Origin of the sequence: Thermococcus kodakarensis KOD1, assembly GCF_000009965.1 — an archaeon.
Taxonomy (GTDB): domain Archaea; phylum Methanobacteriota_B; class Thermococci; order Thermococcales; family Thermococcaceae; genus Thermococcus; species Thermococcus kodakarensis.
The window spans coordinates 111,484-166,311 of sequence record NC_006624.1; the positions used below are offsets into that span (position 1 = coordinate 111,484).

Below are 54,828 nucleotides of genomic sequence, written 5' to 3' on the forward strand. Positions count from 1 at the left end.
GTCAACCACGAGCATCCCGCATCTCCTTCAGGAGTTTGTGGGGGTCTTTCTCGACTTCTCCAATGAGTTCTCTCATCCTTTCGTAGAGGTCGTTGATAGTAGGCGGAGCCACCTTAGGAAGCTTTGCCCCCTTACCCTCAGGCTTTGCATGGGTTTCCATAATCACTCCTCCCTCAGCAAGCCAACGTTCTTCGCCTGCTGGACGAGGGCGTAGGCTCCGGCGGCAACGTCCTCCGGCCTCTCGTAGCTCGGGATTCCGTTGGCCTCAAGAAGTTCCTTCGCCTTCTCGCTGACGTAACCTGCCATGAAGAGTCCAAGGACGGGCTTTCCGTTGTTGACTTCTTTTACGGCTTTGATGACGCCCTCGGCGTGCTCAGTCGGCGTCATTCCCGCAAAGGTCGGGACGACGCAGATGGCTATAAGCATGTCCACGTTCGGGTCCCGGAGGAGGAGCTTAGCAGTCCTGTAGTAGTCCTCTCCGCGGGCAGAGGCTATCATGTCCACCGGGTTCTTCACGGCCGCCATCGGCGGAAGGAAGGAGCGGAGCTCCTCGATAGTTTTCTCCTCAAGGTTGGCCAGCTTGAGGCCCTTTCTGTCTATGGCATCGGCGGTGAGAACTCCCGGGCCGCCGGCGTTGGTCATTATAGCTACGCGTTTGCCCTTCGGGAGCGGCTGGGTAAATGCCCTCGCCATGCTGAGCATGTCGTCGATTGTGTCGGCAACCAGAACCCCGCTCTGCTTGAAAGCTGCTTCGTAAATCTTCCAGCTTCCGGCGAGCGAACCCGTGTGAGATGATGCCGCCCTCGCACCGCTCTCACTCCTGCCTGCCTTGAGCGCTATTACCGGCTTCTTCTTCGTGACCCTCTTTGCAACGTCAATGAACTTCCTGCCGTCCTTGAGGCCCTCGATGTAGAGGGCTATCGCCTTGTCCTCTTTCGTGTCGGCGAGGTACTCCATGAGCTCGGAGAAGTCAACGTCGGCCATGTTGCCTATGCTGACGAACTTGGAAAAGCCGATTCCTTCCTTGACGGTCTTGTAGACTATTCCAGCCCCAAGAGCACCGCTCTGGCTGATGAAGGCTATGCTTCCCTTCTTGGCGTCCATGATGAAGGTGGCGTTCATGTCGTCCTGGGTGTTCATAACGCCGACGCAGTTCGGCCCGATGATCCTCATGCCGTACTTGTGGGCAATCTCCACGAGCTCCCGCTCTTCCCTCTTGCCTTCCTCGCCGGTCTCACCGAAGCCAGCAGTTATGATGACGGCGCCCTTGACGCCCTTCTCACCGGCGTCTATTATCGCCCCCTTAACGAACCTCTTGGGCACTACGATGATAGCTAAGTCAACTTCTCCCGGGATGTCCTTGATGTTCTTGTAGGCCTTAACTCCCTGAACAACCTCGTCCTTGACGTTCACTGGATAGACCTTCCCGGCTTTGTACTTCTTGAGGTTCTTGAAGACCTCGTAGCCCAGCTTGAGCGGGTCGTTTGATGCCCCGATGACCGCTATCCCCCTCGGCTTGAAGAAGTAGTCGAACGTCATCAATCACTCACCGTTTAAATCTCGGTTAGAGCGTATATAAGCTTTCCCAAAACGGGCATCGGAGAAAATAAGGGCTTTGATGGACTCAAAGAGACGTTGATGAGCGGTGAGGTTCCTAGACAATGAGGCAGATTAAGCAACGACCTTACGAAAGCCTTAAATACTAATCTGGATTAGTACTAATCATGATTAGGAAATTTGTTGACAGGGAAAGGGAGCTGGGGATCCTCGAAAAGGAATGGAGGAACACTCCGTCCTTTGTCGTCATCTACGGAAGGAGAAGGGTAGGAAAAACCAGGCTCCTCGTGGAGTTTTCCAGGGGAAAGAGGGCCATCTTCCACACATTCATGGAGGGGACGAAAGAGAGCCAAATTAAAAGCCTCACAGAAGAACTTGCAGATTTCTTCGACGATGAGGTCTTCCTGAGCTTCTCCGACTGGTACCCCCTCTTCAAGTACCTTTCGGGAAAAATTGACAATAAAACGCTTCTGGTCTTCGACGAGTTCACCTACGCAATCAAAAGCGATAAAGGCATCTTGAGCGCCCTTCAGAGGGTCTGGGACCACGAGCTGAGCAGCAAACCAGTGATGCTCGTCCTCTCGGGTTCCCTGATGGGAATGATGGAGGATGAGGTTCTGAGCCACTCATCCCCGCTCTACGGCAGGAGAACAGCTGGCTTCAGGCTCCGCCCACTTGGGCTCTTCCCGTCACTCGGGTTCTTTGAGGACTTTGAGGAGGGTCTGAAGTTCTACATGCTCCTCGGGGGAGTTCCAGCTTATCTCATCATCGCTTCCCGTTACAAGACAGTTGGGGACTTCGTTGAGGGGGAGTTCCTCACTCCAGAGGGATACTTCTACGATGAGCCATACATAGTCCTCTCCGAACTCAGGGAGCTGAAGACCTACTTTTCAATCCTCTCGGCGATGGCCTCCGGGAGAAGAAAGCCCTCTGAAATAGCGAGCGGAGCCGGCTTGGATGGGAGGAAAATTTATCCCTACCTTGAGACCCTGATGAGGCTCGGTTTCGTGGAAAGGGAGCTTCCCGTTGCGAGAAAGGAAAAACGAGGCCTCTATAGAATCTCCGATCCAATGCTTATGAGCTGGTTCTCGCTCGTTTATTCAAACAGGACCGGGATAGAGCTTGGAACCATAACCCTCAACGATGTTGGGGAAACCCTCCAGAGGATTTTCTCCTTCCGCTTTGAGGACGTTTCAAAGGAGTTTCTCATCGAGCTGAACAAAGAAGGAAAGCTCCCCTTTAGGTTCACTAAAATCGGCCGCTGGTGGCATAAAAACAAGGAAATTGATCTCGTTGCCTTGAACGAGCACGAGAAGAAAGCCCTTTTCGTCGAGGTTAAGTGGAAGGAGTTAAGCGAGAGGGAAGCGAGGGGAATTTTAAAGGACTTGGAGAGGAAGGCGGGACTCGTTGAACTGAGAGGGTGGGAGAAGCGTTACGGGCTTGTGGCGAAAAAGATCAAGGGAAAAGAGGAGCTAAGAGGAAAGAGCTTCCTGGCCTGGGATCTAGAGGATTTTGAAGACATTTAGGATGATTAAGTTACGGACAATGCTGCAAGACCCTTTTACCTTCACCTCAGCCAAAGGGAGCACCCGAAACCTTTAAGTAAGCTTCGGTTATTTTAACTCTGGAGGTGATGGCGATGGTGAAGGTGAAGTTCCTGGGCCACGCGGCTTTTCTGATCGAGGGAAGCAAGAAGATACTCATAGACCCGTTCCTCAGCGGCAACCCGAAGGCCGCCGTCAAGCCTGAGGAGGTTGAGGCAGACCTCATACTCGTTACCCACGCCCACGGCGACCACATTGGAGATGCTATAGAGATAGCGAGGAGAAGCGGAGCAAAAATAGTTGCCATGTATGACATAGCCAACTACATCTCCCAGAAGGCGAGCGATGTAGAGACCATTGGCATGAACTACGGGCCAACCACTATTGATGGGGTCTTCATCGTCCAGGTTCCAGCCTGGCACTCAAGCAGTGATGGAGTGCACAACATAGGCAATCCCTGCGGCTACATAGTTAAGCTCGACGGAGTGACCATCTACCACGCGGGGGATACATTCGTCTTCGGAGACATGGCACTCTTCAACGAGCTCTACGGCCCGATTGACGTTGCCCTCCTCCCGATAGGCGGGCACTTCACGATGGGACCGAGGGAAGCCGCCAAAGCCGTCGAGCTCCTCAAGCCGAGGAAAGTCGTTCCGATGCACTACAACACCTGGCCGCCGATCGCCCAGGACCCCGAGGAGTTCAAGAGGCTCGTCGGTGACAAGGCGGAGGTTGTTATCCTCCAGCCTGGAGAGGAGCTTGAGCTTTGAAAAACCTTTTAAATTTCTCTTCTTAGCTTACTTCTAGGTGGTGAAATGGGCAGAAAAATCCCAGCGGTGGCAGTAATAGCGCTGTTCCTATTTCCATTGTTGCTCCCCACTGCGAGCGGGCAGAATCAAGACTACGAATATGACCTCATAATAGTCCGTAACGACGACCTCATTGACTACATAGTGGCGCTTCCCTATTCAAAGCATCTGGATGTTCCCATTCTCCCCGTAAACCCGCAGGAGCTTGACCCCGCTACCCTGGCCCAGCTTCAAAGCTATGAGCAGTTCGGCTGGTACCACGTCCTAGTTATAGGTGACTATCAGGCGATAAGTCAGAGAGTCCAGGAGCAGCTTATGAGTCTTGGCTTTCAGGTCACCAGGATAGGTGGTGAGACCAGGGTTGATACCGCCGCTAAGCTGGCCGAGGAGTTCTACCCCTCTGGAATCGACGCCGTCGTCCTGGCCAGTGCGAGTGACTACGGTTCTGCTCTCGCCGCCGCCAGATGGGCAATGGCCTACGACAGGCCGTTTCTCCTCACCAACCCTTCGAATATATCCCAATCCGTTAAGGACACCCTCGCCAGATTGAAACCAGAAACGGTGATTCTCATTGGAGCGGGTCTCTCCAAAAATATTGAGAAAGAACTACAAGACATGGGATACAACACCTATTGGCTCCAGGAGAACATAACTATATCCGTACCGACTTCCACTGTTCCTGAGGGAATAAACTGGGGCTACGTAGTGGGGGCTGTTGTACTTACACTAGCCGTTGCAATTCCTGCTTCGCTATACTATGCCAAGAAGAAGTGGGCCGCCAACAGGGTCCCAATTGAGGTTTTAACCGAGAAGGAGCGTGCGGTCGTTAAGGCGATCCTCGAAAATGGGGGAACCATAAAGCAGGAGGAGCTTCCAGAGCTTACGGGCTATTCGCGCCCAACCATAAGCAGGATAATCCAGGAGCTCGAGAAGAAACAGCTCGTCGAGCGCGAGAAAACAGGGAAGACTTTCATTGTGAAGCTGACGAAGGAAATCATCATGCGTGACTGAGGGTCGGACAAGCCCTCCGCTCATCACTTTTCTCAGGGTCCTGGCTGTCTCCTCATCCCCAAAAAAGAGGGAAAATCGAATCACTTGCGGAAGAGATGGCCGTGAGCCTTGTTCACGTGCCTCGTGTATGCCTTGGCACTGCGGAAGACCATCCCACACCTCGGGCAGCGGAAGAGTATCTCTCCGTCCCTGTCCTCGATCTTGATGGCCTTCAGCACCGCCATCTCCTCCACCCCCGCCCATCCTTTGGGTTTGGACTTTTAAATTTTGCTGGTTAAACCCAAATCCTGTTCCCCTTGACTTTCAGGTATCCAAGCGTCTGTAAGGTTTTGAGGAAGTCCTCTATGGCGTCTTCATCGTAGTAGATGTTCACTCTATCCCCTTCGGCTTCCACCGTTATGGGCTCTATCTCCATAAGCGCCTCTATAAGTTCGTTCTTTCTCCTGTGCTTCTCCGCTAGTTCAAGAATCTTTTCGGCCAGTACAGAGCGGGCTATCGCATCAAAAGTCGCTTCAACCAGGCTCTCTTCAGTTGCATACTCCTCTGCAATTTCAAGCGCATTCTCGAGAAGCTCCCTGTCAACTTCAAGGACTTCAACGTAGTAGTGCTTGCTCAGAGTGTACTCCGTTATGAGGGTTGCATTCAGATCATCGAGCTCGTCAAGCTCCTCTTCAAGCCCGTCAATTGGAAACCTGAGCTCAAGCTCTAGGTTATCCAATGGTGGTTTCCCTCTTAAAACTAGCACTCCGTCGCGCTCCTCAACGGCTCCCTCCTCTATCAGGGCCGTTATCAGGGACAGCTTCGAGAGATCTGGCTCTTCAAAAAGCTCGCTCAAGGGCTTTTCCTGGCCGACTTCCCAGTCGCGCATAAGCTCCTCATAGGCAAGCTGGATTGCTTCAAGTTCTTCCCCGAGGATAGGGGCCTTGGGACTGAGTTCAACGAGTTTTGAGTATTTTCCCCTAACTATCAGGTAGTGCTCTATCTCTGGCTTCGTTTCCTCGACTGGCCTGTTCATTATTCCTGCCCTGCTGAGCTTTCTAGAGAGTTCGTTCATATCCTCACGGCTTAACACTTCAAGCCTCACGGTCTCCACCTATCTTAGACTGTTCTTGAGGATTATAACCTTTCCTCAGCAGGGTCTCAAGAAGAGCTTTCGCTGGCTTGTTCGTCACGATGCTGAGAGTCTCTTTCACCTCGTTTTCCAGTCCGGGTTCGTATCTAGCGTATAGAAGGAGTGCATAGGCTACTACCTTTGGATCTCCCTCGTTCAGAATCTCCATGGAGGAAGCAAGTATTGGGTCTTCAAGCAGTCTGTTTGCCAGTTCCTCAATTTTCGCCTTGTCATCTGCCTGTACTGCCTCCTTGAGCGGTTTGTAAAACCTTTCAAGGAGAGTTCTCGCCATGCGCTCCCTCTCAACGAGGTCTGAGCCGGGGCTTTCCCCGGGTTTCCTTTTGAAGAGAAGGTAGTAAACGACGGGTATCGCAAACAGGAGCATGAGCACAACGTAGAGCTTTATCGGAATTTTTATTCCGCTTTCTATCCTTCTGGACACAATAACGAGGACTGCTGTTCCAAGGATCATTCCCACCAGTGTTATGAGAACGTAGTAAGCGGAGTAATCCTTAATCTGGGGCCCCTTAGCTTTCACACCTAACTCCTCGATGTGTTTCAGCCTGTCCTCAGCTATTTCTATTATTGCATTGAGCCGTTTTTCACGCTTTTCTATTTCTTCAAAGACGTCCATAGACCTCCCCCCGATACTTGGTGCTCGAAGATTAATAGTCTTCTGGTCTTCCAGCGGCGACAACCCTGTAGAATGCAATTGCTCCGACGAGGGCATAGAGGTAAGTTGTGAGGGTCTTGTAGAGGAATGCAGTAACGATCTGGGCCGCTCCGTTGCCTATGGCAATGGTAACACCCAGTTCATTTGCTCCAATTCCACCAGGAGTCCCTAGGACTCCTCCCAAAAACGTGGAATAAAGGACACCTTTGAATGCTTCCCCATAGGAGATTTGAACTCCGACCGATTTGCCCACGAGAAAAAGTGTGGTTGCGTTTGAGAATACCATAGAGACCCCCACCAGAATAGCTAGAAGTACAGAACTTCCCCCTTTGGCTTCCCTCCATCCTTTGTACATTTTGTCGAGCCTTTCAACGGATTTCATTACCCAGAAGAGAGGATAAACAGCGTAGTATGCGACCCTGTCAAAGATCATAGTGACGCCCAGTATAACCGCCAGGATGCCGGCTATTGGGTTTCTCGCCATAACTGCGACCATTATAAGGCCCGAAATATACTCCGTGGCCATTGCCAGGAGCCCAATGCCGAAGGTGTACCAATAGTCAGTCCCAAGAAGGCGAACCTTAACCAAGAACCCGACCGCAGAGTTGAGGGAAAACCCGAGATACGTCCCTGAAAGCGTCGCGAGTAGCGTTCTCCTGAAACTGATGCCCCTCTTCTTCAGGTAGACGTACCAGAGCGTAGTGTAGAGGAGATAGCCCGCTAAACCTGTGATGCAGGCGAGAAGAAAATATGGAGAGAGCAACAGCCCCGGACTGAGCTCAACCGACGAAGCCTCCGAGTGAACGCGGTATATCAGGTAGGAGGTTATGCCTATCGTCAGTACTATTGTTAGAGCTTTTCTCTTGTTGCCCAATTTACTGCCCCTCTAGGAGCTTTCTGACGTAGCGCGGCATCTGGAAGAGGGTTTCGTGCCTCTCGGGATCGTAGTAGTAGAGGTCGAGCTTCTTTGCCCTCTCAAGGTCTATCCTGGTGAAGTCAACGTCTCCCTTGACCCCAACGAGGAAGCTCCAGGGCGAGGCGTAGCCTATTACCGGGAAGCTGAAGTAGTACACCCTGTCAAAGACTTTCTTCATGGCCTTATACGCGTCGAGGAGCTCGTTCGTGAACAAGTAAACGCTGCCGGCCTGGGTAACGTAAAGACCCTTCTCGTTCAGCTTCTCGTAGGCGTCCCTGTAAAACTCTTCGCTGAAGAGAAGCTTCGCGGGGCCGACTGGATCGGTTGAGTCCACGATTATAACGTCGAAGCGTTCATCAGTTTCCCTGAGGTACTTGACGCCGTCGCCGATTATCAGCTCGGCCCGTGGCTCTTCCTTCTTTATGAGCCTGTCCAAAAGGTCTTTGGCGACGTCAAGGTAGAGGTAAGACGCTTCCACAACACCCTCGTCTATCTCCACCATTATGGCCTTCTCAACGGTGTCATGCCTAAGAACCTCGCGGAGCGTTCCACCGTCTCCACCGCCGATGACGAGAACCTTCCTCGGGTTCGGGTGTGCAAGCATTACAGGGTGTACCAGGACTTCGTGATAGCTCTCCTCACCAACCTCCACAAGTTGGACGGTTCCATCCAGGACAAGGAGCTTCCCAAAGCCCTCCGTCTCGTATATCTCAAGACGCTGGTATTCCGTCTGGGTCTCAAACAGTCTCCTCTTCACCTTAAACCCGACTCCGTAGCCGCGAGGGTACCATTCGATGAAAGCCCTCTCCTGCTCGTTGTATCCCATGAGTCTCACCACCGGTGGATACGATGTTGGGTTTTAAAGCTTAGCGTGGCGAGAGGTTTATTAAGAAAATCGCGTATTGTCCTATGTATGGAAGGAACAGGTATTGCAAGAATCGTGGCCGAGAAAATCGCAGAGGTGTGGGATGAGCTTTTAAACACTGAGATAGTTGGGATTCCCCATTTGGTTGGTAGTATTTCCTCAGATGGAGAGGTCGAGATGTTTTTAGTGTTCTTTGATGAGTACACGTTTGAGAGAACAATAGAGGACGGTAGCGTTAGCTTTACTTTTCCAATCGAGGCCACTGACCCGAAGGAGCTGTTTATGTCCCTTCTGAAGTTCATCAGGGAAGGGACGACACCCAGCATTCTAGAACCCGGTGAAAAGATAAAGGAACCCCTTAAAGAGAACCTAACGAAGAGAGGCTTTGAGGTTCTCTGGATTGCGGGAAACGATTACGTTGACGCTTGGGTTTCCAAAAGTGGAGTGAAGTACCACCTGAGCTTCGAAAGAACGGGAAAAGACGAATACACTTTGGTGAGAAAAGAAAAAGTTCAGTAGGGGAACATGACGACGACCGCTATTGCGGCGGCTGGCTTGTCCTTGACGGTTATCTCGGCGCTTGCAACCTTGAACTCACCGAGCTCCCAGCCCCTCTGCCTGAAGCCTTCTTCGACCATCTTCCTGACCATTTCCTCGGCTTCTTCCTTGGTGCAGTAGCCCGAATACTCGTAGATCAGACCGCCTTCGTTGTTCTTGCTTATCCCGACGCCCAGTGCGGCGCTTATCGTCATCCCCGGCTCGTCGCTCTCGATGTGGGCGTAAACTGTCGGCAGGAGCATTCCTATCGGAACGTCGTGTACCTTCTCCATCCACTCGATATGTGCGGGAATAACGCTGCTTAGCTTGACCAGGTTAACGTTTCCTATGCCCAGCTTGAGGAGTGCGTTGTCAAAGGCGTTCAGCTTAGTCCCTCCCTCAGCGGTTGCGGCACCTATAAAAGCTCTCTTTGGGGTTGTCCAGCTCATCTCAACCTCCTCCTTTTCTCTTTAGGTATACTCTCCTCCTGTTATTAGATGAGCAGACTGTTTAATCAAACGCGACTTCTTTACCAGCTTAAAAACGTTTCGCTATATCTAAAAGAGGCGATTTGGGGGTGTTTTTGTAGCATAGAAGGCCCATGGGGGGAAAACGCGCTAAAACATCATTCTCGATGCCATTGAGTAGAGAACGAAGAAGGTTATGATAAGCGTGATTATGTAGAACATCAGGCCCGCCGTGAAGAAACAAGCCCAAACAGGAACCCATCCTCAAATGTCAATTTTTTCTTTCCCATCCGTTCAAATTCAAATCGCCCCAATGGATACTGCGTTTGACCGCCCATGATAATTTTTTGACGGCGCTCTCAATAATCTACAGGAATTTCGACTGAACTCCCTATTTCCGGCCACACCAAAAAGCACTGATAACAGCTTGGACATGATAAGGTTTAAATGCTCAAAGTTGCAACCATGGACGGTGATGTTCATGATCGAAGTCGGGGAATACAAGGTCAAGGAAGGCCTCTACTACACGAAAGACCACGAGTGGGCTCAAGTTCTTGATGACGGCACGGTTCTCGTTGGCATAAGCGATTACGCCCAGAAGGAGCTGGGAGACCTCGCCTACGTCGAGCTTCCGGAAGTCGGCAAGGAAGTCAGCAAGGGCGACGTTCTCTGTGAGATTGAGAGCGTCAAGGCAGTCAGCGAGGTCTACGCCCCAGTCAGCGGCGAGGTCATCGAGGTCAACGAGGCCCTCGAGGACAGCCCCGAGCTCCTCAACGAGGATCCCTACGAGAACTGGATCGCCAAGCTCAAGCCGACCAACCTTGAGGAAGAGCTCAAGGAGCTTATGGACGCCCAAGCCTACGCCGAATACCTGAGGAGCCTTTGATGGGCTTTTTCTTCTTCATTATTTCCTTATTTCTAAAGAACATTAAGCGTTTGAACTTTCTAGCCCTTTTGGATTGGATGTTATCTGTTGGGTGCGTCGAAATTAAGGAATGATTTTTAAGCTTCGCTCCTTTTTATCATCGGTGAAAGTATGGAAAAGAGACTCGTGAGATCAAAAAAGAATAGGATTTTCCTTGGAGTTCTTGGGGGAATAGCCGAGTACCTGGAAGTGGATCCGACTATTGTCAGGCTTATCTTCGTCGTTCTCTTCGCGGTTAATCCAGGCGTTATGACGCTGGCCTACCTGCTTGCTGCTCTGGTGATGCCCGAAGAGAGCTCTGAGGAAGAGAGCTCTGACCTCGGCAAGAAACTCGAAGACGTCATAAAGGAAGCTGGGGAGAGCCTGGGTGCCGTGGTTCACGAGGACAGCACATCCAGAATCGTCGCCCTTGTCCTGATACTTCTTGGAGCCATCCTTCTGGTGGATTCCGCCTTTAGAGTGCTCCCTGTGGTGGGCTTCAAGACGCTCCTTGCAGTTGTCCTGCTGGTAATCGGCGTAGTGCTCCTTAAGGAGGGTGAGTGATATGAGGACGCTTGGATACATCTTCATTTTCCTTGGATTATTGCTCCTCCTGAAGGAGTTTCAGCCGGCAGTACTCGAGCCGCTGAGGGTTTACGCGCCCTACATAAAGAACGCCTTCTGGGGCGTGACCCTGCTGGCCCTCGGCCTGTACATGCTTACCAGAAAGACCCTCAGGAAAGCCGTCCTAGTGCTCTACATAATCTATCTAATCCTGTACCTGGTGGTGTGAATGGAGCGGTGGAATATTGTGAGAGCGTTTCTGCTTGGCCCCCTGCTGGAGGCGGCACTTCCAAAGCCCGGCAACGTGAACCGCTACCGCGACTTCAGCGACCTCACCCTCTACAACTTCATATTCGCCAACACGGCTGTTGTGAGTGTTTACCATGAGGCCGTGAGGACTGCGGAGCTGGTCAGGAGGGGCGAGCTCTTCCCGTCTGAGGCTGGTATTGGGAGTCTGATAAAACGGGCGGTGATAGCGTCGAAGGAAGTCCAGGACGCCAACCCTAACTTTGGAGTTCTCGTACTGGGGATACCTCTGGCCATGGGTTCTTCCCTCTCGAAGAACCCCCTGGAGGCTGGAGAAAAGGCCCGCGAGCTCATCCGGGCCTCGACGGTTAGAGACACAATGGAGCTTTACCGGGCAATCAGGACGGCCAACCCGAAAGGAATACCCGGCGGTGTCAAGTACGACGTATATTCCGACGACTCATTTGAGGAGCTCTTCAGGGACGGGATAAACCTGTGGAAGCTCGCTGAGATAAGCTGTGAGAGGGAGCTTGTCTTCTGTGAGTGGCTCACCGGCTACGAGCTCACGTACTCGACCGCTGAGAGGTTATTCCAGCTCATAAAAGAGTACCCTCTGGAAGATGCTGCCGTCAGGGCTTTCCTCGAACTTCTGGCAAGCAGGGAGGACACACTCATAGTCAGGAAAGCCGGAAAGGAAGAAGCAGAGCTCGTTTTGGAAAAAGCCCGTGAAGTTCTCGAGGGAAGGCTCAGCGTTGATGAGTTCGACGCCTTTCTCAGGGAAAAAGGTGACTTGAGGAATCCTGGAAGCCTCGCCGACATCATGGCGGCATCGCTCAGCGTTTTAGCCCTCGCGGGCCTGAAAATCAAAGTTGTGGACGGAAAAGCATGGGGAATCATGGGACAACCTTAAAGCGCCTCGTGGCTGGGGCGTATCCAAGGGCTTTGGTGTCAACGACGACCGCATCTCCGCCGAGCTCCTCAAGGATTCTCACCCTGAGGCCGGAGAGCTCAAAAACTTCCTCCTCTCCGCCAAACTCCTCGTTTACTTGTTCTTTTATAAACTCATAAGCTTCCTTCCCGACGAGAACGACATCGGGTTCAAAGCCCTCCAGCTTCAGCTCGTTCGCCTTCTCTTCAACAGAGCTCAGAATCCTTATCAGGTCTCCCCTCATAACTGTCACCATCTCTGGGTTGTCCCGAAGGTTAAAAACGTTTGCAGGAACAAAACCAGGGAAAAGAAAAAGACATCAGGAAATCTTCTTCAGCTTCACGACTTCCTTGGCGAACTCCTCAAGAACCTCCTTCCTCATGCCCTCGAAGAACTTTATCGAGCCGGCGTAGCTGTGACCGCCGCCCTCGATTCCGGCTGACGGAAGCTTCTCCTGGAGCTTTGGAATTATCTCGTTGAGGTCAAAGCCGTAGGCAGCCATACCGTCGCTGGCCCTGACAACCGCGAAGTCTGGGCCGTAGGCTAATGTCAGTATCGGCGAGTCCTCACCGTACTTCTCCTTGAAGTGGTCGTGGATTAATCCAGAGAGCTTGCCTGGAGACGGATAGCTGAACTTCGGCGCGAACAGCTCCACATCTATAGTGTTGAACCTTACCCCGTTCGGCAGGACAACGCTCTTGACGTGCGGCAGGGAGGCCCTCAGTGCCTTCTCCTGCTTCTCCTTGACCTCGGGATAGATGGCATTGATGAGCTCGCGGTGCCTCTGGAGGTTGCCGGTCAGGAGGAGTATTTCATCGATAATGCCGTGTCCGTCCATGAACTTCCAGAAGTAGGCCTCGTGGTCGATGACCTCGGCTATCTTCTTCAGGTCTTCCTCCGTGAGGCCCTTCGCCTTCTTCGCTATCTCGAGATACTGGTAGAACTCCGGGGCCTTGCTCTTGTCGCCCGTTCCAGCTATCGCAGGAAGGTGCTTTATCTTGTCCTCTACTTCTGGATTGATGAAGCGCGCCACTTCGGTGGCGAGCATTCCGGCCGTTAGCTCGTAGTAGCCGCGCTTGACGTGGTGCGGGTTGACGTGAACATCGACGTAGTCATCAACCTTGGCTTTGTCTTCGCTCACCCACTCGCGCGGGTCGTGGTGGTCTATGACCACTATCGGGACGCCGTAGGCGCGAATGCGCTTGTAAGCTGGAATGTCTTCGCTTGTTCCACCGTTGTCAACTATAACAACCAGCGGGAGCGGGTCGCCGAACTTCTCGTGGTCTTCGACCATGAAGATAATGTCCTTAAGAACATCCTCCAGCTCGTAGAAGGGTGCCCTGCTCGGTCTCCTCTTGAAGAGCTTCCACCTCGCCTGCGGGTCTGGTGATATCTTCTCGATGAGGGGGACTATAGCGTACTCAAGGGCCAGGCCGGATGTATAGCCATCGGCATCGGCGTGATGCCTCAGGAGTATCGGCCTTCCCTCCAGGATTGCCCTCCTTATCATGAAGGCGGCCTTCATTATCTTCGGCTTGAGCTTCTCAAGAACCTCGCTCTCCACCAGGAAACCAACGTCTTCCGGCTGTGCCCTCCTGTCGAGCTCGGCCTCTATCTGTTGCTTCACCCTCGCTGCATCCGGGCCCCAGAGCCTCGCCATGTCGCTGGCTTCGATCTGTATCTCGCCCGAGTGGAAGGCAACCTTACCGATGACCTCAACTATGTCCCCAACGTTGATGTTCGGGTAAGCCCTGACTCCGGGCGCCTCAAAGGCCGCTACCCAGGTTATCCCAGTTCCGTCGGTTATCGTGAAGACCGTCGGCCCGCCGGTTACCTGAACTTGGGTGATTCTTCCCTGTATCCTGACGGTCTTACCCGCCATGTCCTTGCTCAGCTCGGCTATCGGAGTGACCGGAAGCTCCTTCCTAACAACGACCGTCTTGTAGTGCTTGAGGGCAGACTCTATGAGGTCGACCTCCCTCTTGTCGGGTCTCACGTCGAGAACCTGCACGACTATCTCGTCGCCGGGCTTGTACTCCCTTCCACCGAGGAGGTCTTTCCTCTTGATGAGACCCGTAACGTGTGGGTTGAGCTTGACGAAGACGCCGAAGCGCTCCACCCTGTCAATCGTGCCCTTGTACAGGCTACCAACTTCAACGTCTTCATAATCACATGTCTTATCGAGGATGTAAACGACCTTGTATTTCCTCAGACAGTCAGGACAAACCCACGTTGTCTCCATGCCCGGCTCCCAGGGGCCTTTTATCTTTCCACAGATGTCGCAGGCTAGAACTTTCCCAGTTCCCCCGCAGGTCGGGCAGGTGTCGTAAACTGGAACAGTACCCTTCCCATGGCACTCAGGGCAGGGTATCTCGTCAACTTCATCCTCAACTCCAAGGTGATCTAGGTTTCTGTAACCCTTGAGTTTGTCTCCAATCTTAAAGTCAGCTGGAACGTATCCCCAGCCCTCGCAAACGGGGCACTCCTTCTCGCCAACTTTTACTTTGCCCGTTCCGTGGCATTCGGGACAGTCTTTCACAACCATCTTCTCTCACCGGCCTAAGTTTGAAGGTTGCCTTAAAAAGTTAGTTAGTCCGCTTTGGGTCTTCGGGGGATATCTCCAATCGTTGCAACCTACACAAATACATACACAAATACCTTAAAAATAATCGAAGAGTAATTCAGATTGGTTGATGATTCCCTTAAAGGGGGGATTGTTGTTGAGGTTTAGGCAGAAGATTTACGTCGCGATCATTGGAACTCTCACGGTGATAATGCTCATAATGGCGGTTCTCCAAGTTAGGGGGATCAGCCGGATGGGGGAAACCGTCGAGGAGACAATGAGTCCGGCCCTATTGGAGCAGGCGAAACATACGGCGTTATTGGAAAGTGAAAGCTACTCAAGGGAGATTGATGGTGTTATGTATGCGCTCCGTATGTTGGCCGATTCCTATGCTAAGTCCATAGAGAAGGAATACTCGTTTGGCTCCTACATCCCCGGATATACGGATAGCCCCCCGTTCTGGAACTACGTTAAAAAGATTCTTCAGAGCTTTAAAAATTCCGATGAGAGGATAATCAACGTTTACTACGCGGATTTCAGGGGGAGGCTGGAAATAATCCCGCCAGCGGAGCTTCCAGAGGATTTCAACGCGACGAAAACTAGCTGGTATCAGAGGGCGGTAAGTGAGGGGTCCTTCTGGACGGATCCGTATACGGATATGATAACTAACAAAACTGTGGTCAGTTACATCGTCCCCATTAAGTATGAGGGAGAAGTAAAGGGCGTTCTTGGGGTTGACGTCGATGTCTCCATCATAAAGGAGGAAATACTGAGAGCAAAACTCGGAAAAACAGGTTACTCATTCGTTGTCAACTCAAACGGCACCGTCATAATACATCCGAACAGCGACCTCGTTGGGAAGCTCAACATTTTTGAAGATCCATCGTATTCGGCCCTTTCCAAGGCTCTGGAGAGGAAAGATACTGGCGTCATTGAGACGACCCTCAATGGGAAGGACGTGCTGGTGGCATTTTCGAAGAGCAGTGTGTCAGGATGGATAATATTATCAGTCGTGCCCAAGGAGGAAATGATGGCCTCCCTGCTCAGCGCCCTGGAGAGGGCCAGGGGTGAGGCATCAAAGAGTCTCGTTTTAAGCCTCCTCGCTTCTTTGGCTGCTGGTATAGTGCTGGCTCTCCTCAGCGTAAAATATCTGCGCGACTCTCTCAGACCCATAGAAGAGCTCACCAAGGCTGCTGAATTGATTGGGGAAGGGAAATTGGAGGAAGCAAAACGGCACGTGTCGTCGATTGACTACCCGTACAGGGACGACGAGATAGGAAAACTCCTCACCGCCTTTGAGGCAATATCGAAGGATGTCATAGGCACGCTGAACGGGGTCATCGCCCGTCTGCAAGACATGGCGGAGGGCAGGCTGAACTACACCCTCGATGAAAACGCGCGCGGTGACCTCCAGAACATAATCCTCGCCCTTAGGGAGACCTCAGCAAAGATGAGGACGCTCATCGGAAACATCAGGGAGATAGGGTTTGAGCTTGATAGGCAGGCTGATACACTGGCGGAAATCGCGGAGAACGTCAGGCATTCCATGGATCAGGTCGGCGAGGCGGTGGAGCAGGTGAGCATCGAGGCCCAGAGGGAGCAGGAGAACATCAACGAGATAACCGAGGGCATGCGCGTGGTTTCTTCCATAACAGAGGAGACAGTAGATACAATGAACGAGTTTGAGAGTGCCGTGGGGGAAGTTGTCAGGATAGCTGAAGAGGGCAGGAGCAAGGGAGAGCTGGCCATTAAAGATGTCGAGAGCATAAAGCGCTCAATGCACTTCATAGATGAGGCCGTTAAGGCGGTCAGTGAGATGAGCAGGAAGATCGGTGAGATAACCCAGGCCATCAGCGGCATTGCCGAGCAGACCAACCTGCTTGCCCTGAACGCGGCCATTGAGGCGGCCAGAGCAGGTGAGGCAGGTAAGGGATTCGCAGTAGTTGCTCAGGAGATACGCAGTCTGGCTGAAGACAGCAAGCAGGCTGCCGAAACCATAAACAGAATCATTGCGGAGATGGAGGAGAAGGTTCAGAGGGCCGTTGAGGAGACGCAGAGGGGAGTTAATACCGTTTCGAGGTCAACACAGGGTCTCCAGGAGAGCCTGGGCTACCTGGGTCACATCGCCGAGATGATAAGTGCCGTCGGTTCCAGGGTCTCGGAGGTTAAGGAGCAGGCCGAGAGGACGAGGGAAGAGGTGGAGAAAGCCCTGAAGGCGCTGGAGAACCTCGCTGCAAGTGCCGAGGAAACGACCGCCAGTGCGGAAGAGGTAAGCTCCGCCATGCAAGAGCAGAGGGCTGAGATAGAGAGCCTAGCAGAAGAGGCCAGAAAGCTGCGCGAAATCGCGAGGTCACTCCGCCAGAACGTTGAGCAGTTCCAGCTCTAAGCTTTTCTGACTTTTCTTCTTGTTTTCTATCATCTCCTCCCGAAAATAAAAGAAGGGGCTAAAAGGGGATTAAAACACGCCGCCGAGGTAAGCGAAGTACGCGACGAAGACTATGGTCAAGACGTACATTAGCGGGTGGACTTCCTTCCAGCGGCCGCTGAAGACCTTGAGGATGGTGTAGCTGATGAACCCGACTCCTATTCCGTCGGCTATTGAGTAGGTGTAGGGTATCGTCACGAGGACGAGGAACGCTGGAAGTGCCTCTGTCGGGTCGCTGAAGTCAACTTCCTTGAGGGCGGTGAGCATGTAGTAGCCGACTATGACGAGGGCCGGGGCTGTTGCAAAGGCAGGGATTGCTCCAGCCAGGGGAGCTATGAAGAGACCTATCGCGAGGAAGAGGAAGCCGGTAACGAGGGCCGTCATTCCAGTCCTTCCGCCTTCTTCTATTCCCGCGGCGCTCTCGATGTATGTGGTCACCGTTGAGGTTCCGAGGACCGCACCGAAGGTCGTTCCTATGGCGTCGGTCAGGAGAACCTTCTCGGCATCGGGAACCTTTCCGTCCTCGGTCAGGAAACCAGCCTTCGCGCTCAGTCCAGTTACGGTTCCAAGCGTGTCGAAGAAGTCAACCATGAAGAACGCGAAGACAACACCCAGGGCTCCTGCGTTTAGGAGTCCGTGGAGGTCCATCTTCATGAAGGTGTAGCTTATGTCGGGCATCGAAAAGAGACTCTCAGGCCAGGGAGCGGCCCCAGTTATCCAGCCGAGGAAGCTTGTCGTGAGTATTGAGATGAGGAGCGCACCCTTGATGCGGAGTGCAATGAGGATTCCGGTTAAGAGAAGTCCAAAAACGAAGAGAAGGCCCGCTTTGGTCGTGAGGGCCTGAGCGTTGAGGCCCGTAAAGGCGAGCTTTCCGATGAGGTTTACCTCCCCGTTTATGACGAACTCGCTTCCAGCAGGGGCCGTTACCTTTGCCGTGAGCAGACCAACGTCGTTCAGGCCGATAAGCGTGAGGAAAAGCCCGATTCCAGCGCCTATAGCGTACTTCTGGCCCGTAGGTATCGCGTGGATTATCGCGCTCCTGACCTTGGTGACGCTGAGGACTATGAAGATGAGACCTTCGACGAAGACGGCCGCGAGAGCCACCTTCCAGCCGTATTTAGGAGCAACTGTGTAGGCGAAGTACGCGTTGAGACCCATTCCCGGTGCAAGGGCAAAGGGCTTCTTGGCGTAGATACCCATAAAGATAGTCGTGAATCCAGCGGCTAGAGCTGTCACAGCGACGAGTGAGTTGAAGGCCTCCTTTCCCATCGCATCGCTGAGGATGGATGGGTTCACGAAGAGTATGTACGCCATAGTGAGGAAAGTGGTTACCCCAGCTAAAATCTCGGTCTTCATATCGGTTCCATACTTTTCGAACTCGAAGTACTCCTCAAACCATCCCATGAGCGTCACCCCCGTTTGACTATTACCTGCTAATAAAACCGATTTTTAAATCTTTTTTTGACGTAGAAATGTAAAACTGGGGGCAGATGAAGGTCTGGTGCGTTTGGGCAAAACAGGAAAAAGCAATGGCATCAGAATGGCCACTTCATTCGAGGACAGAATACGAAAGAACCTCGACGCTCACTTCCTTGGGGATGTCTTCCGGGCTGAAGGGCAGTTCGTTAAGGAAGCGCTCCGCAGTTATGGTCTCGCCACCTATCCCCAGTCTCAGGCGTATCCTGCCCGGCAGGAGGTCGTAGTCAATGACCCTGGCGCCCTTTCCGGGCTTCACGAGGACGTTTTCGGGCCTGAAGAAGACCCTAACTTTTCCATCTCTTCCCGTTTTGAACTCCAGAGTGCCAAGGCGGGCGATTCCGTTCTCAGCTTCAAGCTCCAGTATGTTGCTCAAACCCAAGAACTTGGCGACAAACTCAGTTTTCGGGTGGTAGTAGAGTTCAAGCGGTTTTCCTATCCCTTCTATCCTTCCCGAGTTCATCACGGCTATTCTGTCGCTCACGGCCATTGCCTCTTCCTGGTCGTGGGTGACGTAGATCGTCGTTATCCCAAGCTCCTTCTGGATTCTCCTTATCTCTCCCCTCAGGCGCTCGCGTATCTTGGCGTCGAGGTTGCTGAGGGGCTCGTCGAGGAGGAGAACTTGTGGCTCTATGACCAAGGCCCTGGCGAGGGCTACCCTCTGCTGCTGGCCGCCTGAGAGCTGTTCTGGGTAGCGGTTTTCAAACCCCTTGAGGCCGACCAGTTCAAGCGCCCACTCGACCTTCTTCTTTATCTCGTCCCTGGGAAGCTTCCTCATCTCAAGGCCAAAGGCGACGTTTTCAAAGACCGTCATGTGCGGAAAGAGCGCGTAGTCCTGGAAGACTATCCCAATGTTCCTCTTTCCTGGTTCCAAGTTCGTAACATCTGTCTCGTCGAAAAACACCCTTCCAGAGTCGGGTTTTTCAAGTCCTGCTATGATCCGCAGGGTGGTCGTCTTCCCGCACCCGCTCGGCCCGAGGAGCGTCATCATCTCCCCGCTCTCCACTTCAAGCTCCGGAATCTCGAGTGTAAAGCCCTCGAACGACTTCCTTATTCCCACAAGCCTAACCCTCACCATACTTCCTCACCGGTTCTCTCGATGATTATGAAGCCGAGAGCCGAGACCGCCATGAGGAGAACGGACAGCGCCGAAGCGCTCCCGAACTGCCTCGCGCCGAGGAACTTGTATATCGCTATCGTCATCGTGGTGTATTCCGGTGTGGCAAGCATGTAGGTCGCACCAAGCTCCGCAATGCTCATCGCGAAGGCGAATATTGCTCCAACCACCAATCCTCCAGCGGCCAGCGGTAGCTCAACTCTCAGGAAGGCTTTCCACTCCCCTGCACCGAGGCTGAGCGCAGCTTCCCTAAGGTTTGGCTTTATCTTCTTCAGGGCAGTTGAAACGGAGCGAAGGACGAACGGATAGGCTATAACTGTATGGGCTATCACGATTATCCAGATGGTGTAGTAGAGGGGTGTCGTACTGAAGAACTTCACGTAGGCGAAACCGATGGTTATCGGCGAGCTGGCCAGCGGGAGCATCGCGAGGGCATCGAGCAGGACTTTTCCCTTAAACTTCCAGCGGTTGAGGAAGTACGCTATCGGCAGGCCGACCAGAGTTGAGAGGAACACAGTTGCAAAGCCGAAGAGGAGTGAGTTCCTTATCGCTCCGAGGGTTGAAGTTCCGAACATCGGGTTGTACTCGGTGGAGAATATCCTTCTGTACCACTCAAGGCTCCAAGTTCCGTTGAAGCGCAGGGAGTCGTAGACGACGGCCCCAAGCGGCGCCAGGATAAAGACCACGACAAAGATGGAGTAGAGAACTATCCCGAGCCCCTTAGGGCTTAAGATTGACCTGATGGTCAGCTCCTTCGGTTTCCTCATTATTCTCTGCTCCTCTCTCTTTGAATACGCCTCAAGCGCCTTCAGGTAGAGGTACATGAAGACCACCGAAAGGGAGAGCTGGATTATTGCAAGAGCCGCCCCGGTTCTGAAGTCGAGGAGGGTAACTATCGTCGAAAATATGTCCACCTCGATGGTAACATACTGGTAGCCGCCGAGGATGAGTGGCACGGAGAAGCTGAGGAAGCAGAAAACGAAGGTCAGCATAGCCGAGGCGAAGATGGCCGGTGAGATCAGCGGGAGCGTGACCTTTCTGAATAGGGTAAACCCCTTTGCCCCTAGAACCTCAGCCATCTCCTCGTAGTGGGGGTTGACCCTCTGCCAGAGCGCCGAGACCATCCTGACGACAATCGGGAAGTTGTAGAAGGAGTGGGCCAGAAGGATTGCCTTCCAAGAGTAGATTATGCCCGGGTCGCGCCCTATCAGTCCCGCAATGATGCCGCCCTTCCCGAAGAGGATTACGAAGCCGAGCGCTACCATAATGCCCGGCATCACGAAAGGAACAGTCAAGACGGCCTTTATCAGTCTCTTTCCGGGGAAATCGTAGTTGGCGAAGATGTACGCCCCGGGAAGGCCGATTAGAACGGTTAAAACCGTTGACGCTAAAGCCTGGGAAATCGTGAAGAGGATAACGTTTCGGTGGTACTCGTTGCTCAGGACTGCCCGGAGGTACTCCAGGGTTGGCCCGTTTTCCCAGACTCCAAGACTGAGGATGCTGAGTATTGGGGCGTAGAAGAAGAATACGAGAAAGGCCAGTGGCGGCAGGATGACCGCGAGCGCTTTTGGTCTCATGCCTATAACTCGGTTCTTCGGGTTTATAAGCGTTGATTGGGCAAGGTTGTTAAGGTCTGGTGGGCTACTCATACCGGTGACTCCCATGAAGGCCCCTGACCTTGGAATAAGGATAGGTCTCCACGAACCCGGAAAGAGGAACTCAATAGCCGACCTCGGAGTTAAAGTCGGGCACACAACTCTCATCGAGGGCGATGACGTAAGGACTGGCGTTACCGTAGTTCTACCGCCGGTAAAGAACCCCTTCAGGGAGAGGCTCTTCGCTTCGACATTCGTCATGAACGGTTTCTCCAAGCCGATAGGCTTCGTTCAGGTTGACGAGCTCGGCTACATCGAGACGCCGGTAGCTCTGACCAACACCCTGAGCGTTTATACCGTCGCCAGTGCCGTCGTCAGGCACATGATTGACCTAAACCCAGACCTGAAGAGCGTCTCGCCCGTCGTTATGGAGTGCAACGACTCCTACCTGAACAACATCAGGAAGATGGCGGTTAAGGAAGATCACTACTTTGAGGCCGTTAAAAATGCCTCGCTCGACTTTGAGGAAGGCGCTGTGGGGGCTGGGACAGGAATGAGCGCCTTCGAGTTTAAAGGCGGTATAGGCTCTTCCTCAAGGGTCGTCGAGATTGGCGGGGAGGAATACAAGGTCGCTTCGTTGGTTTTGGCAAACTTCGGAAGGAGAGAAGACTTAACGATAGCTGGAGTTCCCGTCGGCGAGCTTTTGAAGGACTATCCCGGTAGGGGGACTTCAGGGAAGGGCAGCATCTCGATGGTTGTTGCCACCGACGCTCCACTCACGGCAAGGCAGCTTAAGAGGCTTGCAAAGAGGGCAGTGGTTGGACTTGCGAGAACTGGCGGCTACGCCTACCACGGGAGCGGAGACATAGTGCTGGCCTTCTCCACAGCCCAGACCGTTCCAATTGGAAAAGAGCCGGAACTGGTTAGTTTCCTGCCTGACAACGCTCTCAGCTACCTCTTCAGGGCGACCGCCGAGGCAACGGAAGAAGCGATAATAAACGCCCTCCTGCAGGCCAAGACCGTTGAGGGAAACGGGCACGTGAGGTATGCGCTTCCGGTTGAGAGAGTTTTGGAAACGCTCAAAAAGAACCGAGCATCATAGCCCCTCGATCTTGGGGATGACTTCCTCTGGGCTGCCCTTTAGAACGGCCCTTCCCGCGGCTATGACCACAACTTCGTTCGCGAACTTCATTAGGGGCCTCCACACATGGGACACCGCCACGATGTTCAATCCATCGTTCGCGAGCCTTCCGAGCGTCTCTGAGACCTCATTTATTCCCCGAAAGTCGAGGTTTGCGAGGGGCTCGTCTAAAAGGACCAACTCTGGTTTTCCAATGAAGGCCTGGGCCAGGGAAAGCCGCTTCATCATTCCTGCGGAGTATTCGCCAATCCGCCTGTCAAGAAAACCCGTAACCGAGAACATCTCGGCACTCTCCAGAACGTTATCGTCATCGGCTCCCTTGAGTCTCGCGATGTAATCAAGCCACTCCCGCCCGGTTCTGTGCTTCGGGAGTGCGGGTGGATCAAAGGAGACTCCAAGCCGTGATTTGACCCTTTCATTGCTCCAGGGGGCCTCGCCGAGAACTTCAACTCTCCCCGAGCTGGGCCTGTAGAGCCCCGCGCATAGTTTCAGGAAAGTGCTCTTGCCACCACCGTTTGGACCCAGGATGAGCGTGAATCCCCTTTCAATCTTCACGCTTATTGAGTCGAGGGCTACGAGCTTTCCAAAACGCTTGCTCAGATTTTTTGCGGTGATCATCTTCTCCCCTCCCTGAAGAGCAGTAACGCGAGAATTATTGCCGAAGTTCCGCCGGTGAAGTATTTTATCTCCAGGATTCTCCTCGATGGATACTTTGAAGTCATCCGGTATGCCAGGGTAACCGGTGCATAGTAGCTGTTTATCTGGGCAAAATAATAACCGGCGTGCTTGATTTTCAAGTATCCGTTGAGCTGGCCCTTGGGAGTCTCGTTAAGGAGAAATCCATTTCTCTCCGGGTCGTAGAACGAAACGCTGTAATTCGCACCCATTCCGGCGTTGGTCGTCACGCGAAGAACGCCGGCGGATGGCAGTACAAAACCTTTTTCGTTACTCACAACGCCCGAAGTGGACGTTCTAAGGGCCTTTTCTTGCAGTGGGAACGAGAGGAGTGTGAAGATCAAAAGGGCCAGGAGGAACGCTTTTATGAGCCTCACGAGACATCCCTCCACTCGCTTAGAACGAGCGTGAGTGAAAGAACGACCAGCGGGAGCAACAGGCAGGGATAAAACGTCGTGTTAAAGAAAATGCCCAGCTTTTCCCATGGATCCCAGAACACGGCGTGGGCTTTTATGAGTCCATCGTTCAGAATTCTGGGAGGCAGAAAGTCCCAGCCAAGGATCTCCGGGACGTACATCACGGTTATTCCGCCCAGGATCGCCGCAAACGTGCCGGGGCTCAGCACGGCTATCATGGAGGACAGGGACGACACGTAAAGCGCCGCTTCAAGCCAGTAGAGAATGTGTATAAGCAGGTAACGCTGACCGAGCATTCCCTCCTTGATCATGGTGGGACTGTCCCCGTAGGAGTAAAGGTAGGCAACAAGGGCCGCACTGAAGGCTGAGAGGAAGAGGACTACAAAGACCGCAATGAACTTTGCCAGAACAACCTTGTAGTTCCTGAGGGGAAGGGAATAGACGCTCTTTGCAACCCCCGTGTCCCTGTCGTATCGGATGGCCAGGGATGTGAGGAGAACCCCAGTAATGGCAAAGATCGCTGTGGACTTATCGGAGAGTCCCGGAAAAAGCATGGCAGTCCCAGCGGCCGCGTGCTCCCTGGCCGTTCCCAGCCCCATGGTCATCACGTTCGTATCAATGTCGAAAAGATTGGTGTAGAACGTCACCGCCAGCAGGAGGAAGCTGAAAACAAATATGAGTGCCACGTAGGGGTCCTCCAACTCCCATTTCAGCTGCTCTTTGAAGCGCCCCATTGGCTCACCTCCTCCTTAGAGCGATCCCAGTTAGCAGTATCACCACGACGAGCGCGAGAAGTTTGTGAGTAGTGCCATAGGAGTTTCTTCCTGAGGACGGCGCTGGCGCTGGTATTTTGGTTAGTTTCTTAGTCGGGGTATCGGAGTTCATGGACTCATTAGAGGTTCCCGCATTCTTTCTGACCTTCTCAAGGGTTATGGTGACGTTGACCACCTTTCCGGGCTCCAGGTATGCGGTCTTGCTCGCGTTCATGTACCCCTCCAGAGATACATCCACAGTGTAGCGTCCAGGTTCAAGGGCCAGCATGCATGGGCTCCGGCACGTTTTGTTCCCAATTGATACCAGGGCCCCGGATGGCACCGTGGTGACCGAGAGAACCGGCAGGGGCTTCAGACCGATTTTTAGAACCCTCGACTCGTTTGGAGCGAGCAGGACGCTCAAGTTCTCGGCGACGTGGCCGGGGGCTGTTACGTGGATGAAGTGTCTCCCCGGTGAGGTCTCAACGGAGCGGTTATTCACGGGTTTCCCGTCGATGAAGACGGAAGCGTTTGATGGGGTCACGTTGAAGAACAACCGCGCGGGTAGAGGCTTGAGTTTGAGGTTGAGCTCCCTTGTTTCTGGAACTGAAAAGTTCACGGTGACGCCGCTGTTGTTCGTGAAGGCCGTGAGGGTGTAATTCCCCTCCGGAAGGTAGATGGTCCCAGGTGAGACCCCTGCTGCCTTGGCGTTTCCGACGACTTCAAAGCTGGCCGCGGGGGTGGTGTTCACACGAACCCCGTAGAGCTCGACACTCTCTTCCCTCACCCTGATGAGCTCAAGGGCGGTCCTGAGGCTGTATGAGATACCGTACTTTTCCCAGGGTCTTGGCTTTACCACGGCCGTCACGAGAGTGTGATTGAGTCCCACGCTTAAGTTGTAAGTGTCAGTTTTTGGGATATGGTTTATGGTGATGGTGTCTCCGTCGGTAGTCGTTCCGGTGACGTTGTACACATCTTGAGTAACCACGGGCAGGATTATAGTGAAGGGAGTTACCATCGAAGTCGAGCTAACGTTGTAAAGGTAGCCATTTACGAGCTCCACGTCAGAGGACACTTCAACTGATGAGAGGGGAGTCAGAAAACTTGTGTCCTTGAGGGCAATTCCTGATGTTCCAAAGGGGCCTGCAATCGTATAGAAGATGTACTCCAGCTTTCCATTTATATCTTGGATGCCACTCCTTAAGTAACATGGTGTTATAGTGTTATTGATCGTGAGCTTTGCGATTGTGTCTCCAGCGTCTTCTAGGGTCATCGGCAGAGGTCTGTCGATGTAATAAAAGGGACTCCACGCTCCTCCACATCCCCTTGGAATCCCAAGGCTTGGGCGAGAGCTGTATTTTGGGTAGTGTTTCCACCAGTCGTACGTCACTTTAACACCGAGGATCGTGAGGTTTCCCTCCACCAACTCATCAGGCTCAACTGTACTGAATTCCACCCTCACGAGTTTTGAAGCGTTAACGAAGACTTTGGCCTCAAGCTTAACTTGACCCTCTGCGCTCACAGTGTAGTTCCCCACCGGAAGAACGAGAGTTATTGGGGTGTTAAAAACTCCAACGCCGCGAACTTCAACCGTGAGGTTGTCCCCTTCTATCGTGAGGGCACCGTAAGCGGAGCTGGCCAGTGCTCCCTGTGTTGTGGGATTGAAGATGGCAGTCAACAGCAACCCCATTAGGAGGAGCCTCTTCATCTTTTCCACCTCCGGATGAGCGAGACTACAAGGGCCCCTACACCGAAGAGCATGTAGTACTTGAGGGCGGTATCGGGACGCGTTCCTGTTCTGTCCTCAGGGAACCGAATGTTGGTTTTATAAAGTACAAACTCGTAGGGCCAGTACTCTCTAGAGAAGTCAATTTTGTCGTTTATCTCTGCTGAGTAATAGTTGAATGGGGCGACGAACATTATCCCCGCTGCGTAGAGTTCTGGATATGGAGAATCTATGTCAATTGCTATCCCCGTGTTCAAGTCGTAGAGTGATTCAAAACCTATAAAAGAGCTTAAGTAGCCTTTTTTCTGATAGATTATCGGCAACCAGTTTGATCTAATCCTCACTAGCGGGGGGCGGAAGGTTCTAACGAAAGTGTGCACGAGTTTGTCCTGGGCAAAGGTTACGTTATTCACCTTAAGATCTCCCACCACCGTAAAACCATATCTCTTCAGTATTGATGCTTTGTAGAGTAGGCTCTTCCTTTCGGGGAGGTTGTAGGGGAGGATGAAGAATGTGGGTCTGCCCAGTTTGGAGCCGTTGATGTAATAGTATCCGTCGGTGAGGTTGAGGAAAAGTTTTCCCCTGAACGTCAGTGAATCAACCCAGCATCCTGGACTCGGCGTCGCGTTTTCCAGCGTTAATGTGACAAGAACCACTGCAGAAGAATTCGTCACATCCGTAAGATTAAAGGTGATAAAGATTGGACCGAAAACTAGAAAACTCCGGAGGATTGAGTAATTTTTTGAGTTCTCTATACCTTCCCTGAATTCCTGGCATTCTCTCTTTCCATTTTCAAAAGAGGATTCAAAAGACTTCCTGTTCTCCGTGGACAGCTCTGAGGGAATGAACGATACAGAATTGAAGTAGTCCTTGTATCTTCCTTCCCCCGGCAACACCGCGTACGTTACGTACGTTCCGTTTTTGAACCAGGAGGGTGGGGTGAAAGCGCCTGCATAGGAGACAAAAAACAATGAAAGAATGAAGAAGCCCGCGAGAGGTCTCTTCACGGCCGGACCCTCCATTTATCCGGGTGGCCAGTAGTGGGGTATTCTTGCGTAGACCCTGGCTTTCTTTCCTGTGTCTGGATCGATATATTCAACCAAAGCGTAGGCCCATTTCCAATCCGGGTCTATTTCAGTCACCTTAGCCCTTCCTGTCAGTTGTACTCCCTGTGCCACTGCGACAAGATTTGGTGATTTTGGGTTTTGATCCGGAATTATGCGAACGAATCTCGAGTGGCAGATGAGGACCTTGGCGTGAGCACCGGCCCAAACGAGAACTTCTGAACTCCAGCTCTTCTCATCGACGTCGTGATCCCAGACCTCTTTGCATGACGATGTCGACGCAGCCGAGGGCACAGGCAGTCCCCACGCCGATACTAAACCAAGGAGTAGTCCCCCAACCAGGAGGACCCCCAGCACTTTCCTAAGTTTCATAGGTATCACCTGCGTATAGGCAATTTTAACTATTTATTTTTGATATATAAAATTTTCTAGCAAACAAAATAACTTGCCTTCAATTTGAATAATTAAGAACATATGTGGACATTATTGTGCTATAAATAATAGTATGAGTAGTTAAAAAACTGTTCCTCTGGCCTTCCCCTTGCCGTGAATGATGAGACTATCAAAGAAAGGGTATTGGGTCTGGAGTGGGTGGTGTTCTAGAAAATCGTATCCTCTTAAGTACACACCCGCTTGGATATTATCGTTTCAGGAACACTCAGATTTGAAAGAACGCCTGGTTTCGAGTTCAATGTGCTTATCTATGGGCATCGATTTGGTACCACAAATTGATATGGGGCATTTATTGAAAATAGAAATTCTTAAATATGCAATTTTTTCTTCATACCTATGAGGTGATGAAATGGCTAGAATAGTCCTGACGACCGATGAGACTCTGACGAGCACGTACCACGACGTGCCCCTGCTAGACTTTCTCGGCTGTGCGCCCTACGACAAGCTCCCGAAGTGGGTTTTCAGGTTTTTTGACACCCAGCTACCTGATGAGAACGGCGTCCTGACTCAAGCGCCCTACGGCCTCAGGAAGGTCGAGGCAGCCCTTCTCAGGGATGGCTTTAGGAGGGATGAGGTCGTCGTCGCTCACCCTCGCAAGATTGAGAATTTCATAGGGAATGACACCACCATCGTTGCCCTCTACGAGATGGACCCACTCGGCCTGGGGCCGGTCAGCATGATGTTCACGAACGGCGGCAAGTGGACGAACTACACCAAGGTCAAGTTCCTTGAGCTGGTGGAGAGGATAAACCGCATAAGGGAAGGCAAAAAGCTGGACTTCAAACTTGTCGTCGGCGGGCCGGGGGCCTGGCAGGTTGACTTCAGAAAAGAGGAGCGGGAGAGGCTGAAGATAGACCACGTGGTAATCGGTGAAGTAGATCACGTTGCGGGGGAGCTCTTCAGGGAGATCGAGAGCGGGAGCGCCGACGAGACTATCTTTATCAAGGGCTGGCCGCGGGTGGAGCATATCCCGACGATAGTGGCGCCCTCTTACAAAGGCCTCGTCGAGGTGATGAGGGGCTGCGGAAGGGGCTGCCGCTTCTGCGAGCCGAACCTGAGGGTAGCCCGCTACATGCCGCTGGAGAGGATAGAGGAGGAAATAAGGCTCAACGTCAGCGCTGGAATCGACCACGCCTGGCTCCACAGCGAGGACGTGTTCCTATACCGCGTCGAGGATAAGAAGAACTTCTACCCGAACGCCGAGGCCGTTGTTGAACTGTTTGAAATAGCCAGAAGATACACGAAGAACGTGAACCCGACCCACGGGGCCGTTGCTGGCGCTCTGGCCGTTCCTGGAATGATAGAGGAAATTTCCCGCATCGTTGATGCAGGCCCAGCTCACTGGATAGGCATTCAGGTCGGCTTTGAGACGGCTTCGCCGAGGCTCATCGGGAAGTACATGAACAACAAGATGAAGCCGTTCTCACCTGAAGAGTGGCCCTGGGTTCTCCTCAACGGGACGTACGTCCTCAACAAGAACTACTGGTTCCCCGCATACACAACGATTCTGGGATTGCCCGGCGACACTGATGATGACGAGATAATGACTGCCCAGCTGATAATCACGATGGAGAGGGAGCTTGAGGAAAAGCTCGGCAACAGGGCGCACTTCACCGTGACTCCGCTGGCGTTCGTTCCGATGGGCCTGCTCAAGAACCAGGAGTTCTACCAGATCGACGAGATGATAACCTACGGCCAGTTCCTCCACCTCTACTACGCTTGGAAGCACATGATGAGGGAGGTAACTAGGGGCCTGCCCGAGGTTATGAAAAACAACCCGTTCCTGATACCGTTCTACCCGCTGGCGAGGCTTGGAACTAGGATCGTCATAAGGCAGATAGAGAAGTGGGGCAGGAGCAGAGGTTATGAGGTAAAACCTCTTGAGCCGCTCGATATTCGGATTGAGGTAGAAGAACACCGCTGGTATTCTCAGCCGAGCCTTGTGGAAGCTTACTGATTCTGGAAGCTCATTTTCTTTCATATTTTACTATTTGTCAAACTTTCGGAAATTTCCGAAAATTTTATAAGATCCGAGTGCCAATGCACACATGGAGATGATACCATGGAGGCGTTCCTCCTGCTCGTGACCGATGCCCGGAACGACGACTGTGTCTTGGAGCGTGTTCTTGGCCTTCCGCAGGTCTTTGAAGTTCACCGTCTCTACGGGTACTACGATATCCTAGCTAGGGTCAGCGTGGAGGACCCCGAGGAACTTTCAGAGATTCAGAGAGAACTTTTAAACACAGGAAGGGTTCTCCTTATAGAGACATTAATCTGTGCGGAGGGAGCGAGTTGAGCGTTGAAAATGCTAAGAGGATAATGATGGAGCATTTTGCGAGTACGGCGAGAAAGTTCGGCCTCAGCGAGCTCTACGGTTACATCTACGGCGTGCTCTTTTTTGAGGATGAGCCCATGAGCCTTGGAGAGATAGCCGAGAGAACTGGCTACTCGCTCTCCCACGCCAGCAGTGCCCTCAAGTTCCTTGAGAACCTGGGACTCGTCGTGAGGATAAAGAAGCCAGGCGATAGGAAGGCATATTACAAAGCCGTGAAGAACATCCAGGAGTGGCGCAGGGCGGCGTACTACAAGAGAATCCTCGAGGACGTTAAAGAAACCCGCGAGAGTCTTCTGAGGGCACTTGAGGAGCTGGAAGGAGAGGAAAGTGGGGAAGCCGAAAGGGTTAGAGAGAGGATAGAACTCCTCCTCAAGAAGAATCTCGTGGCGGAGAAGATAGCGGAAATACTCTCGAAGGGCGATGAGAAAGTTCTTCGGGTCATCATAGATTGCATTGAAAAGAGGTCGAAAAGAACTTCAGACGACGGCTCTGGTGCTGCGCTTTAGGCCTTTATCTCCTCATACTTCTTCTTCATAAGGAGGGCGTCTTCCTCTATGTTCGGGCTCTCGCTTATGACGACGCCTTTAACCCTGAACTCCTTCAGGACTCTGAGCAGGTCTTCCCAGTTCATGTCGCTCTCCTGGAGAGGCAGGTGTCTCTTTTCACCTTTGTCAGTGTACTCGATGCCGCTCATGTGGATGTGCATGTTGTCCAAAGCCTCTCTGCCGAGTCTGTCTTCGATGAAGGACAGCATCTCGCGCCACTCTTCAACGCTGTTGCACTTTCCCCTGTTCCTTGCGTGGGCGTGGGCGAAGTCTATCGTCGGAAGAACCATCTCAAGCTCCTCGCTGAGCTTCACTATCTCCTTCAGGTCGCCGAACTGGGTGGGCTTTCCAGTTAGCTCTGGCCTTATCCAGACTTTCACGCCTTTGTCCATCAGCTCCTTCTGGATGTCCTTGAGTGCTTCGAGGATTCTCTGATAGACGCTCTCTGGCGGCTGTTTGAGGTAGTAGCCAGCATGGAATACGACGCTCCAGCCACCCGCCTCGTAGAGCCTCTCGGCGCTCTGGATTATCCTCTTCTTGCTCGCCTCGACCTTCGCCTTTTCCTTAGCGTTGAGGTTGATGTAGTATGGGGCGTGAGCGGTTAGAAGAACGTCGTTCTTTTTTGCCACGTACTTGATTTTCTTTGCCAGCTCTGGGGAAATGTTGACACCCCTCACGAACTCAAGCTCCATAGCATCTAATCCGAGATTTCTGACGTGCTCGATGCCAGTAATCGTTGAAGGCTTCGGCGTTGACAGGGGTATCCCAGCCGTTCCAAAGCGAAGCCTGTCCACCTTGAACATACTCACCACCGGTATGAATTAGGCCTTCCTAATTTAAATGTTGCCCCATTCAATCTCTTCCCCAAGGGCCTTTTCAAGCAATTTAACTTCCTGCTGAATCTCCTCTTCAAGGCGGGCCTTCAGTTTTTCGAGCTTTTTCTTCTCGCTCTCAAGCTCGGCAGTCCTACGCTCCAGGAAGCTTATCTCGTCTTCAAGATGCCCCGCGCGTGAAAGTTCTTTTTCCATGGCACTTCTAAGTTCATGAATTTTTCTGTCCAGTTCTTTAATCTCACTGACAGTGCTTTCGAGGTTCTCACTCAGCCATTCAACCGATTTGCGGGCCTTTCCTTCAAACCTTGGCTTGAGCGTTTGGAGGAGCGAGACCACTTCCCCCGGCTTTTCGAGTGCCACACCACTGTCCCTGGCAAGCTGATCGGCAAGACCACCCATGCGGAGCCTCTTTAAGGTTTTCTGGATTTTCGAAACATTTGACCTAACTTCCATCTCGAGCTTTTTCTTCTTGGTGATAAGGTTTTCAAGTTGCCCTTCAATGCTCTTGACTTCTGGTTTCTGGCGCTCTTGTTCGATTTCCTTTCTTTTCAGCGATATTTCTTCTAGAAGAGACTCTATCTCGGAATTGATGAAACTGAGCTTTTCCTTCACGGTTTTAAGCTCTTCTATCTTTTCTTCAACTTCAAGCTTGGGGAGTGATATCCTCTGGGTCTCTTGGAGGTATTCCCTGTACCCTTCGTCCATCTCCTTGAGAATCGAGTTTATTGCCAGAACTTCCTTTTCAAAAAGTATTATGACGTGCTTTCCGTAATCAATATGGACTTTTCCCAGTTCGGGAAGGCGCTTTCCGAGGTCTTCAATGTCCTGGATGCCCTCAAGGGCGCGTTTAAAAGCCGAAACGTAGGCGCGCCTGTCGGCTTCGACGATCTTAAGGAGAGTCTCGTCAACGTTTTTAGGGGGCTTAACCTTCTCAAGTTTTTCAACGGCCCTTTTCAGTTCCTTCTTTTTCTTGGAGAGCCATTTTTGGTAGTTCTTTCTTATTTTCAGGGCTTCTTTCTGCGACTCTTCAAGCCTTAGCTGATACTTTCTGAGTGCGTCTTCCATTCTCAACGTTCATCCATCCCTTAACTTTTCCGCGGAGGTACGCCCCCGCTAAAACTGCCAGCCCAACGTCCAGAATGCCTAGTAAGAGCTTCTGGAAAACCTCAATGTCGGAAACAGTGAATATCGATAGGGCATATCTCGTAGTGAGATCGAGGGTCACCCAGAGGGCAGGTGTCATGAGGAGCGCCGAGATATAGTACCATATGTGATAGTCGCGCCTCAAGTAGGCGTGAAGGACTTTTCCGGCTATCATTACGGCAATTCCAATGGTTATTGTCCCGGATATTGCGTTCAGGTATATCAGCGTTGCCAGAAGCGACGTTCCGGGGTAGCTCCCTATAAGCTGCAGGGAATAGCTTTCCAGGTTCAGGTAGGCGTTTATTGCGCCGCTGACGATTATTAGAATTCCGGCCACAAAGGACAGGACAACTACGAACTGCTCAACAACCGCGCGCCTAAAAGCTGCTAAAGCTCCCCCAATATCCAGGTTGAACCCTTTCGTAAAGAACAGACCGCCGATTATCAGAAGGACAGTACCGGAAATTACCGTTGACACTATCTTCTCACTCTGCGGATACCATACACCCACTATCTTGGACAGACCGTAGAGCAGAACGATAAGGCCGGGAATACCGAAGACGACCTTCGCAACTTCCGGGTCGCTCAGTATCTCCTTCATGTACTTCACTATAATGTACCATGTCGTTTCAATGCCCGGGCTTTGCTTGACCACAACGCGGTGGGAGGTTATGATAGGGACTTTTGAAGCTATTATGGGAAAAATCTGCTCGTCCTCCGCCCCATCGGTTACCGGGATCACACCATCGGCCGGAAAAACTTTCAAAACTTCATCGAGCTGTCTGGCGAGCTCCATGTCACTCTTCAGCCCGACCTTTGGATGGCCCGTGATCAGGGCAACTTCGACATCGTCAAACTCGCCCTTCTCCTTCAGCTTGTCGTAGAGCTTTATAGCAGCGTAGAGAACGTTTGCATCGCTGTCCTCGGGATCGGCCAGACTAAGCTTTACAGCCGCATCTAGGCAAGCGGCTCTCCCGATAACCGGCCCCTTAACTCCGGCTTTTTTCCCAAAATCGTCGTCCCTATCTATGGCCAGGATTAGCACCCTGATATCAACCACCCCTGACCTTCTCCATGACTGATTTTACCTTGTCCTCCATGTGACGCTCTTTGTCTCTCCTGTCGTCAATCCGCACGGTTGTTGAAACCCGCTCAGCTCCAAGCTTAAACATGAGTTCGTGCGCCTCCGCGACTATTTTGAGGACGTCTTCGACGGTTGGAGCTTCGATAATGGTGGCCATCGGCGTCAGTTGGTATTTAACACCCTTTCTATCTAAAAGCTTTACTACTTCGGCGACGTACCTGCTGAGGCTTTTCTCGCCCAGGGGGACGATGACGAACTCCGCTATGACCATTTTCGGCACCCGTCTTAAATTCCTTCGGCGATGTTTTAAACTTTGTGCCCTGGCTAAAGCACATGTTATAAACTTTGGAGTTCAATTAAGGATGGAGGTGATGGGAGATGTACCGCATAAAGGACGAGTGGGGGGAGTTCCTCGTCAGGCTCGCGAGGAGGGCAGTTGAGGAGTACGTCAGGCATAAGAGGGTCATAGAGCCGCCTGAAGACACTCCCACTGAGCTCTGGGAGAAGATGGGCGTCTTCGTAACCCTCAACAGGCACAACGTTCCTCCCCAGATGGCACTGAGAGGATGCATCGGCTTTCCGCTCCCGATATACCCGCTCGTTGAGGCAACGATAAAGGCGGCGATATACGCGGCTGTTGATGATCCGCGCTTTCCGCCAGTCCAGCCCGAGGAGCTTGACGAGCTTACCGTTGAAGTCAGCGTCTTAACCCCGCCAGAGCTCGTAGAGGGCCCGCCTGAGGGGAGGCCTAAGAAGATAAAGGTCGGGAGGGACGGCCTTCTCATAGAGAAGGGCATTTACTCGGGCCTGCTCCTGCCTCAGGTTCCAGTCGAATGGGGCTGGGACGAGGAGGAGTTCCTTGCCCAGACCTGCTGGAAGGCCGGCCTTCCACCCGACTGCTGGCTCGACCCAGATACGAAGGTCTACCGCTTCACCGCTGAGATTTTCGAAGAGGAGTATCCGAGAGGGCCAGTGAGAAGGAAACCGCTGGTGTGAAGTTGGGAGATACAATGGGGCAGCTGGAGAATACAGAAGGTCTCGGGCGAAAACATCAATCTTCCTGGAGTTTTTCAATTTCCTCTTCCAGTCTCTTCAGCTTTCCCTTGAACCTTCTGACCTGGGCGTTTGCTAGGTTTACGATTTTCTCAATGTAAGCTTCATCGACCCACAGTTCCCCGTTCTCGCCCAGCGGGACGTCCATCCTCTCGGTTGAACGTATCTCAACGACCAGCTTTTTGTGGCTCACGCTCTTTATGTTGGAGTACTTGAAGCCGAGCCCTATGGCAAGGTTTAACAGTCTCACAGCGTCCTCAAGGGTTCTCGCCCCAACGTGGAGTATTGGACTCCTGACCAGAAACCAGAGCTGGCCGGAGCGGTGTTTTCCCACCGCCTCAAGGACTTCTTCGAGCCTGACCTCCCTGTGCCACTTGCCGAGCCAGACGGAATTCACCTTGTCACCGAAGTGCGGCATCTCCATGACCGAAATCCTTCCCGAGCAGGATGAGGTCGTGAAGTAGTTTTGGAGGGCGTTTATCTTCTCCAGGAGCGGGATTATGTCATGATCCACCTTGTCCTCTTCAAGGGCCTTCCTCAGGCCTTCCATCGCCTTTTCCTTCTGCTCGTCGAAGTTTTCAGTGTAGAGGAACACGCCTGATCACCTCGCTGTGTATTGTCTCACTTTTCTAGGAGAATCAGCCTTAGGTTTGAGACTTGGGCTATTTCTAAAAAATCGGAGTCGTGTGTTATTAGCTCCTCCCCGCGATTTACACAGATGGCAGCGATTAACAGGTCGGCAAAGCCCCGTGGTGTCCCCCTCTCCAAAAGTTTTTCCTGAAGCTTATGGGCAAGAATAAAATCATCGAGAACAGGGAAGAGGACGTCTCCCCTAAACTTCGAGTATCTCACGATGCGGGGGAACTCCACGAAAGTAACCCCTGTTATGTTTTCGGAAATCTCCTCGCCTTTTCTGACTTTCTCGATGACAACGTTTGTATCTAAGACAACCACTTCAACCGCCCCTTGTCTTTTTTCCTGATTTCTTCTATCCCCTCTGGAACTTCAACGTTCTCACTGGTCTCCTTTACGTCGAGTAGCCGCCTTATTTCTTCAATGTTCATCTTTTCCGGAGAGCTCTCCAACAATGCTCGCATGAAAGCCTCTTTAAACTTCTTCTCATCAACCCAGTCTGGAACTGAGATTGTGATTACCTTTCCCATCTTCCACCACTGTTGGAAGTTTGTCAGTCTGATATTTAATGTTTCTTACCGTCAATCTCAATGAACGTGCCCCTCTCCCTCACGAACTCTATGAACCTCCTGTAAGTTGGATGGTTTGAAAGCGTTGAGGAGTCCCCAACAGCTATTAACTTTCTCTTGGCCCTCGTGAGTGAGACGTTGAGCCTCCTAAGGTCTGTAAGGAAGCCAAGCTCTCCCCTTCTGTTGGAGCGGACGAAAGACAGCACGATGATCTCTTTTTCTCTTCCCTGGTAGCCGTCAACCGTTTTTACCTCAATATCTTCGCCCACCATTGAGCTTATCAGGTCCCTCTGGTCGTCATAGGGCGTGATTACACCTATCCAGTCAGGCTTCACGCCCATCTCAAGGAGCTTCTCAACGGTCTCAGTGACGAGCTTCGCCTCAAGCGGGTTCTCTCTGCTGTCGCTCCCGCGCCTCTGCCTCTCGAAGCGATCTTCCCTCTTTGAGGTGTCAATAAAGACCAGCACGTTTTCAGGCTTAAGGGCTTCGTCCCAGAAGTTTCCGAACTCGGGCTCGCTGACCCCAAGGTCGGCCAGCGTGATATTTTTAACGCTCTCATGGGCCTTTATCTTCCCGTCGTAGAACTCCCTGCTCGGGAACTCCATCAGTCTCTCGTTCATCCTGTACTGGACCGTAAGCATCTCACTCTTTTCTGGATAGCGCTCGATGAGGCCTTCAAAGAGGGTCTTTGACAGCTCCTTTGCCTTCTCGCTCAGTATCGTCGGCGGAAGCTGTTTGTGGTCTCCAGCAAGCACGAACCTTTTTGCTCTGTTTATCGGGATAAGAACGCTCGGAATCGTTGCCTGCGTCGCCTCGTCTATTACAGCGACATCGTATTCGCCGTAGTCAACCACTTCCAAGCCGGCTGAGGCGTTCGTAGTCAGAACCACGTCGGCTTCCTGGATTATCTCCCTGGCTATTCTTTCTTCAAGCTTTCTCGCATCGTCGAACGTCTTTTGCACCTGCTGGTTTATCCTAATCCACTCAGCCATCTCCCTGATGAGTCTTGCAGGAACTCCCCTCGTCCCGATTCCCTTTTCAGCGAGCCTCAGAATCTCCCTGTCGCTCAGACCCCTACGGTATTTTGGTGCGGGCTTTGTGAAGGTGTCCCTTTTCTCCTTGAGGTTCTCACCTATGACCCTAAGCTCCCTAAGCTCAGCATAGAGGTCGTGCTGGGTGATGAGGTAAGCCAGTGTCGTCTCGTGGAGGGCCTTTGAGACCCTGCTCGGGTGGCCAATCCTTACCACCTTCAACCCTGAATCTGCGAGCCTCTCAACTATGTTGTCAACGGCAACGTTGCTCTCGGCGGTTGCGAGAACCTTATGGCCCCTCGCCACCTCCTGCCTTATCAGCTCTACCAGGGTTCTCGTTTTTCCAGTTCCAAAAGGCCCGTGAACGAGGAAGAAGTCTCCGCTGCCAAGGGCCTTTGCTATTGCCCCCCTCTGGCTCGCGTTCAGGCTCTTGTCGAAGGGCTGGAACTCAACGGGTTCGCTCTCCTCAGGCTCCCTAAGGCCGAGGTACAGCTCAAGGGCCTTTCTCCCGCTCTCCCTCAGGTTGTCGAGGTTCTCCATCCAGCGCTTGAAAGTTATGTCGTTCGCGTAGAGGTCAATCCTGACGCCCTTAAGCGCCCACTCCGGGACAGTTTCTATGGCAACGGTGAGAAAGCGCTTTCCCTTCTCCACGACGGTTCCAACGAGGTCGCTCTTGAGCGGGTCACGTTTGCTGATTACAACGAGGTCGCCGACGCTTATCTCGGTCTTTATCTCCCTATCCCTTCCATACCTCACCAGAAAATAGCCGAGCTCCTCCCCGATTACCTTTCCGTTGAGGCCGAGAACGGCCCTCCCAACTTTCTCTCGCTCCCTGCCGCTGAGGCGCCTCATCTCTAAGCGCATAGCCTCTATCTCGGCCCTCCGCTCCATCTCAACGAGTTCCTTGAGGTGAGCGATGAACTTTGACAGCAGTACTTCTTTTTCGTTCATTTTCCTTCCCAGAGCGGGAAGGCCGGGTTGACTTAAAAGAGTTGCCCGCTGTTGTCCTTCCTGAAAAGAGGTACAAGACATGAGAAAGGAAAAGAAGAAATCACTTCATAGGCGGCCTGAACTTGTAGCCGTAGAGGATTATGCCGTCCTCGCCGAACTCCCTTATCTTCCTTGTCACCATCTCGACTTCCATGCCCTCGTGGATTTCTTCGGGATCAACGTCGGTCAGCTGGGCCAGGACGACTAGCCCTTCCTCGAGCTCGACGAGAGCCAAAGGATACGGCTTGTAGTACTCGAAGCCGCTCGGCGGGTTCCTCACTATAGTCCAGCTGATGACCTTACCCTTTCCGCTGAACTGGTATTCCTCAACGTTCCTTGAGCCACAGACAGGGCAGACGGGCCTCTTCGGGAAGAACACGTGATCGTTCTCGCACTTGCCCCCGATGAGGGCGTACTTCTCACGGAAGTGTCTCCAGTGCCTAGCAACCTGCATCGGCCTCCCCATTTCAGACCCTCCTCAGGACGTTAACTGTGATGTTTGAACCTGTCCCACCTATGTTCTGGGTCAGGCCAACCTCGGCGTCGGGAACCTGTATCCCTTCGGGAGCCTCTCCGCGGAGCTGGAGAACCGCTTCAACTGTCTGGTAAACACCGGTCGCTCCGACCGGGTGTCCCCTGGCTTTGAGTCCTCCCATCGTTTGTATCGGGTAGTCACCGTCGATGGCTATCTGTCCCTCTTTCGCGAGCATTGCTCCCTTGCCCTTCTCCGCAACGCCGAGGGCCTCGAGGCTGAGCGCAGCCATCACCGTGAAGGCATCGTGAACCTCGAAGAAGTCGATGTCCTTAGCCGTTACCCCCGCCATCTTGTAGGCCTTCTCGGCCGCGACCTTGGCGGCTTTGAGCGTCAGGAAGTCCTCTCTGTTTGCAAAGTTTATGGTGTCGATTGCCCTCCAGAATCCAGCGAGCTCGACCATCTTGTCCTTCGGGACACCGAGCTCCTTCGCCTTCTCCTTTGAGGTTATTATCACAGCGGCTGCACCGTCGCACATTGGCGCAGCATCGAAGAGCTTGAGCGGGTCTGCAACGTAGGGACTCTTGAGGACGGTATCAACCGTTATCGGCCTCTTGAACATAGCGTAGGGGTTCTTGGCACCGTTTGCGTGGGCGTTGACGGCGAAGTGGGCCAAGTCCTCCTCGGTGTAGCCGTAGGTCTTCATGTAGAGCCTCATGATGAGAGCGTTAAGTGCCACGAAGCTAGCCCCGTGGAAGAGCTCGTACTCGGCGTCGGCCGCGTAGGCCAGATATCTGGTAGCGTCGCTCGGCCAGGCGTCGGTCATCTTCTCGACGCCGACGACGGCAACGATGTCCTCAAGGCCGGCCATTACGGCCTTTGCTCCTTCCTGAACGGCCGCACCGCCGCTTCCACAGGCGGCCTCAACCTTTACCGCTGGGATGTTTCCAAGGCCTGCCCAGTCGGCTATAAGGGCACCCAAGTTCTCCTGCTCGATGAATGAGCCTGAGGCCATGTTTCCAACGTAGAGCGAATCAACCTTGTCTATTCCAGCGTCGTCCATCGCATTGAGAAGGGCCTCAACGGCCATGTCCCTGAGTGAGACTCTCCAGTGCTCGCCGACGGGAACCATACCAACTCCAATTATGACGGGCTTCTCCATTTCAACCACCTCACAGTATGTACTTGCCCCTGTGCTTCGCGTAGAGGGCGTAGTCTATGTACTTCTTTCTGTTCACGTAGTCCATGGTCTTTGGAGCCAGGTCCCTCTTCTCCTCTATCGCGTCCTGGACGACGAGGCTGAATGCGTCACTTCCAGCTCCTGAACCAAAGCTTACCCACAGAATCCTGTCGCCGGGCTTGGCTATGTCGAGAACCGCCGATACACCCACGAGGGTAGCGCCGCTGTATGTGTTGCCTATTATTCCGCTGAGGAGTCCTGGAAGGACCTTCTCCTTCGGGAAGCCGAGGATTTTGGCGGCGGTGAGCGGGAACTTGACGTTCGGCTGGTGGAAGACGGCGTAGTCGAAGTCGTTCGGCGTGTAGCCGAGCTCCTCCATGAGGGTCTTTGCGGCGTTTATTATCTGGTGGAAGTAGGCGGGCTCACCTGTGAAGCGGTTACCGTGCCTCGGGTAGTGCTCGTGCTGCCTCCTCCAGAAGTCGGGGGTGTCGGTGACGTATGAGTAGCTCGCCTCGAAGTAAGCCAGGGTCTCGGAGCTCTTTGGAGCGAGAATGTAGGCGGCTCCTCCTGCCGCGGCCGTGAACTCAAGGTGGTCGCCGGGCCTGCCCTGCGAGGTGTCTGCACCGATAGCCATCGCGTAGTCGGCCATTCCCGAACCGACGAAGCCAATAGCTGCCTGTATAGCCTCGGTTCCGGCCTTGCAGGCAAACTCAAAGTCAGCGGCATCTAAATCTGGCGTTGCACCAATTGCCTCGGCTATAACCGTTCCGCTCGGCTTGACGGCGTAGGGCTTGCTCTCGGTTCCGAGCCAGATGGCCCTGATAAGCTTAGGGTCGATCTGGGCCCTCTTGAGGGCGTTTCTCGCGGCTTCAATGCCGATTGTTATCGTATCCTCATCAAGACCGGGGACGGACTTCTCCTGGATCGGGAAGCTGCTAACTCCCCAGACCCTTCCTATCTCCTCTGCCTTGATTCTATACATCGGCACGTAGGCGCCGTAGCCGATAATGCCGACCTCCCTCTTGGGCTTCAGGAGTTTGCTCATATGACATCACCTTCAAACTTTGAAAAGTCCCTGGGGACTGTGAGAAAGGGCCTTATAAAAGTCTTTCGGTAAAAGTGAAAGAGTTTTTAGACGATTGTCGAGAAAGGGTATATAAGGGATGAGACCTATTCAGCTTGAGGTGTTTTTATGAAGTATGAGATAATCCACAGGCCGAGCTTTTCTCTCCTTGAGATCGAACTTGAGAGGGGAGAGGCGGTACAGGCGGAAGCCGGGGCCATGGTGCACATGAGCCCGACTATAAAGCTGGAGACCAAGGCTAAGGGCGGCGTTTTTGGTGCGCTTAAGCGCTCAATGCTCGGGGGAGAGAGCTTCTTCGTGAACACGTTCAGGGCGGAAGACGGACCTGGGAGCATCGGTCTTGCTCCAGCATATATGGGAGACATTGAGGCCTTTGAGCTTGATGGAACTCTCTACGCCCAGAGCGGTGCCTTCCTGGCGAGCTATGGTGACATCGACATAGATACCAAATGGGGCGGCGCTAAAACCTTCTTCGGCAGGGAAGGTCTGTTCCTCCTTAAGATGAGCGGAAGGGGAATCGTTTTCCTTTCGAGCTTCGGGGCAATCTACAAGAAGGAACTCCACAACGAGCGCTTTATAATAGACACCGGTCACATGGTGGCCTTCAGCGAGGGTCTTGACTTCAACGTGAAGCGCGTCGGCGGTCTTAAGAGCACCCTCTTCAGCGGAGAGGGTCTTGTGGCGGAGTTCTACGGAACTGGAACGCTCTACATCCAGACGAGGAGCATGGACAGCTTCCTGAGCTGGCTCGTTCCACATCTGCCGAAGAGAGACTGAAGTCTTCTCTTCTTTTTTGTCTTGCTTTAACACAGAAAAAACGTAGAAGAGGAAAAATCAAGGCTTCCTCACAACAAAGAGTGCGTGGTCCTTCTCGTAGGGCTCGAGCGAAAGCCTCTCGACGACCTCGAAGTAGGTCGAAAGCTCTTTCTCGACCTCCTTGAAGACCTGCTCCGGCTCCTTGGTGACGTCTATGCTCCTGCTCTTGACGGATATCATTCCGTAGCCGCCGCTCTTGAGGTAGACCTTGGCGTTGTCTATTAGTATCTTCGCCTGCGTCGGCTGGGCAACGTCCTCGAAGATAACGTCCACCTTCGGAACGAGCGCGCGGTAGCCTTCGGGCTTGGTGGCATCGCCAAGGATTGGCACGATGTTCCTCCTCTCCTCGACGAGCGGTACGAGCTCCCTGAGAACCCTCGGCGAGAACTCGACGCCAAAGACCTTGCCCTCCCAGCCAACGATGTCGCTGACGTGGGAAGCGGTGGTTCCGCTCGCGACACCGAGGTAGAGTACCGTTGAGCCCGGCTTTATCGGGAAGTTCTTGAGGCCGTTGAGGATGGCCGCTCCAAGCTTTGACCTCGTCGGGTTCCAAATCCTGTACTCTTCGCCTTCGAACTTGACCACCCTCTCGCCGTAGACCCTCTGGCCCGGAACGAGGTTCTTGGTCGCTATCTTCTCGCTACCGTCGTCATCAATAACTATGTAAACGCCCGGGAACCTGTGCTTCTTAACCTTCATCTTGATCACCTCTTACCGCCCTTACCCTTCTTCTTTTTCTTTTTGTCCTTCTTTCCGCCGAAGCCCTTGCCCTTCTCGTGCTTTCCTTTTCCTTTGCCCTTGAACTTCTTCTTTTCCTTCTTTTTCTTCTCGGGCTTGGCCTTCCTCTTCGGCGGGTTCGGGTACTTCTCCTTGATCTCCTGAATCCTCTGCTCAAGCTCCTTCTTCAGCTCCTCACCTATGTATTCGCCGGAGAAGTAGTCCACCCTTGCCGCTATCGCGAGCTTTCCTGCCAGAGCGCGGGCTATCTTACCCCTCTGCCACCAGGGTGAGCGGTTTATAGCCGGATACTGGAAGATGACACCGTGCTTGGGCGGCTTTGCACCCGTCCTGAGGTGCCTGAAGAGGGCTTTTTCGGCTCCGAGAACCTGTATGGTCGATGCCGGCATCATGGCGAGCTCTTTCAATCCACCTGCGAGGCTCATGAGTCTGGCAGCAAGCTTCGCCCCGACGAGCGCCTTGAGGTTCGGAGCAACTTCGTCCATGGCAGTCTCAAGGTAGTCCTCTATCTGCTCCCTCAGCTTGTAGAGGTCGTGTATCTCGCTGGCCAACTTCTGGATTATGGCGCTGTCGAACTTGCCGAGCGGGGCGCCCATTGACTTCTCGGCCGCTTCAAGGATTTTCTCTATCTTGCCCTCGGAGAAGCCGAGCTTCTCAAGCTTCTCCCTGGTCGCGTTCTCCCTCGGGCCGATCTCCTTAACGAACGCAACGTACTGAGGGTGCTTCGGGAGGAGTTCATCGAGCTCCGGGAAGTGGAGACCGTACCACTCCCTAAGACGAGAAACGAGGAGGTTTATGACCTTGTCAATGTCGTCGAGGGCCTCGATGGCCTGGATGATCATCTTATCGCGAGCGCCGCTCTGCTCCTGTATGCGGAGCCTGGTCAGGGCAACACCAACGCTGAAGTACTCGTCGAACCAGTTCTCGCCCAGGAACTCCTCGGGGCTTGAGCGGAGCTTTTCGCCAGCTATGTTCGGGAACTCGGCTGTGGCGTTGTAGCCGAGCTCCTTGAGGTTTCTGCTCAGCTCGGAGTCCTCGACCACGAACTCGGTGTAGCCTTCGCTTCCAAGCTCGTCGAGAAACTCTATGAGCTCGTCGCTCGGCTCGCCCTTGAGGAGCTTGTCAAGGCTTACCTCCGGCTTCCCGCTGAAGGGTTTGCTCCCTATGAGCTTCCCGCTCTCGTCAAAGGCGTAGATGCCCCTGACGTTCTCGGCTATGTAAGCTTTCATCATTAACCACCCCTTTGTTTTTGTCGCTGGAGTATAAAAGGCATACTCCTTTTAAGCCATACCGTTGAGCTCGAAAAGAAAAGGAAGAAAAGCCTCAGTCCTCCCAGGGCTCGGTGTACTTGAGAGCCCAGCCGAATTCTTCTCTGAGAATGTCTATCGCCGCGTACGGTGGTATTATCCCGCGCTCGGTGATTATGACGTCCACGTACTCCGGTGGAGTAACGTCAAAGGCCGGATTCCAGACCTCGATGTTCTTCGGCCAGGTCTTCAGCTCATCCTCGGGGATGACCTCCGTTGGATCGCGCATCTCAATCTCGACGAGCTGGCCGAGCATCGTCTCCGGGTGGAACTTGTAGGTTTCGGCAGCGATCATAGTCCAAACCCTGTGTTCCTTCGCGGTCAAGGCTATCAAAGCAGTCCCAATCTTGTTTATCACCGCGCCGTTTACGGTTATCGAGTCAGCCCCCATAACGACCTTGTCGGTCATCTTCATGTAGTGTCTTGCCGCTGAATCAACGACGTAGATGACCGGAATGCCGTAAGAAGCGAGCTCCTTGGCGGTTATCTTGCCCTGCCACTTGGGCCTAGTCTCGGTCACGATGACCTTTATGTCCTTGCCCTGCTCCCAGGCGGTCTTCATGACGCTTATGGCAGCCTTGCTGTGGCAGTGAGTCATTATGACGTCGCCGTCCTCGATTCTCTTTGCGCCGAACTCTCCGATCCTCTCAAGGGCCTTCTCCGAATTGTGGATGAACTCCTTGGCGGCGTTTATTATGACGAACCTGAGCTGTTCAAGGTCTGCCCCGCTTGAGTACGCTATCTTCCCCCTGTGCATGACGTAACGGAGCGCGTTTGGCAGGGAAACGGCGGTGGGCCTTGTCTCGAATAGTATCTTTGCCGCCTGCTTCATCTCTTTCCAGAACTCGTCAACGTTGGTGGCCTTGCTTTTCTCGGCCTGAAGCTGGAGGGCGTAGGCGGCCGACCTGGCTATCTTCCCGGCTCCCCTGATTTCCATGTTCTTTATCTTCTCCGCAATCTCGAGGACTTCCTTTACAACTGCCATGCAACCACCTCCGGGTAAACTCAGGTATAATCGCCGGGGTTTATAGATGTTTTCGTACTTTTTGTACATTAACGCTTGGAAAACATCCTCGATGCACTTTAGTCTCAGTTTTGAGATTCTTTTACGTTTGTAAAGGACAGAGCGGAATGAGAAAAGTTTATAACAAATCCTGCCTAGTTAATTCCGATGTATATGTTTGATGACGTGAACTGATGTGTTCATTAGGTTTAGGTGGTGATGGTAATGCAGGAAAAGCTTGAGAACAAACTCGCGGCCCAACCCCTGGACTTCGAGTCATTTTTCTCACAAAAGGCTATGGAGATGAAGGCTTCTGAGGTTAGGGAGCTCCTCAAACTCGTTGAAACGAGCGACGTTATAAGTCTCGCGGGGGGTCTCCCCGCCCCCGAGACGTTTCCCGTTGATATTATAAAGGAGATCACTATGGAAGTCCTCTCAAAGCACGCGGACAAGGCCCTCCAGTACGGAACGACCAAGGGCTTCACTCCGCTCCGCCTTGCCCTGGCTAGGTGGATGGAAAAGCGCTACGGAATCCCAATGAGCAAGGTCGAGGTAATGATAGTCGCAGGAAGCCAGCAGGCGCTTGACTTGATAGGAAGGGTCTTCATTGATCCGGGAGACATCGTGGTGGTTGAGGCGCCGACCTACCTTGCCGCCCTCAACGCCTTCAAGTTCTATGATCCTGAGTTCATCTCAATCCCTCTGGACGACGATGGAATGAAAGTCGACGTCCTGGAAGAGAAACTTAAAAAGCTGAAGGCCGAAGGAAAGAGGATAAAGTTTGTCTACACTGTCTCAACCTTCCAGAACCCCGCTGGAGTGACGATGAGCCTCGAGAGGAGAAAGCACCTAATAGAGCTGGCTAACGAGTACGACTTCCTCATCGTTGAGGACAACCCGTACAGTGAGCTCCGTTATTCGGGCGAACCGATACCCCCGATAAAGCACTTCGACGATGAAGGTCGTGTTATCTACCTAGGCACGTTCTCGAAGATATTCGCCCCCGGCTTCCGCCTTGGATGGGTCTCGGCTCACCCGCACTTCATCAGGAAGATGGAGATTGCAAAGCAGGCCGTTGACCTCTGTGCGAACCCGTTCGGTCAGGTCATAGCTTGGAAGTACGTGGAAGACGGCCACCTCGACAGGCACATTCCAAGGGTCATCGAGTTCTACAAGCCGAGGAGGGATGCGATGCTCGAGGCCCTCGAAGAGTACATGCCAGAGGGGGTCAGGTGGACGAAGCCAGACGGAGGCATGTTCATATGGGTGACCCTTCCTGAGGGCATCGACACCAAGCTAATGATGGAGAAGGCGGTCGCCAAGGGAGTTGCCTACGTCCCGGGTGAGGCTTTCTTTGCCCACAGAGAAGTTAAGAACACAATGAGGCTCAACTTCACCTACGTCCCGGAGGAGAAGATTAGGGAAGGAGTCAGGAGGCTCGCCGAGGTAATAGAGGAGGAGATAAAGAAGCTCAAGTGAACTCTCTTTCATGTCTGCTACCTATACTTTTTTATTTGCTTGTCCCTAGTTTTCTCCGGTGAGACTTATGCGTCCAATCATAGCCATAATCGGTACTTCCAGAGATGGATACACCCTGGCGAATACACATCACTTCAGGAAGGTTCTTGAGGCGGGCGGTCTTCCAGTGCTATTCAGCCCTGAGGGAGATCCCGAGGACGTTATAGAGGTCGCGGACGGCATACTCCTCGTTGAGGGCCCGGACATTCATCCCAGGTTCTACGGCGAGGATCCCTCACTCAGCCTCAGGGATGTGGACGTTGCCAAGGACGAGTTCGAAATAACCCTGGTCAAACTGGCGATTGATGGGGAAATTCCAATTCTCGGCGTGGGCAGGGGAATGCAGATAATAAACGTCGCCCTCGGGGGGACGCTGTACCAGGACGTATATGAAATTCCGAAAGCCATAAAACACGACTGGGAGATCGGCAGGGTCAGGCCTGACCAGAAGCTCCACACGGTAAGGGTAAAAACGGACTCAAAGCTCTACAACATCCTCAAAGACGTCCTGGTCATCGAGGGCACGAACGATGCCTGGACCTGGGTAAACAGCTTCCACCACCAGGCCGTTAAGAAGGTTGGAGAGGGTCTCAGGCAGGTGGCCTTTTCCGTCGATGGTCTCATAGAGGGCATTGAGTCCACCGACGAGAGCTTCGTTATTGGCGTTCAGTGGCAGCCCGAGTATCTGGATGAGATGAAAGTCCTGTATGAGGCGCTGGTGAAGGCGGCTCTCGGTCATCAGGAGAGGAAGCACGAGATTGAACTGATTCAGCTGGAAGAAGAAGCAAAGAAGAGGCTTGCCCAGGAGACTACGGAACAAGATGAGACCCATCACACGTCGGAAACGAGCGATAACCTTCCCGACACGACCCAAACGTGATTCCCTTCTCGGTTATCTTCTTTTCTGCTTCCCTCAGGATGGGCATTCTGACGTCCTTTGGGAGGTAGTAGTAGCCCCCTATCCTCTCTCCCCTCTCGTAAAGCGGCCACAGCTTTTCCATAAGCTCCGGGAACTTTGCAAACATCCTCTTTTTTGAGTCGGGCCTGAGCTTGAGGGTGGAGACCGTTATGTGGCTCACAAAGGAAAGTGCATCAAGCGTCTCGTCGAAGTCTTCCCATGTGTAGTAGGGGATTATCGGGTCTATCCGGGCGTAGACAGGAATGCCTGCATCTTTCGCTTTTTTCAGTGCCTTCATCCTTCTCTTTGGAGATGGGGCGTTGGGTTCAAGGAGCTTTGCCTTCTTTTCGTCCACAGTCGTTACAGTTACTCCAACAGCGCACCTCAGCTCGCTCAGGATGTCTATATCCCTCTCAAAGATGTCGGACTTCGTCAAAAGGAGGCAACGGACGTTGTACCCCCTAAAAAGCTCGAGGACCTTTCTGGTAATCCCAAGCTCCCGTTCTATGGTTGGATACGGATCGGATGAGTATGAAAGTGCCACTATTGCGTTTTTGTCGAGCTTTCTGAGTTCCTTTTCAAGCTTGGGGAGAAGACCCTCTTTAGTCCTCACGCGGAAGGCGTTGGGAATGTAGCTGGTTATGTAGCAGTAAACGCATGCATGGTCGCAACCGGTGTAAGGGTTGAGGGTGTACTTGAAGGGGCAGGTACAGAGGGGGCTTTTCCAGGGGTCGAATGGCCTTATGTACATGGTCTCCACTTGGAAAGACATTTAAAAAAGTAAACCTTAGCGCTCTCGGTGGTCTCATGGTCAAAGGGGCAGTAAAGTGGGTTCCTGGTGAGGAGTTTCAGTTCATCGGAAGGATGGAAGACGACAAGTGCTCCGTCATCCTGGGTGATGGCGGTATAAGTCCAATGAAGCTCCTCCTCCTGAGCGTGGCCGGGTGCACGGCCTACGACGTCGTCATGATCCTTCAAAAGATGAGGGAGCAGATAAAGGGGCTGGAAGTCGAGATTTCTGGAGAAAGGCGCGAGGAGCACCCGCGCATCTACACCAAAGTCCATATCCACTACAAGATATACGGAAACGTTAAAGAGGAGAAGGCTAGAAGGGCCATAGAACTCAGCCAGGACAAATACTGCTCGGCATCAGCACACGTAAAGCTCAGCGGTGCCGAGCTTACATACTCCCTTGAGATAGTCCCTGATGATGAGTAAACCCGTTGCTGAGAAAAAGATGATGATGGATGGACCAGCTGACCTTTCTTTTTTAAAGCTCCCCACACAGCTCCGCGAAGTTGCGGTAGATGTCCGCTCCGTGTTCGGTGTGGGCAACCTCCGGGTGGAACTGAACGCCGTAGATAGGGAGGCTTTCGTGCTTCATTGCCTCGACGGGACAGGTCTCGCTCCTGGCTAAGAGCTTGAAACCTGGAGGGAGCTCCTTGACCTCGTCCATGTGGCTCTCCCAGACCCTCAGCTTCCTCGGAAGCCCCCTGAATATATCATTCTCGTCGAGTATCTCTATCTCGACGAGGCTGTATTCGGCCTTCTCTCCCCTTCCGACCTTTCCTCCGAAGTGCTTTGCTATGAGCTGGTGGCCGAGACAGATGCCGAGTATCGGAACGTTGAACTCGTCGTAGTGCTCAAGGATGGCGGAGCAGTTTCCTGTTTTATTTATGTCCGGGCCTCCCGAGAAGATTATCCCCTTCGGCTTCATCGCCTTGATCTCCTCAAGCGGCGTCGTGTTCGGGATTATCTTCGCCTCAACGCCGAGGTAGCGAAGGGTTCTCCAAATCCTGTGGACGTATTGGCCCCCGTTGTCCATTATGACTATCATCCATTCACCCCCGCGAGCTTGAAAAACTCATCGGCCTCTTCAGTGAGGTAGAAAGCTTTCACACCGGCAGACCTGGCCATTTCGGCCATTTTTCGGTCGTTGGTCAGGAGAAGGGCGTTGATATGTTGTGCAGTCGCAACGAAGTAGAGGTCAGGAATGCGATGACCGGTTGAAAAGGCGAGTTCAAGGATCCTATCGGACAAAAGGCCTTCTCCCACAAAGTCTGCAACGAGTTCCATATATATTTCGTGAGCTTCCCTCACCATCTCTTGGGAAAGGAATCTAGATAGAACTGATACGAACTCGAACTCCCCGAGCCGCGGAGCATAGATTTCAAGAATGCCCATTTCCGAGAGCTTGGCGATCCTTTTGGCGACTTCAGACCTGTCGGGATAAAAACTGGAAAAAAGATTAACCACAACAGAGGTATCGAGGACAACTTTCATAGCCGCTCCTCCCTGAGCTTCTGGAGGTACTCTTCGGGGCTTTCTTTGAAGTTCTCAGGAGATATTATTTTTCTAAATTTTTCCGTTTTCTCAACTATGTCCTTCCTGTAGAGCTTTATTACTAGATGCTCCCCTTCCTTCAGCTTCAGCGGCTTAAGCGGCTTCAGCACACCGTTCTCGTAAACCGCTTCAACGACCTCGACGTTCTCTCCCATTCTCCCACCGCTCTAGCTTAGTCGTCAAAGTAAATAAGGGTTTCACTCGAACTCTATCGTCGCCGGAGGCTTGTTCGTGATGTCGTAGAGCACCCTTCCAACCTCTGGAATCTCGCTCGTTATCCTGAAGGCTATCCTCTGGAGTACCTCCCAGGGGACGTTCATCGCGTTGGCAGTCATTCCATCGAGGCTCTCAACAACGCGAACCGCTACCGTCTCCTTGTAGGCCCTTATGTCGCCCTGAACGCCGACGGTTTTAACCCCGAGCAGAACTGCGAAAGCCTGCCATGGCTTAAGCCCGGCCTTCTCAATTTCCTCTTCAACTATAGCGTTTGCTTCTCTCACGATTGCGACCCTCTCAGGTGTAACCTCTCCGAGAACCCTAACGGCCAGCCCCGGCCCCGGGAAGGGCATGCGGTTGTATATCTTCTCAGGAAGACCGAGCTCCTTCGCCAGCTCCCTGACCTCGTCCTTGTAGAGGTCCCTCAAGGGTTCGATCAGCTTGAGGTTGAGCCTCTCAGGCAGTCCCCCAACGTTGTGGTGGCTCTTTATCTTGCCATGGCTCTCTATCCAGTCAGGGGCTATCGTCCCCTGGATCAGGAAGTCGGCGTTTATCTCCTTCGCAACTTCCTCAAAGACCTCGATGAATACTCTTCCGATTATCTTCCTCTTCTCCTCCGGGTCGGTCACGCCCTTAAGCTCCCTGAAGAATCGCTCGCTCGCGTCAACGTAGTGGAGGTTCAGTCCAAACTCGTCCCGGAAGGTCTTGACTACGAACTCGGGTTCGCCCTTGCGCATGAAGCCCGTGTTCACGAAGACAGCGTGCAGTCTGTCGCCTATAGCCCTGTGCGCCAGAACTGCGGCGGTTGAGCTGTCAACACCACCAGAGAGGGCTATGATGGCCTTTCCATCACCGACAGTCTCTCTTATCTCCTTAACCTTCTCCTCGATGAAGTTCTCCCACATGAGCACCACCTTTCAACATTATCTTGCTAATTTTAGCTTAAAAATTTGTTGTTTTTGAGTTAAAAATGTTGAAAGTGGGAGCCCTCACTTCCCGAGTGGGTAGTTCGGCGCCTCGTTGGTTATCAGTATGTCGTGCGGGTGGCTCTCGATGTAGCCAGCGTGGGTTATGATAACGAACTCGCCCTTCTCCTTCAGCTCGGGGATGTTTCTGGCCCCCACGTAGCCCATTCCAGCCCTGAGGCCGCCTATGAGCTGGTAGAGAACTTCTCCAACCGGTCCCTTGTAGGGAACCACTCCCTCAACCCCCTCCGGGACGAACTTCTTCGTCTTCATGTGCCCCTTCTGGTAGTAGCGCTCCGCTCCGCCTTTCATCATGGCCCCGAGCGAGCCCATTCCGCGGTACTGCTTGTACCTTCTTCCGTTCATGACTACCTCCTTGCCCGGAGCCTCCTTCGTTCCGGCCAGCAGGGAACCGAGCATAACGGCGTCAGCCCCAGCGGCTATCGCCTTCACTATGTCTCCAGAATAGCGTATCCCACCGTCGGCTATCACGTGGAGGCCGTACTCTTGGGCTTTGTCAGCCACGAGTGCTATGGCGGTAATCTGAGGAACGCCCACTCCAGCAACTACCCTCGTGGTGCAGATGCTTCCTGGCCCGATTCCGACCTTGACGGCGTCTGCGAAGGTGAGATCATCAACCGCCTTCGGGTTTGCGATGTTGCCCACTATGAGGTCGGCATCCACGGCGTTCCTTATCTCTTTCATCGCCTTTATCGCCTTGAGGTTGTGGGCGTGGGCCGTGTCGACGACTATAACGTCGGCTCCAGCATTATCGAGGGCCTTTGCCCTCTCGAGGTCGAAGGGGCCAACGGCCGCAGCAACGAGCAGGTCACCGTTTTCGTCCCTTACCGCGTTCCGGTACTTCCTCCTCTTCGCGAGGTCGCTCATCGTTATTATGCCAACGAGCCTTCCCTCACCGTCAACCACAGGAAGCCGGTCTATCCTGTGGTCGAACATTATCTGTACTGCCTCCTCCGCCGTTACCGTCTCGGGCACTGTTATGACTTCGCCCGTCATGACCTCGCTGACCTTCGATCCCTGCTTCGCCGCTATGTCCTTCTTGGTGATCACACCAACGACCCTTCCTTCATCGTCAACGACGGGCAAACCGTCAACGCCGTTGCGCTCCATGAGGAACAGCGCGTAGTCGAGGCTCTCATCTGGCTTTATGCTTATGACATCCTCAACGATGAAACGCTCGGCCCTCTTGACCCTCTTCACCTGTTCGACCTGCTCCTCTATGCTCATGTTCCTGTGGATTACTCCCAGGCCGCCTTCCCTTGCCATCGCAACGGCCATCTCCCACTCGGTAACCGTGTCCATGGCCGCGCTGAGAATCGGGATGTTCAGCCTCACGTTGGGCGTTATCTGTGTAGAAACGTCCACGTCCTTCGGCTCGACTTCGGTCGCCTGCGGTATCAGGAGAACGTCGTCGAAGGTGTAGCCCTTAAGAGCATTAACAAGTTTTTGTTCAAATTTGCCCATATCTTCCGAACCTCCTCACCCTTTTTGACTTGAGAATGATGAGGGCTTTTAAGGCTTGCGGAAAAAGGGTTAAATATCAGGACAAAGTACTTTACCCGGTGGTACCGTGGACTCCTACCTAATGGCGGCGGCGTTTGACGCTGGAGTAAAGCTAGCTGCGGGAGGAATGCTCCTGTTTTTCTCCCACCAGCGGCATAGAAAGGCCGCCTACTACTGGGGTTTTGCCTGGATAATATATGCCTACGCTATAATCGGGGATCTAGGCATTCATCCTGAGATAGCGGCGGTTCTGCTTGGCTTCTTTTCATCTCTGATCCTGCAGGGGGTCCTAAGGGTAAACGAAGAGGTCTCAATGTCTCAGGATTACATCCGGGCTCTTTCGTGGGGACCGGCCGCTATTGGAGTGTACACAGCGATTCTCCTCCTTTTCCTCGAAAAAACGCCTGAAACAGCCGTTATGGGGATCGTCTACGGAGCCTCCGGTGTCTTCTTGAGTATCGGCGGACTTATACTTTATCGGATGAGGGAATTCTACGATCAGGACACTGCGTACCTCGGCCTGTCCCTGAGCACGTACGGGGTATATCAAATGCTTTATCCCGTGTTATGGAACGAGGGCTTTAAGTTCTGGGGGCTGTTCATTGGCCTGGTTCTGACCGTCGTTACGGCCCTCTTCATGGTTCAGCTCTCGCTTGGGGAGGTCTTTGAGATTGAAGAACCTAAAACGCAGGTGGAAATTCAGCCAGGAGTCCTGGTAGTGGATCCGGCACAGTTTGAAGACTTCAAAAAGCAGTTTAGGGAATACCCCGTTCTGGCTTTTGTGAGGAACGTCGAAGTGCCAAGTAGCTGGAAAGTATATAGGATAACAAACCTTGGCGGTTATGGGAACGTTTCTCCAACCAATCTCCCAAGGATCCTCGAAACTGCGGTTGATTACATCCGTTCATTCGAGAACTCTGATTTAAAGCCTGTCATCGTTCTCGAAGGGCTCGAATACCTCAAGCTCTACAACGATTTTAGGGCCATAGCAAAGTTCCTGACATCCCTGCGGGACTACGTCGCTGTTAGCAATGGAACACTCGTGCTCGTCCTAGAAAAAGACGCCTGGGAAGAAAGGGAGATGAAAACGCTGGAGAGGCTCCTCACGTGAGGAGTTCTCCCAGTCTGTCCTCTTCCAAGCCCTGCTTCAGCTCCATCGCTATCCTCCTGCCCGTGCTGACGGGGAAGTCGTATCGGAGCCAGGTGTACGGCGAGCCGTGCACGAAGGGGTTAGTTCCAGCCACTATTCTCGCGGATATCTCGAAGACCACGAACTCCATGTCAGGAGTAAAGACACCCTCCAGGCAGAACGGGCCCCAGAGGCCACCCATGAGCTCCTCCGCAGCTTTCACCACTCGTTCTCCAGCCTCGATGACGTCCATTAGCAGGCTTTCCCTTAGAACGATCGGAATGTTCCCGACGACGGTGTAGTCGGTGCTGATTCCAAGATCAATCTGCTCCCTCGCTGGAATTCGCCCTATCGCGTCCGCGTTGGACTCATAGCGCCTGTCAACGCTCATCAGCTCAAGCTCGCCGTTGAGCTTCGAGTAGAAGTAGTGAGGGTAAACTGGAACGCCCACCACGTACTCCTGTATCTGGACTCTCGAAAGGTCTTCTTTACTACGAACACCTAGCCTCTCGGCCTTTTTCCAGAAGTCCTCGGGGGAGCTGGCCAGGAAGTACCCCCTTCCCCCTCCAGCGCCAAATGGTTTTACGATGACGGGCCCGTCTATGTCGTCTGGGTCTTCGTAAATCCTCGGGAGCCTCAGCTTAGCTTTCTCCAGCCACTTCCTTTCGAGGGAGCGGTCGCTCTCCCACCTTAACACGGCTTTGTTGCCGTAGTAAGGAACCTTCATCTTCTCAACAAGTTCTACGCCGAGGTGGGCAACGAACGAACCAGTTGGAACAACTACGGCCTCGAACTCGAGCAGCTCCTCTTCCGGATATGCACCCTCTATGAAATGATCCGCAACTGGAAAGTACTTGGTGTAGAGCGGCTTAACCCTGGAAGGGCCGAAGGCAACCGTCTCGAACCCCTCGTCTTTTGCCCCTTTCAAAATCTGGAGGGCAGAGTGGGAAGCATAGGTCGCTACCCTCATTCCTCCTCACCCAGGAGCTTCGGAAAGGACTCGTGAACTTCCCTCAGCTTGGTGATCGGCTTCCTCAGGAGCTCATCTCCATTCCAGAGGAAGACGGCACCGCTTCCTCCTGCTCTGCCGATTACTGCGAAGTGCCTGAAGAGCGCCTTAAGCTCCTCAAGTCTTTCCTCGGGGAAGACTACGATGTAGCGGCCGTGGCTCTCGCTGAAGGCAACCTCAAGCGGGTTAGAAGTCTCGGCGGGCACCTTCGAGAGGTCAGCGGTGAAGCCCGTGTTGCCCAAAACTGCCATCTCCGCCAGGGCCACCGCTATTCCGCCCTTGCTAACGTCGTGGACGGCCTTCAAGAGTCCCCTTCTGATCGCCTCAAGGATTCCCTCGGCGTTCGCCTTTTCCTCCTCAAGGTTCACGCGCGGAGCGATTCCGCCTTTCAGACCGAGCCTCACGTATAGCTCACTTCCTCCGAGCTCCCTCTTAGTGCTCCCAACGACGCCTATAAGGAGCCCCTCTTCGAGGCCAAAGCCAGGTATTTTCTCAAGCTCCACCTTTCCGAGGCCAGCAACGACTGGAGTCGGCTTTATGGGCCTGTCAACGACCTCGTTGTAGAAGCTGACGTTTCCGCTCACGTACGCTAAACCGAAGGCTCTTGCAGCATCCGCCAGTCCCCTGACTGTCTCCGCAAAGCTCCAGTAGACCTCGGGTCTCTCTGGGGAGGCGAAGTTGAGGTTGTCCACCAGGGCTAAGGGCTCGGCACCCACACTGACGAGGTTTCTCACGACTTCAGCAACAGCCCCCATCGCTCCGTGGTAGGGGTTGAGGTGGCTGTGGTTAGGATTACCGTCGGCCACGAAGGCCAGCCCGTAGCGCTCGTTTATCTTGAGCACTGCAGCATCTCTTCCTGGCTTTACCACTGTCCT

At 53.0% G+C, this 54,828-nt stretch carries 61 protein-coding genes (2 of these 61 cut by a window edge); 19 read left to right on the forward strand and 42 right to left on the reverse strand.

Annotated features, from left to right (window positions below):
* The 3 genes in view from TK_RS00675 to TK_RS00680 are tightly spaced (at most 2 nt apart) and all read right to left on the reverse strand, a layout consistent with a single transcriptional unit that may run on beyond the window.
* On the reverse strand, positions 1–15 hold the 5' end (the start) of the coding sequence (locus TK_RS00675; protein WP_011249092.1) for a type II toxin-antitoxin system VapC family toxin. 447 nt of this gene lie to the left of the window's left edge; only the first 15 of its 462 coding nucleotides appear in the window; the start codon lies at positions 13–15; the stop codon falls past the left edge of the window.
* Positions 2–160: a hypothetical protein gene (locus TK_RS12085; protein WP_011249093.1), complete on the reverse strand. Its 159-nt coding sequence runs from the start codon at positions 158–160 to the stop codon at positions 2–4. The genes TK_RS00675 and TK_RS12085 overlap by 14 nt, the downstream gene beginning before the upstream one ends.
* A gap of 2 nt (positions 161–162) precedes the next feature.
* Positions 163–1,539, reverse strand: a complete 1,377-nt coding sequence (locus TK_RS00680; protein ID WP_011249094.1) for an acetate--CoA ligase family protein — start codon at positions 1,537–1,539, stop codon at positions 163–165.
* Positions 1,540–1,724: 185 nt separating this feature from the next.
* On the opposite strand from TK_RS00680, the gene TK_RS00685 reads away from it, so the two are divergent.
* The 3 genes from TK_RS00685 to TK_RS00695 all read left to right on the forward strand — a co-directional run bounded on the left by TK_RS00685 (position 1,725) and on the right by TK_RS00695 (position 4,921).
* Complete coding sequence (locus TK_RS00685; protein ID WP_011249095.1) at positions 1,725–3,083, forward strand: ATP-binding protein; 1,359 nt, start codon at positions 1,725–1,727, stop codon at positions 3,081–3,083.
* A gap of 113 nt (positions 3,084–3,196) precedes the next feature.
* A complete protein-coding gene (locus TK_RS00690) occupies positions 3,197–3,871 on the forward strand; it encodes a metal-dependent hydrolase (RefSeq protein ID WP_011249096.1) in 675 nt (224 codons plus the stop codon).
* Between the two features lie 45 nt (positions 3,872–3,916).
* Positions 3,917–4,921 carry a cell wall-binding repeat-containing protein gene (locus TK_RS00695; protein ID WP_011249097.1) on the forward strand — a complete coding sequence of 335 codons (1,005 nt, stop codon included), beginning with the start codon at positions 3,917–3,919 and terminating at the stop codon, positions 4,919–4,921.
* Between the two features lie 80 nt (positions 4,922–5,001).
* Here the strand turns inward: TK_RS00695 and TK_RS00700 are convergent, their stop codons facing one another.
* From TK_RS00700 to speE, 5 genes are read right to left on the reverse strand one after another with little or no spacing between them, the layout of a single operon-like run.
* Positions 5,002–5,145 (reverse strand): C2H2-type zinc finger protein, encoded by a 144-nt coding sequence (locus TK_RS00700; protein WP_011249098.1) that lies wholly within the window; start codon positions 5,143–5,145, stop codon positions 5,002–5,004.
* 50 nt (positions 5,146–5,195) lie between these two features.
* Positions 5,196–6,005 (reverse strand): hypothetical protein, encoded by an 810-nt coding sequence (locus TK_RS00705; protein ID WP_011249099.1) that lies wholly within the window; start codon positions 6,003–6,005, stop codon positions 5,196–5,198.
* The gene (locus TK_RS00710; RefSeq protein WP_011249100.1) at positions 5,995–6,666 is read right to left on the reverse strand and encodes a hypothetical protein; all 672 of its coding nucleotides are present in this window, start codon (positions 6,664–6,666) and stop codon (positions 5,995–5,997) included. Before TK_RS00710 ends, TK_RS00705 begins: the two co-directional genes overlap by 11 nt.
* A 31-nt stretch (positions 6,667–6,697) precedes the next feature.
* On the reverse strand, positions 6,698–7,579 hold the full coding sequence (locus tag TK_RS00715) for a lysylphosphatidylglycerol synthase domain-containing protein (protein ID WP_011249101.1): 882 nt from the start codon (positions 7,577–7,579) through the stop codon (positions 6,698–6,700).
* A 1-nt stretch (position 7,580) separates the two neighbouring features.
* Complete coding sequence (gene speE, locus TK_RS00720) at positions 7,581–8,447, reverse strand: polyamine aminopropyltransferase (protein WP_011249102.1); 867 nt, start codon at positions 8,445–8,447, stop codon at positions 7,581–7,583.
* 87 nt (positions 8,448–8,534) lie between these two features.
* Between speE and TK_RS00725 the strand changes: the two genes are divergently transcribed.
* A complete protein-coding gene (locus TK_RS00725; protein ID WP_011249103.1) occupies positions 8,535–9,005 on the forward strand; it encodes a hypothetical protein in 471 nt (156 codons plus the stop codon).
* Here TK_RS00725 and TK_RS00730 read toward each other — a convergent pair.
* Entirely contained in the window at positions 8,999–9,472 is a 474-nt protein-coding gene (locus TK_RS00730; protein ID WP_011249104.1) for a pyruvoyl-dependent arginine decarboxylase, read from the reverse strand. The two genes, TK_RS00725 and TK_RS00730, sit on opposite strands and share 7 nt — an antisense overlap.
* Before the next feature lie 499 nt (positions 9,473–9,971).
* Here TK_RS00730 and gcvH point away from each other — a divergent pair, with 499 nt between their 5' ends.
* The 4 genes from gcvH to TK_RS00750 all read left to right on the forward strand — a co-directional run bounded on the left by gcvH (position 9,972) and on the right by TK_RS00750 (position 12,114).
* The gene (gene gcvH, locus TK_RS00735; protein ID WP_011249105.1) at positions 9,972–10,376 is read left to right on the forward strand and encodes a glycine cleavage system protein GcvH; all 405 of its coding nucleotides are present in this window, start codon (positions 9,972–9,974) and stop codon (positions 10,374–10,376) included.
* A gap of 150 nt (positions 10,377–10,526) precedes the next feature.
* On the forward strand, positions 10,527–10,958 hold the full coding sequence (locus TK_RS00740) for a PspC domain-containing protein (RefSeq protein WP_011249106.1): 432 nt from the start codon (positions 10,527–10,529) through the stop codon (positions 10,956–10,958).
* A 1-nt stretch (position 10,959) separates the two neighbouring features.
* Positions 10,960–11,187, forward strand: a complete 228-nt coding sequence (locus tag TK_RS00745; protein WP_011249107.1) for a hypothetical protein — start codon at positions 10,960–10,962, stop codon at positions 11,185–11,187.
* Entirely contained in the window at positions 11,188–12,114 is a 927-nt protein-coding gene (locus TK_RS00750) for a triphosphoribosyl-dephospho-CoA synthase (RefSeq protein ID WP_011249108.1), read from the forward strand.
* Here TK_RS00750 and TK_RS00755 read toward each other — a convergent pair.
* A complete protein-coding gene (locus tag TK_RS00755; RefSeq protein WP_048053633.1) occupies positions 12,098–12,376 on the reverse strand; it encodes a family 4A encapsulin nanocompartment shell protein in 279 nt (92 codons plus the stop codon). The two genes, TK_RS00750 and TK_RS00755, sit on opposite strands and share 17 nt — an antisense overlap.
* 75 nt (positions 12,377–12,451) lie before the next feature.
* Positions 12,452–14,677, reverse strand: a complete 2,226-nt coding sequence (locus tag TK_RS00760) for a DHH family phosphoesterase (RefSeq protein ID WP_011249110.1) — start codon at positions 14,675–14,677, stop codon at positions 12,452–12,454.
* A 175-nt stretch (positions 14,678–14,852) separates the two neighbouring features.
* On the opposite strand from TK_RS00760, the gene TK_RS00765 reads away from it, so the two are divergent.
* Positions 14,853–17,081, forward strand: coding sequence for a methyl-accepting chemotaxis protein (locus tag TK_RS00765; protein ID WP_011249111.1), 2,229 nt, complete (start codon positions 14,853–14,855; stop codon positions 17,079–17,081).
* A gap of 69 nt (positions 17,082–17,150) precedes the next feature.
* Here the strand turns inward: TK_RS00765 and TK_RS00770 are convergent, their stop codons facing one another.
* From TK_RS00770 to TK_RS00780, 3 genes are all read right to left on the reverse strand, one after another.
* Positions 17,151–18,524 carry an NCS2 family permease gene (locus TK_RS00770; RefSeq protein WP_011249112.1) on the reverse strand — a complete coding sequence of 458 codons (1,374 nt, stop codon included), beginning with the start codon at positions 18,522–18,524 and terminating at the stop codon, positions 17,151–17,153.
* Positions 18,525–18,669: 145 nt separating this feature from the next.
* A complete protein-coding gene (locus TK_RS00775; RefSeq protein ID WP_011249113.1) occupies positions 18,670–19,674 on the reverse strand; it encodes an ABC transporter ATP-binding protein in 1,005 nt (334 codons plus the stop codon).
* Positions 19,668–21,290: an ABC transporter permease gene (locus TK_RS00780; protein ID WP_048053795.1), complete on the reverse strand. Its 1,623-nt coding sequence runs from the start codon at positions 21,288–21,290 to the stop codon at positions 19,668–19,670. The genes TK_RS00775 and TK_RS00780 overlap by 7 nt, the downstream gene beginning before the upstream one ends.
* Before the next feature lie 85 nt (positions 21,291–21,375).
* On the opposite strand from TK_RS00780, the gene TK_RS00785 reads away from it, so the two are divergent.
* On the forward strand, positions 21,376–22,410 hold the full coding sequence (locus TK_RS00785; RefSeq protein ID WP_011249115.1) for a P1 family peptidase: 1,035 nt from the start codon (positions 21,376–21,378) through the stop codon (positions 22,408–22,410).
* Here TK_RS00785 and TK_RS00790 read toward each other — a convergent pair.
* Genes TK_RS00790 through TK_RS00815 form a run of 6 tightly spaced genes read right to left on the reverse strand, consistent with a single transcriptional unit; the run spans position 22,405 to position 27,454 of the window.
* The gene (locus tag TK_RS00790; RefSeq protein WP_011249116.1) at positions 22,405–23,067 is read right to left on the reverse strand and encodes an ABC transporter ATP-binding protein; all 663 of its coding nucleotides are present in this window, start codon (positions 23,065–23,067) and stop codon (positions 22,405–22,407) included. The two genes, TK_RS00785 and TK_RS00790, sit on opposite strands and share 6 nt — an antisense overlap.
* A complete protein-coding gene (locus tag TK_RS00795; protein WP_011249117.1) occupies positions 23,064–23,501 on the reverse strand; it encodes a hypothetical protein in 438 nt (145 codons plus the stop codon). Before TK_RS00795 ends, TK_RS00790 begins: the two co-directional genes overlap by 4 nt.
* Positions 23,498–24,274: an ABC transporter permease gene (locus TK_RS00800; protein WP_011249118.1), complete on the reverse strand. Its 777-nt coding sequence runs from the start codon at positions 24,272–24,274 to the stop codon at positions 23,498–23,500. The genes TK_RS00795 and TK_RS00800 overlap by 4 nt, the downstream gene beginning before the upstream one ends.
* A gap of 4 nt (positions 24,275–24,278) precedes the next feature.
* Complete coding sequence (locus tag TK_RS00805) at positions 24,279–26,000, reverse strand: PEGA domain-containing protein (RefSeq protein ID WP_011249119.1); 1,722 nt, start codon at positions 25,998–26,000, stop codon at positions 24,279–24,281.
* Entirely contained in the window at positions 25,997–27,025 is a 1,029-nt protein-coding gene (locus TK_RS00810) for a hypothetical protein (RefSeq protein ID WP_011249120.1), read from the reverse strand. The genes TK_RS00805 and TK_RS00810 overlap by 4 nt, the downstream gene beginning before the upstream one ends.
* Positions 27,026–27,040: 15 nt before the next feature.
* Positions 27,041–27,454, reverse strand: coding sequence for a hypothetical protein (locus TK_RS00815; protein WP_011249121.1), 414 nt, complete (start codon positions 27,452–27,454; stop codon positions 27,041–27,043).
* Positions 27,455–27,884: 430 nt separating this feature from the next.
* Between TK_RS00815 and TK_RS00820 the strand changes: the two genes are divergently transcribed.
* From TK_RS00820 to TK_RS00830, 3 genes are all read left to right on the forward strand, one after another.
* Entirely contained in the window at positions 27,885–29,492 is a 1,608-nt protein-coding gene (locus TK_RS00820; RefSeq protein WP_011249122.1) for a B12-binding domain-containing radical SAM protein, read from the forward strand.
* Between the two features lie 105 nt (positions 29,493–29,597).
* On the forward strand, positions 29,598–29,831 hold the full coding sequence (locus TK_RS00825; protein ID WP_011249123.1) for an Lrp/AsnC ligand binding domain-containing protein: 234 nt from the start codon (positions 29,598–29,600) through the stop codon (positions 29,829–29,831).
* Positions 29,828–30,376 carry a GbsR/MarR family transcriptional regulator gene (locus TK_RS00830; protein WP_011249124.1) on the forward strand — a complete coding sequence of 183 codons (549 nt, stop codon included), beginning with the start codon at positions 29,828–29,830 and terminating at the stop codon, positions 30,374–30,376. The genes TK_RS00825 and TK_RS00830 overlap by 4 nt, the downstream gene beginning before the upstream one ends.
* Here the strand turns inward: TK_RS00830 and TK_RS00835 are convergent.
* The 4 genes from TK_RS00835 to TK_RS00850 are packed head-to-tail and all read right to left on the reverse strand — an operon-like array spanning position 30,373 to position 33,746.
* A complete protein-coding gene (locus TK_RS00835) occupies positions 30,373–31,218 on the reverse strand; it encodes a deoxyribonuclease IV (RefSeq protein ID WP_011249125.1) in 846 nt (281 codons plus the stop codon). The two genes, TK_RS00830 and TK_RS00835, sit on opposite strands and share 4 nt — an antisense overlap.
* Positions 31,219–31,251: 33 nt before the next feature.
* Complete coding sequence (locus tag TK_RS00840) at positions 31,252–32,319, reverse strand: hypothetical protein (protein ID WP_048053634.1); 1,068 nt, start codon at positions 32,317–32,319, stop codon at positions 31,252–31,254.
* Positions 32,276–33,451, reverse strand: a complete 1,176-nt coding sequence (locus tag TK_RS00845) for a DUF373 family protein (protein ID WP_048053635.1) — start codon at positions 33,449–33,451, stop codon at positions 32,276–32,278. The genes TK_RS00840 and TK_RS00845 overlap by 44 nt, the downstream gene beginning before the upstream one ends.
* Positions 33,444–33,746 carry an MTH1187 family thiamine-binding protein gene (locus TK_RS00850; protein WP_011249128.1) on the reverse strand — a complete coding sequence of 101 codons (303 nt, stop codon included), beginning with the start codon at positions 33,744–33,746 and terminating at the stop codon, positions 33,444–33,446. Before TK_RS00850 ends, TK_RS00845 begins: the two co-directional genes overlap by 8 nt.
* A gap of 107 nt (positions 33,747–33,853) precedes the next feature.
* On the opposite strand from TK_RS00850, the gene TK_RS00855 reads away from it, so the two are divergent.
* Positions 33,854–34,471, forward strand: coding sequence for a TIGR00296 family protein (locus TK_RS00855; RefSeq protein ID WP_011249129.1), 618 nt, complete (start codon positions 33,854–33,856; stop codon positions 34,469–34,471).
* A 55-nt stretch (positions 34,472–34,526) separates the two neighbouring features.
* Here the strand turns inward: TK_RS00855 and TK_RS00860 are convergent, their stop codons facing one another.
* From TK_RS00860 to TK_RS00890, 7 genes are all read right to left on the reverse strand, one after another.
* Positions 34,527–35,123: a tRNA(Phe) 7-((3-amino-3-carboxypropyl)-4-demethylwyosine(37)-N(4))-methyltransferase Taw3 gene (locus tag TK_RS00860; protein WP_011249130.1), complete on the reverse strand. Its 597-nt coding sequence runs from the start codon at positions 35,121–35,123 to the stop codon at positions 34,527–34,529.
* Between the two features lie 26 nt (positions 35,124–35,149).
* Complete coding sequence (locus TK_RS00865; RefSeq protein WP_011249131.1) at positions 35,150–35,482, reverse strand: type II toxin-antitoxin system VapC family toxin; 333 nt, start codon at positions 35,480–35,482, stop codon at positions 35,150–35,152.
* Entirely contained in the window at positions 35,470–35,691 is a 222-nt protein-coding gene (locus TK_RS00870; protein ID WP_011249132.1) for a hypothetical protein, read from the reverse strand. Before TK_RS00870 ends, TK_RS00865 begins: the two co-directional genes overlap by 13 nt.
* A gap of 35 nt (positions 35,692–35,726) precedes the next feature.
* Entirely contained in the window at positions 35,727–37,712 is a 1,986-nt protein-coding gene (locus TK_RS00875; protein WP_011249133.1) for an IGHMBP2 family helicase, read from the reverse strand.
* 100 nt (positions 37,713–37,812) lie between these two features.
* Complete coding sequence (locus TK_RS00880; RefSeq protein ID WP_011249134.1) at positions 37,813–38,217, reverse strand: Zn-ribbon domain-containing OB-fold protein; 405 nt, start codon at positions 38,215–38,217, stop codon at positions 37,813–37,815.
* Position 38,218: 1 nt separating this feature from the next.
* Complete coding sequence (locus tag TK_RS00885; protein ID WP_011249135.1) at positions 38,219–39,385, reverse strand: thiolase domain-containing protein; 1,167 nt, start codon at positions 39,383–39,385, stop codon at positions 38,219–38,221.
* A gap of 10 nt (positions 39,386–39,395) precedes the next feature.
* Positions 39,396–40,448 (reverse strand): hydroxymethylglutaryl-CoA synthase, encoded by a 1,053-nt coding sequence (locus tag TK_RS00890; RefSeq protein ID WP_011249136.1) that lies wholly within the window; start codon positions 40,446–40,448, stop codon positions 39,396–39,398.
* A 147-nt stretch (positions 40,449–40,595) separates the two neighbouring features.
* Between TK_RS00890 and TK_RS00895 the strand changes: the two genes are divergently transcribed.
* Positions 40,596–41,264, forward strand: coding sequence for a TIGR00266 family protein (locus tag TK_RS00895; RefSeq protein ID WP_011249137.1), 669 nt, complete (start codon positions 40,596–40,598; stop codon positions 41,262–41,264).
* Positions 41,265–41,321: 57 nt separating this feature from the next.
* Here TK_RS00895 and TK_RS00900 read toward each other — a convergent pair whose 3' ends face one another.
* The 3 genes from TK_RS00900 to TK_RS00910 all read right to left on the reverse strand — a co-directional run bounded on the left by TK_RS00900 (position 41,322) and on the right by TK_RS00910 (position 44,333).
* Positions 41,322–42,002, reverse strand: a complete 681-nt coding sequence (locus TK_RS00900; RefSeq protein ID WP_011249138.1) for a fibrillarin-like rRNA/tRNA 2'-O-methyltransferase — start codon at positions 42,000–42,002, stop codon at positions 41,322–41,324.
* Between the two features lie 5 nt (positions 42,003–42,007).
* The gene (locus tag TK_RS00905) at positions 42,008–43,270 is read right to left on the reverse strand and encodes a hypothetical protein (protein ID WP_011249139.1); all 1,263 of its coding nucleotides are present in this window, start codon (positions 43,268–43,270) and stop codon (positions 42,008–42,010) included.
* Between the two features lie 94 nt (positions 43,271–43,364).
* Positions 43,365–44,333, reverse strand: a complete 969-nt coding sequence (locus tag TK_RS00910; protein ID WP_011249140.1) for a ribose 1,5-bisphosphate isomerase — start codon at positions 44,331–44,333, stop codon at positions 43,365–43,367.
* A gap of 243 nt (positions 44,334–44,576) precedes the next feature.
* Here TK_RS00910 and TK_RS00915 point away from each other — a divergent pair, with 243 nt between their 5' ends.
* Positions 44,577–45,830 (forward strand): PLP-dependent aminotransferase family protein, encoded by a 1,254-nt coding sequence (locus TK_RS00915; RefSeq protein WP_011249141.1) that lies wholly within the window; start codon positions 44,577–44,579, stop codon positions 45,828–45,830.
* Positions 45,831–45,897: 67 nt separating this feature from the next.
* Positions 45,898–46,749, forward strand: coding sequence for a gamma-glutamyl-gamma-aminobutyrate hydrolase family protein (locus tag TK_RS00920; protein ID WP_011249142.1), 852 nt, complete (start codon positions 45,898–45,900; stop codon positions 46,747–46,749).
* Here TK_RS00920 and TK_RS00925 read toward each other — a convergent pair.
* Positions 46,679–47,518 (reverse strand): SPL family radical SAM protein, encoded by an 840-nt coding sequence (locus TK_RS00925; protein ID WP_011249143.1) that lies wholly within the window; start codon positions 47,516–47,518, stop codon positions 46,679–46,681. The two genes, TK_RS00920 and TK_RS00925, sit on opposite strands and share 71 nt — an antisense overlap.
* A 56-nt stretch (positions 47,519–47,574) precedes the next feature.
* Between TK_RS00925 and TK_RS00930 the strand changes: the two genes are divergently transcribed.
* Positions 47,575–47,985 carry an OsmC family protein gene (locus TK_RS00930; protein ID WP_011249144.1) on the forward strand — a complete coding sequence of 137 codons (411 nt, stop codon included), beginning with the start codon at positions 47,575–47,577 and terminating at the stop codon, positions 47,983–47,985.
* A 52-nt stretch (positions 47,986–48,037) separates the two neighbouring features.
* Here TK_RS00930 and TK_RS00935 read toward each other — a convergent pair whose 3' ends face one another.
* The 5 genes from TK_RS00935 to guaB form a co-directional block, all read right to left on the reverse strand.
* A complete protein-coding gene (locus tag TK_RS00935; RefSeq protein ID WP_011249145.1) occupies positions 48,038–48,604 on the reverse strand; it encodes a GMP synthase subunit A in 567 nt (188 codons plus the stop codon).
* Positions 48,601–49,050: a type II toxin-antitoxin system VapC family toxin gene (locus tag TK_RS00940; protein WP_011249146.1), complete on the reverse strand. Its 450-nt coding sequence runs from the start codon at positions 49,048–49,050 to the stop codon at positions 48,601–48,603. The genes TK_RS00935 and TK_RS00940 overlap by 4 nt, the downstream gene beginning before the upstream one ends.
* Positions 49,047–49,265, reverse strand: coding sequence for an antitoxin AF2212-like protein (locus TK_RS00945; RefSeq protein ID WP_011249147.1), 219 nt, complete (start codon positions 49,263–49,265; stop codon positions 49,047–49,049). The genes TK_RS00940 and TK_RS00945 overlap by 4 nt, the downstream gene beginning before the upstream one ends.
* Positions 49,266–49,307: 42 nt before the next feature.
* Positions 49,308–50,231 (reverse strand): glutamine-hydrolyzing GMP synthase, encoded by a 924-nt coding sequence (gene guaA, locus TK_RS00950; RefSeq protein WP_011249148.1) that lies wholly within the window; start codon positions 50,229–50,231, stop codon positions 49,308–49,310.
* Positions 50,232–50,315: 84 nt separating this feature from the next.
* Positions 50,316–51,776, reverse strand: coding sequence for an IMP dehydrogenase (guaB, locus tag TK_RS00955; RefSeq protein ID WP_011249149.1), 1,461 nt, complete (start codon positions 51,774–51,776; stop codon positions 50,316–50,318).
* A gap of 106 nt (positions 51,777–51,882) precedes the next feature.
* Here guaB and TK_RS00960 point away from each other — a divergent pair, with 106 nt between their 5' ends.
* Positions 51,883–52,926, forward strand: a complete 1,044-nt coding sequence (locus TK_RS00960) for a DUF835 domain-containing protein (protein ID WP_011249150.1) — start codon at positions 51,883–51,885, stop codon at positions 52,924–52,926.
* Here TK_RS00960 and TK_RS00965 read toward each other — a convergent pair.
* Positions 52,919–53,914 carry a formate--phosphoribosylaminoimidazolecarboxamide ligase gene (locus TK_RS00965; RefSeq protein ID WP_011249151.1) on the reverse strand — a complete coding sequence of 332 codons (996 nt, stop codon included), beginning with the start codon at positions 53,912–53,914 and terminating at the stop codon, positions 52,919–52,921. The two genes, TK_RS00960 and TK_RS00965, sit on opposite strands and share 8 nt — an antisense overlap.
* Positions 53,911–54,828, reverse strand: the 3' end of a protein-coding gene (gene purL / locus TK_RS00970; RefSeq protein ID WP_011249152.1) for a phosphoribosylformylglycinamidine synthase subunit PurL. It continues 1,224 nt past the right edge of the window; only the last 918 of its 2,142 coding nucleotides appear in the window; the start codon falls outside the window, past its right edge; it ends in the stop codon at positions 53,911–53,913. Before purL ends, TK_RS00965 begins: the two co-directional genes overlap by 4 nt.

Bases quoted from the DNA above. Each gene is read 5' to 3' on its own strand.
- TK_RS12085 (WP_011249093.1), bottom strand. From the start codon at position 160: ATGGAAACCCATGCAAAGCCTGAGGGTAAGGGGGCAAAGCTTCCTAAG.
- TK_RS00680 (WP_011249094.1), bottom strand. From the start codon at position 1,539: ATGACGTTCGACTACTTCTTCAAGCCGAGGGGGATAGCGGTCATCGGG.
- TK_RS00685 (WP_011249095.1), top strand. From the start codon at position 1,725: ATGATTAGGAAATTTGTTGACAGGGAAAGGGAGCTGGGGATCCTCGAA.
- TK_RS00690 (WP_011249096.1), top strand. From the start codon at position 3,197: ATGGTGAAGGTGAAGTTCCTGGGCCACGCGGCTTTTCTGATCGAGGGA.
- TK_RS00695 (WP_011249097.1), top strand. From the start codon at position 3,917: ATGGGCAGAAAAATCCCAGCGGTGGCAGTAATAGCGCTGTTCCTATTT.
- TK_RS00700 (WP_011249098.1), bottom strand. From the start codon at position 5,145: ATGGCGGTGCTGAAGGCCATCAAGATCGAGGACAGGGACGGAGAGATA.
- TK_RS00710 (WP_011249100.1), bottom strand. From the start codon at position 6,666: ATGGACGTCTTTGAAGAAATAGAAAAGCGTGAAAAACGGCTCAATGCA.
- speE (WP_011249102.1), bottom strand. From the start codon at position 8,447: ATGGGATACAACGAGCAGGAGAGGGCTTTCATCGAATGGTACCCTCGC.
- TK_RS00725 (WP_011249103.1), top strand. From the start codon at position 8,535: ATGGAAGGAACAGGTATTGCAAGAATCGTGGCCGAGAAAATCGCAGAG.
- TK_RS00730 (WP_011249104.1), bottom strand. From the start codon at position 9,472: ATGAGCTGGACAACCCCAAAGAGAGCTTTTATAGGTGCCGCAACCGCT.
- gcvH (WP_011249105.1), top strand. From the start codon at position 9,972: ATGATCGAAGTCGGGGAATACAAGGTCAAGGAAGGCCTCTACTACACG.
- TK_RS00740 (WP_011249106.1), top strand. From the start codon at position 10,527: ATGGAAAAGAGACTCGTGAGATCAAAAAAGAATAGGATTTTCCTTGGA.
- TK_RS00745 (WP_011249107.1), top strand. From the start codon at position 10,960: ATGAGGACGCTTGGATACATCTTCATTTTCCTTGGATTATTGCTCCTC.
- TK_RS00750 (WP_011249108.1), top strand. From the start codon at position 11,188: ATGGAGCGGTGGAATATTGTGAGAGCGTTTCTGCTTGGCCCCCTGCTG.
- TK_RS00755 (WP_048053633.1), bottom strand. From the start codon at position 12,376: ATGAGGGGAGACCTGATAAGGATTCTGAGCTCTGTTGAAGAGAAGGCG.
- TK_RS00760 (WP_011249110.1), bottom strand. From the start codon at position 14,677: ATGGTTGTGAAAGACTGTCCCGAATGCCACGGAACGGGCAAAGTAAAA.
- TK_RS00770 (WP_011249112.1), bottom strand. From the start codon at position 18,524: ATGGGATGGTTTGAGGAGTACTTCGAGTTCGAAAAGTATGGAACCGAT.
- TK_RS00775 (WP_011249113.1), bottom strand. From the start codon at position 19,674: ATGGTGAGGGTTAGGCTTGTGGGAATAAGGAAGTCGTTCGAGGGCTTT.
- TK_RS00780 (WP_048053795.1), bottom strand. From the start codon at position 21,290: ATGAGACCAAAAGCGCTCGCGGTCATCCTGCCGCCACTGGCCTTTCTC.
- TK_RS00785 (WP_011249115.1), top strand. From the start codon at position 21,376: ATGAAGGCCCCTGACCTTGGAATAAGGATAGGTCTCCACGAACCCGGA.
- TK_RS00790 (WP_011249116.1), bottom strand. From the start codon at position 23,067: ATGATCACCGCAAAAAATCTGAGCAAGCGTTTTGGAAAGCTCGTAGCC.
- TK_RS00800 (WP_011249118.1), bottom strand. From the start codon at position 24,274: ATGGGGCGCTTCAAAGAGCAGCTGAAATGGGAGTTGGAGGACCCCTAC.
- TK_RS00805 (WP_011249119.1), bottom strand. From the start codon at position 26,000: ATGAAGAGGCTCCTCCTAATGGGGTTGCTGTTGACTGCCATCTTCAAT.
- TK_RS00815 (WP_011249121.1), bottom strand. From the start codon at position 27,454: ATGAAACTTAGGAAAGTGCTGGGGGTCCTCCTGGTTGGGGGACTACTC.
- TK_RS00820 (WP_011249122.1), top strand. From the start codon at position 27,885: ATGGCTAGAATAGTCCTGACGACCGATGAGACTCTGACGAGCACGTAC.
- TK_RS00825 (WP_011249123.1), top strand. From the start codon at position 29,598: ATGGAGGCGTTCCTCCTGCTCGTGACCGATGCCCGGAACGACGACTGT.
- TK_RS00835 (WP_011249125.1), bottom strand. From the start codon at position 31,218: ATGTTCAAGGTGGACAGGCTTCGCTTTGGAACGGCTGGGATACCCCTG.
- TK_RS00850 (WP_011249128.1), bottom strand. From the start codon at position 33,746: ATGGTCATAGCGGAGTTCGTCATCGTCCCCCTGGGCGAGAAAAGCCTC.
- TK_RS00855 (WP_011249129.1), top strand. From the start codon at position 33,854: ATGTACCGCATAAAGGACGAGTGGGGGGAGTTCCTCGTCAGGCTCGCG.
- TK_RS00870 (WP_011249132.1), bottom strand. From the start codon at position 35,691: ATGGGAAAGGTAATCACAATCTCAGTTCCAGACTGGGTTGATGAGAAG.
- TK_RS00875 (WP_011249133.1), bottom strand. From the start codon at position 37,712: ATGAACGAAAAAGAAGTACTGCTGTCAAAGTTCATCGCTCACCTCAAG.
- TK_RS00880 (WP_011249134.1), bottom strand. From the start codon at position 38,217: ATGGGGAGGCCGATGCAGGTTGCTAGGCACTGGAGACACTTCCGTGAG.
- TK_RS00885 (WP_011249135.1), bottom strand. From the start codon at position 39,385: ATGGAGAAGCCCGTCATAATTGGAGTTGGTATGGTTCCCGTCGGCGAG.
- TK_RS00890 (WP_011249136.1), bottom strand. From the start codon at position 40,448: ATGAGCAAACTCCTGAAGCCCAAGAGGGAGGTCGGCATTATCGGCTAC.
- TK_RS00895 (WP_011249137.1), top strand. From the start codon at position 40,596: ATGAAGTATGAGATAATCCACAGGCCGAGCTTTTCTCTCCTTGAGATC.
- TK_RS00900 (WP_011249138.1), bottom strand. From the start codon at position 42,002: ATGAAGGTTAAGAAGCACAGGTTCCCGGGCGTTTACATAGTTATTGAT.
- TK_RS00905 (WP_011249139.1), bottom strand. From the start codon at position 43,270: ATGAAAGCTTACATAGCCGAGAACGTCAGGGGCATCTACGCCTTTGAC.
- TK_RS00910 (WP_011249140.1), bottom strand. From the start codon at position 44,333: ATGGCAGTTGTAAAGGAAGTCCTCGAGATTGCGGAGAAGATAAAGAAC.
- TK_RS00915 (WP_011249141.1), top strand. From the start codon at position 44,577: ATGCAGGAAAAGCTTGAGAACAAACTCGCGGCCCAACCCCTGGACTTC.
- TK_RS00920 (WP_011249142.1), top strand. From the start codon at position 45,898: ATGCGTCCAATCATAGCCATAATCGGTACTTCCAGAGATGGATACACC.
- TK_RS00925 (WP_011249143.1), bottom strand. From the start codon at position 47,518: ATGTACATAAGGCCATTCGACCCCTGGAAAAGCCCCCTCTGTACCTGC.
- TK_RS00930 (WP_011249144.1), top strand. From the start codon at position 47,575: ATGGTCAAAGGGGCAGTAAAGTGGGTTCCTGGTGAGGAGTTTCAGTTC.
- TK_RS00935 (WP_011249145.1), bottom strand. From the start codon at position 48,604: ATGATAGTCATAATGGACAACGGGGGCCAATACGTCCACAGGATTTGG.
- TK_RS00940 (WP_011249146.1), bottom strand. From the start codon at position 49,050: ATGAAAGTTGTCCTCGATACCTCTGTTGTGGTTAATCTTTTTTCCAGT.
- TK_RS00945 (WP_011249147.1), bottom strand. From the start codon at position 49,265: ATGGGAGAGAACGTCGAGGTCGTTGAAGCGGTTTACGAGAACGGTGTG.
- guaA (WP_011249148.1), bottom strand. From the start codon at position 50,231: ATGTGGGAGAACTTCATCGAGGAGAAGGTTAAGGAGATAAGAGAGACT.
- guaB (WP_011249149.1), bottom strand. From the start codon at position 51,776: ATGGGCAAATTTGAACAAAAACTTGTTAATGCTCTTAAGGGCTACACC.
- TK_RS00965 (WP_011249151.1), bottom strand. From the start codon at position 53,914: ATGAGGGTAGCGACCTATGCTTCCCACTCTGCCCTCCAGATTTTGAAA.